Annotated in this window: 57 protein-coding genes and 3 pseudogenes; 28 read left to right on the top strand and 32 right to left on the bottom strand. The window is 70.0% G+C overall.

The genetic code is table 11. The annotated features are described in order from the left end of the window. The first annotated feature begins 1,208 nt into the window (after window positions 1-1,208). Complete coding sequence (locus tag KME80_RS26540) at window positions 1,209-1,814, top strand: hypothetical protein (RefSeq protein ID WP_219508920.1); 606 nt, start codon at window positions 1,209-1,211, stop codon at window positions 1,812-1,814. Further along, on the top strand, window positions 1,807-2,445 hold the full coding sequence (locus tag KME80_RS26535) for a class F sortase (RefSeq protein WP_246645826.1): 639 nt from the start codon (window positions 1,807-1,809) through the stop codon (window positions 2,443-2,445). Before KME80_RS26540 ends, KME80_RS26535 begins: the two co-directional genes overlap by 8 nt. Window positions 2,446-2,467: 22 nt before the next feature. Here the strand turns inward: KME80_RS26535 and KME80_RS26530 are convergent, their stop codons facing one another. The 3 genes from KME80_RS26530 to KME80_RS26520 form a co-directional block, all read right to left on the bottom strand. Beyond that, window positions 2,468-3,112 carry a hypothetical protein gene (locus KME80_RS26530; RefSeq protein WP_219508919.1) on the bottom strand — a complete coding sequence of 215 codons (645 nt, stop codon included), beginning with the start codon at window positions 3,110-3,112 and terminating at the stop codon, window positions 2,468-2,470. A gap of 544 nt (window positions 3,113-3,656) precedes the next feature. Next, window positions 3,657-4,523 (bottom strand): P-loop nucleotide/nucleoside kinase family protein, encoded by an 867-nt coding sequence (locus KME80_RS26525; protein WP_219508918.1) that lies wholly within the window; start codon window positions 4,521-4,523, stop codon window positions 3,657-3,659. Window positions 4,524-4,585: 62 nt separating this feature from the next. Next, entirely contained in the window at window positions 4,586-5,155 is a 570-nt protein-coding gene (locus KME80_RS26520; RefSeq protein ID WP_219508953.1) for a class I SAM-dependent methyltransferase, read from the bottom strand. 681 nt (window positions 5,156-5,836) lie between these two features. Here KME80_RS26520 and KME80_RS26515 point away from each other — a divergent pair. After that, complete coding sequence (locus tag KME80_RS26515; protein ID WP_219508917.1) at window positions 5,837-8,428, top strand: bifunctional acetate--CoA ligase family protein/GNAT family N-acetyltransferase; 2,592 nt, start codon at window positions 5,837-5,839, stop codon at window positions 8,426-8,428. A 157-nt stretch (window positions 8,429-8,585) separates the two neighbouring features. Here KME80_RS26515 and KME80_RS26510 read toward each other — a convergent pair whose 3' ends face one another. Next, the gene (locus KME80_RS26510; RefSeq protein WP_246645825.1) at window positions 8,586-9,203 is read right to left on the bottom strand and encodes a hypothetical protein; all 618 of its coding nucleotides are present in this window, start codon (window positions 9,201-9,203) and stop codon (window positions 8,586-8,588) included. Between the two features lie 50 nt (window positions 9,204-9,253). After that, entirely contained in the window at window positions 9,254-9,958 is a 705-nt protein-coding gene (locus KME80_RS53315; RefSeq protein WP_443681633.1) for a recombinase family protein, read from the bottom strand. A 380-nt stretch (window positions 9,959-10,338) separates the two neighbouring features. Here KME80_RS53315 and KME80_RS26500 point away from each other — a divergent pair, with 380 nt between their 5' ends. The 4 genes from KME80_RS26500 (at window position 10,339) to KME80_RS26485 (ending at window position 13,029) form a co-directional block, all read left to right on the top strand. Then, window positions 10,339-11,196 (top strand): alpha/beta fold hydrolase, encoded by an 858-nt coding sequence (locus KME80_RS26500; RefSeq protein ID WP_246645824.1) that lies wholly within the window; start codon window positions 10,339-10,341, stop codon window positions 11,194-11,196. A gap of 212 nt (window positions 11,197-11,408) precedes the next feature. Then, window positions 11,409-12,134 (top strand): ferredoxin reductase, encoded by a 726-nt coding sequence (locus KME80_RS26495; protein ID WP_219508914.1) that lies wholly within the window; start codon window positions 11,409-11,411, stop codon window positions 12,132-12,134. 29 nt (window positions 12,135-12,163) lie between these two features. Beyond that, entirely contained in the window at window positions 12,164-12,430 is a 267-nt protein-coding gene (locus KME80_RS26490) for a DUF6510 family protein (RefSeq protein WP_219508911.1), read from the top strand. 2 nt (window positions 12,431-12,432) lie between these two features. After that, window positions 12,433-13,029, top strand: a complete 597-nt coding sequence (locus KME80_RS26485; protein ID WP_219508909.1) for a sulfite oxidase-like oxidoreductase — start codon at window positions 12,433-12,435, stop codon at window positions 13,027-13,029. A 651-nt stretch (window positions 13,030-13,680) separates the two neighbouring features. Here KME80_RS26485 and KME80_RS26480 read toward each other — a convergent pair. Both KME80_RS26480 and KME80_RS50705 read right to left on the bottom strand, forming a co-directional pair. Further along, window positions 13,681-14,280: a P-type ATPase actuator domain-containing protein gene (locus KME80_RS26480; protein ID WP_246645823.1), complete on the bottom strand. Its 600-nt coding sequence runs from the start codon at window positions 14,278-14,280 to the stop codon at window positions 13,681-13,683. A gap of 162 nt (window positions 14,281-14,442) precedes the next feature. Then, window positions 14,443-14,715 (bottom strand): hypothetical protein, encoded by a 273-nt coding sequence (locus KME80_RS50705; RefSeq protein ID WP_246645822.1) that lies wholly within the window; start codon window positions 14,713-14,715, stop codon window positions 14,443-14,445. Window positions 14,716-14,969: 254 nt separating this feature from the next. Here KME80_RS50705 and KME80_RS26470 point away from each other — a divergent pair, with 254 nt between their 5' ends. Together KME80_RS26470 and KME80_RS53310 are read left to right on the top strand one after the other, a co-directional pair. Next, the gene (locus KME80_RS26470; protein ID WP_246645821.1) at window positions 14,970-15,650 is read left to right on the top strand and encodes a CBS domain-containing protein; all 681 of its coding nucleotides are present in this window, start codon (window positions 14,970-14,972) and stop codon (window positions 15,648-15,650) included. Window positions 15,651-15,749: 99 nt separating this feature from the next. Continuing rightward, a pseudogene (locus tag KME80_RS53310) lies at window positions 15,750-16,409 on the top strand (DUF4389 domain-containing protein); the annotation flags it as partial. Between the two features lie 1,078 nt (window positions 16,410-17,487). Here the strand turns inward: KME80_RS53310 and KME80_RS26460 are convergent. Then, a pseudogene (locus KME80_RS26460) lies at window positions 17,488-17,652 on the bottom strand (universal stress protein); the annotation flags it as partial. Window positions 17,653-17,885: 233 nt separating this feature from the next. Between KME80_RS26460 and KME80_RS26455 the strand changes: the two are divergent. Further along, window positions 17,886-18,527 carry a response regulator transcription factor gene (locus KME80_RS26455; RefSeq protein ID WP_219508905.1) on the top strand — a complete coding sequence of 214 codons (642 nt, stop codon included), beginning with the start codon at window positions 17,886-17,888 and terminating at the stop codon, window positions 18,525-18,527. Window positions 18,528-19,504: 977 nt separating this feature from the next. Here the strand turns inward: KME80_RS26455 and KME80_RS26445 are convergent. The 3 genes from KME80_RS26445 to KME80_RS26435 all read right to left on the bottom strand — a co-directional run bounded on the left by KME80_RS26445 (window position 19,505) and on the right by KME80_RS26435 (window position 21,580). Further along, window positions 19,505-19,774, bottom strand: coding sequence for an ATP-binding protein (locus tag KME80_RS26445; RefSeq protein WP_219508903.1), 270 nt, complete (start codon window positions 19,772-19,774; stop codon window positions 19,505-19,507). 5 nt (window positions 19,775-19,779) lie between these two features. After that, window positions 19,780-20,763 carry a type I glyceraldehyde-3-phosphate dehydrogenase gene (gap, locus tag KME80_RS26440; protein ID WP_219508901.1) on the bottom strand — a complete coding sequence of 328 codons (984 nt, stop codon included), beginning with the start codon at window positions 20,761-20,763 and terminating at the stop codon, window positions 19,780-19,782. Between the two features lie 406 nt (window positions 20,764-21,169). Then, window positions 21,170-21,580: an Hsp20/alpha crystallin family protein gene (locus KME80_RS26435; protein ID WP_219508899.1), complete on the bottom strand. Its 411-nt coding sequence runs from the start codon at window positions 21,578-21,580 to the stop codon at window positions 21,170-21,172. A gap of 797 nt (window positions 21,581-22,377) precedes the next feature. Here KME80_RS26435 and KME80_RS53300 point away from each other — a divergent pair. From KME80_RS53300 to KME80_RS26415, 4 genes and pseudogenes are all read left to right on the top strand, one after another. Next, window positions 22,378-22,778, top strand: a pseudogene (locus KME80_RS53300) (FAD-binding domain-containing protein); the annotation flags it as partial. 120 nt (window positions 22,779-22,898) lie between these two features. Beyond that, window positions 22,899-23,126, top strand: a complete 228-nt coding sequence (locus KME80_RS26425) for a hypervirulence associated TUDOR domain-containing protein (protein WP_219508898.1) — start codon at window positions 22,899-22,901, stop codon at window positions 23,124-23,126. Between the two features lie 2 nt (window positions 23,127-23,128). Further along, window positions 23,129-23,458, top strand: a complete 330-nt coding sequence (locus KME80_RS26420; protein ID WP_219508896.1) for a DUF3140 domain-containing protein — start codon at window positions 23,129-23,131, stop codon at window positions 23,456-23,458. A gap of 464 nt (window positions 23,459-23,922) precedes the next feature. Beyond that, window positions 23,923-24,195, top strand: a complete 273-nt coding sequence (locus tag KME80_RS26415; protein ID WP_219508895.1) for a DUF1876 domain-containing protein — start codon at window positions 23,923-23,925, stop codon at window positions 24,193-24,195. A 256-nt stretch (window positions 24,196-24,451) separates the two neighbouring features. Here KME80_RS26415 and KME80_RS26410 read toward each other — a convergent pair whose 3' ends face one another. The 4 genes from KME80_RS26410 to KME80_RS26395 all read right to left on the bottom strand — a co-directional run bounded on the left by KME80_RS26410 (window position 24,452) and on the right by KME80_RS26395 (window position 27,637). Continuing rightward, window positions 24,452-25,297, bottom strand: a complete 846-nt coding sequence (locus KME80_RS26410; protein ID WP_219508893.1) for a sulfite exporter TauE/SafE family protein — start codon at window positions 25,295-25,297, stop codon at window positions 24,452-24,454. Between the two features lie 35 nt (window positions 25,298-25,332). Then, window positions 25,333-25,911, bottom strand: a complete 579-nt coding sequence (locus KME80_RS26405) for a rhodanese-like domain-containing protein (protein WP_219508892.1) — start codon at window positions 25,909-25,911, stop codon at window positions 25,333-25,335. Window positions 25,912-25,950: 39 nt separating this feature from the next. Then, on the bottom strand, window positions 25,951-27,285 hold the full coding sequence (locus tag KME80_RS26400; protein WP_219508890.1) for an MBL fold metallo-hydrolase: 1,335 nt from the start codon (window positions 27,283-27,285) through the stop codon (window positions 25,951-25,953). An 82-nt stretch (window positions 27,286-27,367) separates the two neighbouring features. Continuing rightward, window positions 27,368-27,637: a metal-sensitive transcriptional regulator gene (locus KME80_RS26395; protein WP_219508889.1), complete on the bottom strand. Its 270-nt coding sequence runs from the start codon at window positions 27,635-27,637 to the stop codon at window positions 27,368-27,370. 327 nt (window positions 27,638-27,964) lie between these two features. On the opposite strand from KME80_RS26395, the gene KME80_RS26390 reads away from it, so the two are divergent. From KME80_RS26390 to KME80_RS26375, 4 genes are read left to right on the top strand one after another with little or no spacing between them, the layout of a single operon-like run. Continuing rightward, a complete protein-coding gene (locus KME80_RS26390; RefSeq protein WP_219508887.1) occupies window positions 27,965-28,315 on the top strand; it encodes a hypothetical protein in 351 nt (116 codons plus the stop codon). Next, window positions 28,315-29,769 (top strand): phytoene desaturase family protein, encoded by a 1,455-nt coding sequence (locus KME80_RS26385; protein WP_219508886.1) that lies wholly within the window; start codon window positions 28,315-28,317, stop codon window positions 29,767-29,769. The genes KME80_RS26390 and KME80_RS26385 overlap by 1 nt, the downstream gene beginning before the upstream one ends. Further along, window positions 29,766-30,665, top strand: coding sequence for a phytoene/squalene synthase family protein (locus tag KME80_RS26380; RefSeq protein WP_219508884.1), 900 nt, complete (start codon window positions 29,766-29,768; stop codon window positions 30,663-30,665). Before KME80_RS26385 ends, KME80_RS26380 begins: the two co-directional genes overlap by 4 nt. Continuing rightward, window positions 30,662-31,636 (top strand): phosphate acyltransferase, encoded by a 975-nt coding sequence (locus KME80_RS26375; RefSeq protein ID WP_308125941.1) that lies wholly within the window; start codon window positions 30,662-30,664, stop codon window positions 31,634-31,636. Before KME80_RS26380 ends, KME80_RS26375 begins: the two co-directional genes overlap by 4 nt. 5 nt (window positions 31,637-31,641) lie before the next feature. On the opposite strand, the gene KME80_RS26370 is transcribed toward KME80_RS26375, so the two are convergent. Further along, window positions 31,642-32,346 carry a spheroidene monooxygenase gene (locus KME80_RS26370; protein WP_246645820.1) on the bottom strand — a complete coding sequence of 235 codons (705 nt, stop codon included), beginning with the start codon at window positions 32,344-32,346 and terminating at the stop codon, window positions 31,642-31,644. Between KME80_RS26370 and KME80_RS26365 the strand changes: the two genes are divergently transcribed. Next, on the top strand, window positions 32,318-32,914 hold the full coding sequence (locus tag KME80_RS26365; protein ID WP_219508883.1) for a glycerol-3-phosphate acyltransferase: 597 nt from the start codon (window positions 32,318-32,320) through the stop codon (window positions 32,912-32,914). The two genes, KME80_RS26370 and KME80_RS26365, sit on opposite strands and share 29 nt — an antisense overlap. Here KME80_RS26365 and KME80_RS26360 read toward each other — a convergent pair. The 3 genes from KME80_RS26360 to KME80_RS26350 all read right to left on the bottom strand — a co-directional run bounded on the left by KME80_RS26360 (window position 32,865) and on the right by KME80_RS26350 (window position 36,198). Continuing rightward, a complete protein-coding gene (locus KME80_RS26360; RefSeq protein ID WP_308125940.1) occupies window positions 32,865-33,887 on the bottom strand; it encodes a glycosyltransferase family 2 protein in 1,023 nt (340 codons plus the stop codon). The two genes, KME80_RS26365 and KME80_RS26360, sit on opposite strands and share 50 nt — an antisense overlap. Window positions 33,888-34,009: 122 nt before the next feature. Continuing rightward, window positions 34,010-35,464: a phytoene desaturase family protein gene (locus KME80_RS26355; protein ID WP_246645819.1), complete on the bottom strand. Its 1,455-nt coding sequence runs from the start codon at window positions 35,462-35,464 to the stop codon at window positions 34,010-34,012. Further along, entirely contained in the window at window positions 35,452-36,198 is a 747-nt protein-coding gene (locus tag KME80_RS26350; RefSeq protein WP_308125939.1) for a carotenoid biosynthesis protein, read from the bottom strand. The genes KME80_RS26355 and KME80_RS26350 overlap by 13 nt, the downstream gene beginning before the upstream one ends. A 664-nt stretch (window positions 36,199-36,862) precedes the next feature. On the opposite strand from KME80_RS26350, the gene KME80_RS26345 reads away from it, so the two are divergent. Then, entirely contained in the window at window positions 36,863-37,426 is a 564-nt protein-coding gene (locus KME80_RS26345; RefSeq protein ID WP_372455389.1) for a fasciclin domain-containing protein, read from the top strand. A 121-nt stretch (window positions 37,427-37,547) separates the two neighbouring features. Here KME80_RS26345 and KME80_RS26340 read toward each other — a convergent pair whose 3' ends face one another. Both KME80_RS26340 and KME80_RS26335 read right to left on the bottom strand, forming a co-directional pair. After that, window positions 37,548-38,021, bottom strand: a complete 474-nt coding sequence (locus tag KME80_RS26340) for a TspO/MBR family protein (RefSeq protein ID WP_219508942.1) — start codon at window positions 38,019-38,021, stop codon at window positions 37,548-37,550. Between the two features lie 17 nt (window positions 38,022-38,038). Beyond that, window positions 38,039-39,271: an NAD(P)/FAD-dependent oxidoreductase gene (locus KME80_RS26335; protein ID WP_219508940.1), complete on the bottom strand. Its 1,233-nt coding sequence runs from the start codon at window positions 39,269-39,271 to the stop codon at window positions 38,039-38,041. Window positions 39,272-40,038: 767 nt separating this feature from the next. Between KME80_RS26335 and KME80_RS26330 the strand changes: the two genes are divergently transcribed. Continuing rightward, window positions 40,039-40,944, top strand: a complete 906-nt coding sequence (locus KME80_RS26330) for a universal stress protein (protein ID WP_219508880.1) — start codon at window positions 40,039-40,041, stop codon at window positions 40,942-40,944. Window positions 40,945-41,576: 632 nt separating this feature from the next. On the opposite strand, the gene KME80_RS26325 is transcribed toward KME80_RS26330, so the two are convergent. From KME80_RS26325 to KME80_RS26315, 3 genes are all read right to left on the bottom strand, one after another. Next, window positions 41,577-42,197: a tyrosine-type recombinase/integrase gene (locus KME80_RS26325; protein WP_219508878.1), complete on the bottom strand. Its 621-nt coding sequence runs from the start codon at window positions 42,195-42,197 to the stop codon at window positions 41,577-41,579. A 218-nt stretch (window positions 42,198-42,415) separates the two neighbouring features. Beyond that, window positions 42,416-42,685 carry a site-specific integrase gene (locus KME80_RS26320; protein WP_219508876.1) on the bottom strand — a complete coding sequence of 90 codons (270 nt, stop codon included), beginning with the start codon at window positions 42,683-42,685 and terminating at the stop codon, window positions 42,416-42,418. Window positions 42,686-42,808: 123 nt separating this feature from the next. After that, the gene (locus KME80_RS26315; RefSeq protein ID WP_246645818.1) at window positions 42,809-43,303 is read right to left on the bottom strand and encodes a MarR family winged helix-turn-helix transcriptional regulator; all 495 of its coding nucleotides are present in this window, start codon (window positions 43,301-43,303) and stop codon (window positions 42,809-42,811) included. A gap of 79 nt (window positions 43,304-43,382) precedes the next feature. Between KME80_RS26315 and wrbA the strand changes: the two genes are divergently transcribed. The 3 genes from wrbA (at window position 43,383) to KME80_RS53295 (ending at window position 46,109) form a co-directional block, all read left to right on the top strand. Beyond that, entirely contained in the window at window positions 43,383-44,063 is a 681-nt protein-coding gene (gene wrbA / locus KME80_RS26310; RefSeq protein WP_219508874.1) for an NAD(P)H:quinone oxidoreductase, read from the top strand. A gap of 25 nt (window positions 44,064-44,088) precedes the next feature. Beyond that, a complete protein-coding gene (locus tag KME80_RS26305) occupies window positions 44,089-45,513 on the top strand; it encodes an MFS transporter (RefSeq protein WP_219508872.1) in 1,425 nt (474 codons plus the stop codon). A 302-nt stretch (window positions 45,514-45,815) separates the two neighbouring features. Beyond that, a complete protein-coding gene (locus tag KME80_RS53295) occupies window positions 45,816-46,109 on the top strand; it encodes an alpha/beta hydrolase fold domain-containing protein (protein ID WP_219508870.1) in 294 nt (97 codons plus the stop codon). 43 nt (window positions 46,110-46,152) lie between these two features. Here KME80_RS53295 and KME80_RS26295 read toward each other — a convergent pair whose 3' ends face one another. The 5 genes from KME80_RS26295 to KME80_RS26275 form a co-directional block, all read right to left on the bottom strand. Beyond that, window positions 46,153-46,491 (bottom strand): helix-turn-helix transcriptional regulator, encoded by a 339-nt coding sequence (locus KME80_RS26295; protein ID WP_219508869.1) that lies wholly within the window; start codon window positions 46,489-46,491, stop codon window positions 46,153-46,155. A 25-nt stretch (window positions 46,492-46,516) separates the two neighbouring features. Beyond that, on the bottom strand, window positions 46,517-46,774 hold the full coding sequence (locus KME80_RS26290; RefSeq protein ID WP_219508868.1) for a hypothetical protein: 258 nt from the start codon (window positions 46,772-46,774) through the stop codon (window positions 46,517-46,519). 145 nt (window positions 46,775-46,919) lie between these two features. Continuing rightward, window positions 46,920-47,933 carry a hypothetical protein gene (locus KME80_RS26285; protein WP_219508867.1) on the bottom strand — a complete coding sequence of 338 codons (1,014 nt, stop codon included), beginning with the start codon at window positions 47,931-47,933 and terminating at the stop codon, window positions 46,920-46,922. 164 nt (window positions 47,934-48,097) lie between these two features. After that, complete coding sequence (locus KME80_RS26280; RefSeq protein ID WP_246645816.1) at window positions 48,098-49,156, bottom strand: TerC family protein; 1,059 nt, start codon at window positions 49,154-49,156, stop codon at window positions 48,098-48,100. Between the two features lie 395 nt (window positions 49,157-49,551). After that, window positions 49,552-49,725 carry a transposase gene (locus KME80_RS26275; RefSeq protein WP_219508866.1) on the bottom strand — a complete coding sequence of 58 codons (174 nt, stop codon included), beginning with the start codon at window positions 49,723-49,725 and terminating at the stop codon, window positions 49,552-49,554. A 150-nt stretch (window positions 49,726-49,875) separates the two neighbouring features. On the opposite strand from KME80_RS26275, the gene KME80_RS50690 reads away from it, so the two are divergent. Continuing rightward, the gene (locus tag KME80_RS50690; RefSeq protein ID WP_246645815.1) at window positions 49,876-50,070 is read left to right on the top strand and encodes a hypothetical protein; all 195 of its coding nucleotides are present in this window, start codon (window positions 49,876-49,878) and stop codon (window positions 50,068-50,070) included. 160 nt (window positions 50,071-50,230) lie between these two features. Here the strand turns inward: KME80_RS50690 and KME80_RS26265 are convergent, their stop codons facing one another. Next, on the bottom strand, window positions 50,231-50,629 hold the full coding sequence (locus tag KME80_RS26265) for a Tn3 family transposase (protein WP_219508865.1): 399 nt from the start codon (window positions 50,627-50,629) through the stop codon (window positions 50,231-50,233). 155 nt (window positions 50,630-50,784) lie between these two features. After that, window positions 50,785-51,300, bottom strand: coding sequence for a hypothetical protein (locus KME80_RS26260; protein WP_219508864.1), 516 nt, complete (start codon window positions 51,298-51,300; stop codon window positions 50,785-50,787). Window positions 51,301-51,440: 140 nt separating this feature from the next. On the opposite strand from KME80_RS26260, the gene KME80_RS26255 reads away from it, so the two are divergent. Then, window positions 51,441-51,887, top strand: a complete 447-nt coding sequence (locus tag KME80_RS26255) for a hypothetical protein (protein ID WP_219508863.1) — start codon at window positions 51,441-51,443, stop codon at window positions 51,885-51,887. Window positions 51,888-52,318: 431 nt separating this feature from the next. On the opposite strand, the gene KME80_RS26250 is transcribed toward KME80_RS26255, so the two are convergent. Beyond that, on the bottom strand, window positions 52,319-53,158 hold the full coding sequence (locus KME80_RS26250; RefSeq protein WP_219508862.1) for a universal stress protein: 840 nt from the start codon (window positions 53,156-53,158) through the stop codon (window positions 52,319-52,321). A 207-nt stretch (window positions 53,159-53,365) separates the two neighbouring features. Here KME80_RS26250 and KME80_RS26245 point away from each other — a divergent pair, with 207 nt between their 5' ends. Both KME80_RS26245 and KME80_RS26240 read left to right on the top strand, forming a co-directional pair. Beyond that, window positions 53,366-54,265, top strand: coding sequence for a GerMN domain-containing protein (locus tag KME80_RS26245; protein ID WP_219508861.1), 900 nt, complete (start codon window positions 53,366-53,368; stop codon window positions 54,263-54,265). A 106-nt stretch (window positions 54,266-54,371) separates the two neighbouring features. Beyond that, the gene (locus KME80_RS26240) at window positions 54,372-54,803 is read left to right on the top strand and encodes a pyridoxamine 5'-phosphate oxidase family protein (protein ID WP_219508860.1); all 432 of its coding nucleotides are present in this window, start codon (window positions 54,372-54,374) and stop codon (window positions 54,801-54,803) included. The last annotated feature ends 316 nt before the right edge of the window (window positions 54,804-55,119 follow it).

Here is a 55,119-nt window from a genome sequence, read left to right as displayed (position 1 = left end):
CGTGAGCGAGAGGCTTGTGGGGTCTGTCTGAGCCGCTCAGCCATATACCCCCTGCGGGAATCGCGGGAGGCTGGTGTTTGTGCTGGTCACGGGTAGCAGATGCCTTGCAGGCAGCGGCGCCCCGGGCGACAGGACAAGGCTTGGCCGTCTCCCGCTGTGACGGTCAACCTCAAGGAAGCCATGAACCATCAGCATCTGATGCTGGCGGGTATCGCCGCACGGGTGGCGATCGCGGCAGGACTCCGGCGAGCACGGGCCTGCTCGTGCTCGCGCTGCGGGTTTGCCCCTTGGTGATGCTCATGATGATGCGCGGCAGGGGCGGGCGTGACACCACCAGTCGGCGCGGGGCGAACCATGAAGATCAGGATGACGGCGGCGGGGATCGCGGCGACCGGACCGGTGTCTCATGACCGCGCTCGACTGGATCGTCGTTCTACTGTCAGACGCGCTGCCGGCTTCCTGGCCTGGTACTTCTTCGGGCCGCGCGCCAGCCGGCCAGCGAAGCTGCAGGAGGCAATACAAGAAGCCGAGATCGTGGTGCGTGGCGGCTACTCCCCGGAGGTGTCCAGGTCCGGCAGGGCATCCGCTGCGGCTGGTCTTCGACCGGCGCGAGAGCGGCGAGTGCACGTCCCGGATGATCCTTCCCCGACTTCGGCATCAGCCGGTCGCTGCCGCCTTCGCCAAGAGCCTCGTGGAGCTGGATCCCCGACAGGCCGGGCAGTACCGTTTCTCCTGCGGCGAGAACATGGTGCACGACGGTTGATCGTCGAACCGGACGACAGCCGCTCGCCCACGCCACCCCAGTCGCCAGGCGCCGTCCCGGGTGCCAGAACCGGCCGCACCGCCAGCCTCGGCGGCGTCCTGCCCAACGTTGAACGCGTCGACGTACTGCCGTACCACCGGATGGCCCTGCACAAGCACGAACGCCTGGGCCTGCCCTACCCCCTCGCTGGCGTCGAGCCCCTGGTCCAAGTGCTGCTGGACCCTGTCCGGGGCCAGTTCCAGGCGTACGGGTGTACGCCGTCTGACGGGGCGCTCTCCGATCAGAGGACGAAGTCACCGGTTCGCCACGCCCGTCACTCATCGCCAGAGCCATGTGCCTCGCCGAGAAGGGCCCAACGGCCCCGAACCCCGGACCTTGGCCTCTGACTCCCTCCGGCACACGGTCGTGAACTGAGAAGTGAGAACAGCGCCTCAAGGAGGGAATCATGAACCGGATCGTCATGGCAACGCTGGCCGGGGTCGCAGCCGGTGCACTGGCCACCGGCACGGCCCTCGCCACCACGCCGCCCCCGAGTCCGACCGGAACCTCGACGCCCACCACCAGCCAGACGGTCACTGTCGCGCCGACGGCCACCCCGCCCACCACCACCCCGCCCACGATGACACCCCCCATCACGCAGCCGCCGACCACGCCGGCGGTCAAGGCGAAGATCACCGTGACGCCTCAGTTGGTCACCACGCGAGGCGCATGGATCACGATCACCGTCGTCGCACCGAACGGAACCGACAAGGCCGTCGTCGAGTCGCGGGCCTTGGGCCGGCACGAGCTCAAGGGCAGGACCGAACTCACTGTCCGTACCTTCACGGACCTCGCCCCCGGCGTCTACCCCGTGTCGCTGTACCTGAACGGCACCGGACCCGACGCGGAGACTTCGCTCCGCGCGGTCTTCCCCAAGCCGATCGGACCGGCCAAGACCGGCGACGGTGCCACGCAGCCCGAATCCGGCCGAGCCGCTGTCGGTCTCGGCCTGATCGCGGCGGGCGGGCTCGCCACGGCGGCGGCGCTGCGGCGTCGTTCGGACCATGCCTGAGCGCGGTCCGGGCGGCCGCACCTGGGTGGTCGCCTGGGCGGTTCTCGCTGTCCTGCTCGTCGGCACCGGTCTGTTCCTGGTCCTGTCGCCGCGACCGGGGCCGCCATCGGCAATGCCGCAGCACCCCGCGGCGACCTCCGCCGGCGCGCCGCCTGCCGCCGCGTTGCCGAGATCCGTCCCCACCCGGCTGCGCGTCCCGGCCATCGGCGTGGACGCGCAGGTCGTCGCGATGGGACTCAACCCCGACGGCACGGCAGGTGAACCGCCGCTGAGCCGGCCGGATCTGGTGAGCTGGTTCAGTGACGGCGCCGCTCCAGGGCAGATCGGTGTGTCCGCCTTCTACGGGCACGTCGATTCCAGGCGCAGCGGCCCCGCCGTCTTCTACCGGGTCGCCCAGCTCACCCCTGGCGCGGCCGTCCAGGTGTCGCGGCGGGACGGCCGGACAGCCACGTTCGAGATCTACGCCGTCGAACGGTACGCCAAGACCGACTTCCCCACCGACCGCGTCTACGCTCACACTGGCAGGTCGGAGATCAGGCTAATCACCTGCGGCGGCACCTTCGACCCCGCCAAGGGGTCCTACCGCGACAACATCGTCGCCTTCGGCTCCCTTGTCACGCCCCGGCCGTGAGGAGTACGCGAGGGAACCACGCTCAGGACATGGCGCTGCGGCAGCGTGGACGCGAGAACGTGAGCACCGCAGCGCAGTCCCTGATCATGAGGGACGCTTCACGCGCGGACACGATGACGCCGCCTCCCGCCCCCTCAACGTGGTCGGTGAGAATCAGCCATGGGCGTCGCCGACGGAGCGTGAAGCTGCGGGTGCCGCCCGGGCGTAACGGGCGAATGTGGCTGCGCCGCAGGCTGAGTTTCCGTTCAAATGCGTCTCGCCGAAGGGTTTCCCCAGGGCATGGCGGATGAAGTCGTGTGGCCTGAACGACTGTGACACGGGCGGCGTACACGCGGTGCGCCTTGCGTTCGGTCGGGCCGGCATCGGCAAGGGCGGCGCTCTGCTCCAGCGCGGCGCGGTGGAGTGCGAGCGGGGCCGTGATGCGGACCGAGTAGCCGTGGCCGCTTCGGATGGTCTGGCCGGAGGCGAGGGCCTGGCGGACGGTTTCATCACCAGTGGTACGCAGGTGACCGGCGAGCAGTCCCGGCAGATCGAGGGTCGCGTCCGTGTCCGATACGGCGGCCAGGACGGAGGCCATCATTTTGGTGCCGAGGTCGTCGCTGGTCAGGTCGATGCCGGACAACAGTCCGAATTCGACGCGCAGGTGGAGGCCGCGGCGGATGAGCACTGGGCGCCGGGCGAGGATGTCGGCGACGGAGCGGAACAGTCGGGCGGCGCCGGCGATACGGGTGGTGTCGCCGATGGCGGCCTCGTGCAGCAGTGTGGTGAAGCCCGCGCGGTCGCGGGAGAGTTGCCGGCGAGGTGGCGGGGTCTTCGTAGACGGGGGCGCCCGCGGCCAGCAGGGCGGTGAGGGCGTGCCGCTGGCGGGCGTCGGTCTGCTTGTCGGTGGAGTGCCGCAGATGGACCAGGTCAGCCACGCCCGGCATCTGCGGAGTGGTCGCTGGTGAAGGGGATCTCCGTGCCGTTGTCGTTGGCGCGCTTGACCAGGCCATCGTGTTCCCTTCCCGAAGGTCGGCCTTGTGGTAGCCGGTGAGTGTCTGCGACGGCGCTAAGGGAGGAAAGGGGAGGCAGGGAAGCCCGTATCGGCTTCCATTGGATCGATCGGCCGTTTCCGCAGGTGGCGGACAGCGGCTTGATTGGATCCCCCTACGGGGGCGAAATCGACCGATTATGCCCCCACGAGGTTTCATACTGAGGTTGTGATCAGGCCCTTATCGCGCTGCCGGGGCCGCGATCATGGTCGGCCGGAGACTCGCCCGGCGGAAGACCTCTCGGGCGTGCACGAGCATCGCTGGTTGTGTCAACGACATGTGACAGCCGTTTGCCGGTCTGCTGCGACAGCGATCGTTTAGCTGTGCTCCGAGATGACCCTTACCGATCATGAGAGCAGCCGCTCGGGTCCTGCCGCGTCGCATGATGGTTGATCTGCGCTGCCAACCAGGCGCAATCGACGGCCGGCTTGTGTCGACCATGACGGTGGGGATGAGGCCCAGCGGTTCAGCCTTCGCCGCCCACGTCTGCCAATCGTCAGCCAAGCGCCGCTCGTCCTGGTAAAGGGCACTTCGTCGTCGACTCGCGTAACGTTCCCTGGTGACCTCGGCGGGCACATCGCACCAGACTTCCACGGCCCGGTCAGCTCGCGTGCTCTCGATCCCGGCCTTCGCGTGCAGCAGGTCACGCGGCCGAAACCACCACGAGTCGACTACCACGCTTCCCGGGATAGCACGCGCCAGTGCCCATACCGTTTCCATGGCGATGCCGCCGAACCCAGGGATGGACGCGACGTCGTCCACGCACGTCTCCAACGCCTCCTTCACGGAGTCCTTCGACAGCAGTCGCGCGCCCAGTTGCGCGGCCAGGGCTCTGCCCAAGGTCGACTTTCCGGACCCAGGTAGGCCGTTCACCAGCACCAAGAGTCTGTCCATCCGATTATGATGCCGGGCCCGTAAAGAGAGCGGAATCTGCTCCAACCGTTCTGGCCGGATCGCAGTGGTGAGTATTGATGCGCTGGGTGCGCGGACCCCGCGGATCTTAAGCAGGGTGACGTAGCCTCGGTCGTCGGGCAGCGTGGTGCCCACGCGGCGCTGCCACCCTTGCCGATTCCCACTGTCATGGTGAGCGCGGCGGCGCACGCGGGTGTTCAAACCTCGCAGCGGATCGCGAGCACGCTGAGCCACGTACGGTGGGTGGCACTGTCGGCGTGCTCGCGTACCTCGAAGCCGATCTCGGCGAGGACAGCGAGCAGCGTGCGCGGCTTGCGGTGTACGAACCAGCGCAGGAGCCCTTCGTCGTGCGGGACCGGCGCCCAGACCTCGCCGTCGCCGATCGAAGTGCTCAGCCCGAGCACGCCCCCATGGCGCAGAGCTGCATGCCAGGTGCGCAGCGTGGAGACGGTCTCTGCGGCCGGTACGTGGAGGAGGGCCGCGACCGACCAAAGCCCTGCCAGCGAGCCGGGAGCCAGTGGAGGGCGGCGCAGGTCGCCCAGAGCCACGGGAACGCCGCAGTCGGCGGCCAATGCAGCCATGGCGGCCGAGCGGTCCACCCCTACCGGGAAGAGCCCCTGCTCTCGGAACCAGGCAGCGTCCCTTCCCGGGCTGCAGCCTAGGTCGGCGACGCGTCCTCCGGCGGGCAGCGCGGCAGCGAAGCGTGCTCGAAAGGCGCGGAACGCGGTGTCGGGATTCTCGGAGCGGGGGGCGAAGAAGGGGGCGATGCGGTCGTGCTAGCGATGGTCCGGGCGGTGGGATCTTCCATCCTGCGGATATTGTCAGGTTTGGACGGCTAGAGAATGTCTTCTTCCCAATCCGGCTCATCGGAGTTGCGGAGCTGACGGACGCCGGCGGGGCCAAGGTCGGGCTGGGCAAAGGAGTAGGTGCCGATCACGTTGCCGGTCTCCGGCGTCGGCGGCCGACCGTCACGTGGCCGCCCGCCGCCCGCACTCATTCGGCCTCTCCCGCAGGTGCAACCAAGTAGCGCGCGCCATCGTACGAGGTGACCACGAGGTTGACGCGCTGGACGGCGCCGCTGCGGCGGCCCGGGACCTTCAGCAGGGTCACGTACCGAGGGCTGGCCCCGAGCCTGGTGGGCATCCAGCCCAGCAGCCGCTGTAGTCAACGGGCGTGAGGAACCCCTGGAGCGGCCGCGGTACTCGGACCGCAGAAGGCCAGCGTGCTTGATCAACCATATCGTCCTCCTTCCGATCGAATCCTGCGCCGCGCTCGGCGAGCGGGGCAGAGGCGAAAGGCATGCCCGGCCGAGCCGTACGCCCCGGCACCCGTGAGACGCTGTGCGATCCGACCATGACGGGGTAGGCGGGACTTTCGGCCACCGGGCACAGGGCCGTCCGGCACTGCTCACCGGACTGCTCGCCGGACAGCCTGAAGGTGTGACGAACATGATCGAGGGTTACGATGTCCTGCTCCGCGACGGCGGCATCGCCCACGTGCGCCTGCTGCGCCCTGCCGACCGGCAGGCCCTGCACGAACTGGTGGACCGCTCGTCGGAACGCTCGGCATACCTGCGTTTCTTCACCGGCGGCCGGAATACCGCGCACTCTTACATGGACCGCATCACCGGCGACGCCTATCGCGGGCACGCCCTGGTCGCCGACCTGCGCGACCGGCTGGTGGCGGTCGCCGAATACATCCCCTCCGGCGACGGCACCGCCGACCTGGCCATCCTCCTGGACGACACCGTGCACGGCCACGGCCTGGGGACGCTGCTTCTGGAGCACATCGCGCTGGACGCGGCCGCGAACGGCGTCCGTGAGCTGGTAGCCGACGTGCTCGCTGAGAACCGGCCCATGCTGCGGGTGCTGAAGGACCTCGGCCTGGAACTGTCGCAGCGGTCCGATGGCGGCACCCTGCACCTCGACATCGCCGCCGAGCTCACCCCCCGGCTGAAAGAGGCCATCGCGGCCCGCGACCACGAGGCCGGGAGGGCGTCGCTGGCCCGGGTTCTGGAGCCGCGTTCCGTCGCGGTCGTCGGCGCCGGCCGTGATGAGCAGAAGGTCGGGCACAAGGTTCTGCGCAACCTGCTCGACGGCGGATTCCCCGGGGCGATCCACCCCGTCAACCCGCACGCCACCCAGATCGCCGGGCTGACCTGCCATGCCAAGGTGCCCCAAGGCGTGGACCTGGCGGTGGTGGCGGTGCCGGCCAGGCACGTGCTGCAGGTGGCGCGCGACTGCGCGGCGGCCGGTACGGCCGGACTGGTCGTGGTGACCTCCGGGTTCGCCGAAGCCGGACAACCCGGGGCGGAAGCGGAGCTGCTGCGGATCTGCCGCACGGCGGGGATGCGCCTGATCGGGCCGAACTGCCTGGGCGTGATCAACACCCACACCCGGCTGAATGCCAGCTTCCTACCTCATCATCCCGTCCCCGGCCGGGTGGCGTTGATGTCGCAATCCGGCGCCGTCGGCGCCGCCCTGCTCGATCGGCTGGCGGTCTCGTCGTTCGTGTCGGTCGGCAACAAGGCTGACGTCAGCGGCAACGACCTGCTCGAATACTGGGAGGACGACGACGGCACCGATGTGATCGCGCTGTATCTGGAGTCGTTCGGCAACCCGCGCAAGTTCGCCCGCATCGCGCGCCGGGTCGGCGCGCGCAAGCCGATCCTGCTGGTCAAGAGCGGCCGCAGCGGCGCCGGGGACCGGGCCGTACGCTCGCACACCGCCGCGGCGGCCACGCCCGACGTGGCGGTGGACGCGCTCACCCGCGCCGCCGGCGTCATCCGGCTCGACAGCGTCCACGAGCTCATCGACGTCACCAAACTGCTGGCCGCCCAGCCGCTGCCGGCAGGGCGGCGAGTCGCGATCGTCGGCAACTCCGGTGGGCCCGAGGCCATGGCTGCCGACGCCTGCGAGCGGCACGGGCTTACCGTCCCCGAGCTGTCGCCGGGGCTGCTGAAGACGCACGCCGCGGCCGCGCTGGGCAATCCGGTCGACCTGACGGCCGACGCGCCCGCGGCCGAGATCGGTGCGGCCATCGCGGCGCTGGCCGCGTCATCCGAGGTGGACTCGATCCTGGTGGTCTATACCCCGCCGTTCGGCGACGGGCTGGAGGCTACCTGTCAGGCGATAGCGCGGGCGGCCTCGACGACGGACAAGACCGTGCTGGCCTGCCTCGTCGGCCACGACGACCTCATCGACGGTCGCATCCCCGGGTACGCCTTTCCCGAGCAGGCCGTTCAGGCGCTGTCCCGGGCGGTGGAGTACGCCGAGTGGCGCCGGCGTCCCATGGAAGCTCCCGCCCCCGAGCCCCAGGTGGACAAGATGAGGGCGCACGAGATCATCGAGGCGGAGCTGGCGGCGCGCCCGGACGGCGGCTGGCTGTCGCCGTCCGCCACGGCCGGACTGCTGGTCGCCTACGGCGTCAGCCTGGCCGAGTCCGTGGACGTGGCCGGACCCGAGGCCGCGGCCGAAGCCGCCGCGCGCGTCGGGCTGCCTGTCGTGCTCAAGGCCGTGGGCCCGGTGCACAAGAGCGACGTGGGCGGTGTCCGGCTGGATCTGCGCACCGCGCACGAGGTGAAGCACGCCTACCGCGAGATGTCGGCGCGCATCGGTGAGGCGATGACCGGCGCCATCGTCCAGCGCATGCTGCCTGCCGGAGTCGAGATCATCCTCGGCGGCGTCAACTATCCCGCGTTCGGCCCGCTGGTCATGGTCGGCATGGGCGGGGTGATGGCCGACCTGCTGGCCGACCGCGCCTTCCGGGTGCCACCCGTCACCGACGCACCCGACATGATCAGCGAACTGCGCTGCGCTCCCCTGCTGCGTGGCTATCGCGGCTCGCCCGCCACGGACGTCGAAGCCCTGGCGGACCAGGTCACGCGGATCGGCCGACTGCTCGCAGACCTGCCTCAGGTGGCCGAGCTGGACCTCAACCCCGTCATCGTCACACCGGACGGCGCCACCACGGTGGACGCGCGCATCAGGGTCGCGCCCGCGACGCCGCCGCCATCGGCGTTGCTGCGCCGGATGCGCTGACCAACGCCGTCCCGCCCGGGACTTCCGTCCCTGCCGGGTGACCTGAGCCGGCGATGGGATGGAGGCAAGGCCGTAGGAGGCAGGCATGCACAGGACCGTCACGGACACCCGGACCGGCACCGCCGTCCTGGACGCGCTGGACCCGCTGATCACCGCACTACGCGAGCGTGGGTACGACGTGGCGGGACCACGCGTCCGCGACGGCGTGATCCGCTTCACCGCCCTGGAGCCAGCCGCGGACCTGCCCACGGGCCGGGCGACGAGGAGGGCCTCCGGCAGGTACCGGCTGCGCGGGACCGGCCGGGCGGCATCCCGGCACGACCCGCCGGACGACGACCGGCCGGTCTTCGTCTTCGCCGCGGGCCCCGATCGCCTCGTCCACGCCTGGCACGGCCCGGCAGAGAGGCGGCACCGCGTCCGGCGCCCCCTTCAGATGCCGCCGGTCGCCGGCCACGACGGGGGCGCGCCGGCGTACCGGATCGAAGGGGAAGCGCGCCGTGACCTCATCGTCGACGTCGGCGGCCAGGCGCAGCGCCTCGACGTGCAGGGCGACCTCCATGGGGTCGCCCACCGGCTTGCCACCGCTCATCCGTCCGGTCGAACTCAGCACCGCCGAGCGCAGCACGCCGACAGGCGAGCAGGTGGGTGACCAGAGGTCAGCCACCGTCATCTCATCGCGGGTCAGCGTGCCGGTCTTGTCCGTGCAGATGAACGTGGCTGACCCGAGCGTCTCCACCGCTTTCAGGTGACGTACCAGGGCGTTGCGGGCGGCCATCCGCTGTGGGGGGCGGCCGGAATACGCGAGAAACGGGCCGCCGGAAGGAGTTAATCCTCCTGACCCGGCGTCTTCTGCTGCGCTATCGGAGTTCCGCGTTCGGGTGAGGATGACCTTGCAGGCGGTGCTGCAGTTCGGCCTCCTCCGCTGTCAGCGCCTGGCCCGGGCATCGGATGCGGGCCGGGCGGGGCCGGGGGATGTCTCCGTCTCGCAGGAGAGCGAAGTCGGCGTGCGCCGCCTGGACGGCTTCGGGGTAGGCCTGGGTCTCCTCGTGCGAGGGCCCGGTAGATGCTGGCCAGGGGCTCGGCGGCGTCGCGGCCCAGCCGTTTCATCTCATAGACGGTGAGGATGACCCGGCAGTGCGGGGCGTGCGCCTTGATCTGCCGGGCCAGCGTGAGCGCCGCCTCGAACTGCGGGCGCACCTTGACCCGGGTCGAGATCTTCTCGGCGAAGATATTCGCCCGGTGAATCCCGTGCGCGGCGAGTGCGTCCAGTTGCGACTGCAACTCCGGGGTGAGGGCGGAGCAGTGGGCGTAGCCGATCCGGATGTCGGCTGAGAGCCCATCATCACCGAGGGATGCGGGCGGCGGGGTGCCCGGCCGCCACGGCTGCCCGGGCCCGCGGCCGGCCGGGGTGATCACCCGCAACAGCTTCGCCAGCCGTGGGTTCTTGGTGAAGCGGCCGGTGTGGTAGGTGCCGGCCACCGCACCCGAACGCGACCGGCACGGCGAACCGGGCGCGACGGCGCATTCCAACCACAGCGCGCCGGTCGGCGCGTGTCACCTTCGGGCGGTCGCTGTGCCAGACCCTGCATGAGCCACTTGCGGGCTGTGCCGGCTGGGGGCCGGGGTGGAGTGCCGGCCCGGCTCCATGACCACCACCGAGCACACCAGCGTCGGCATCGCCGCCTGTCCAGGGCCATGGAGTCCGCATCCAGGCTCGGCCAAGGCCGACCGGGCCGATCGGGCAGGCAGGCGGGCAAAAGCCTTCGCACCCCGCCTTGACCTTAAAACGACCGTGGAGTGCGGTATTGCATGCCCTGGGGTGATGCGCCCCGATCTCCTGATGCGCCGTCCGGCCCTCGGCAGGGGCCGCGGTCAGGGGCCCGAGCCGCGCGCCCGCGGCGTCCATCGACATGACGATCGACCCCTGTGGAGGGTTCACCATGCCGTACATCACCACCCGCGACGATGAGCAGATCTTCTTCTACGACTGGGGCAGCGGCCCGCCGGTCGTGTTCATCCATGGCTGGCCGCTGAACGCCGATGCCTGGCACGACCAGATGAAGGCGGTCGTCGACAACGGGTTCAAGGCGATCGCGCACGACAGGCGCGGTCACGGCCGCTCCAGCCAGCCCTACGACGGCTATGACTTCGACACCTTCGCCGACGACCTCAACGACCTGCTCACCGCCCTGGATCTTCGCAACGTCACGCTGGTGGCGCACTCGATGGGTGGCGGCGAGCTGGCCCGCTACATCGGCCGGCACGGCACCTCCCGCATCAGCAAGGCCGTGCTGCTGTCGGCGGTGCCGCCACTGATGCTCAAGACCGCCGATAACCCCGAGGGCACCCCGCAGGAGGTGTTCGACAAGATCAAGAAGGGGATCCTCACCGAGCGGTCGCAGTTCTGGCACGACAGCGCCGACGGCTTCTTCGGCGCCAACCGCCCGGGCAACAAGGTGACCCAGGGCAACAAGGACGCCTTCTGGCTGATGGCCATGGCCGAGAACATCCAGGCCGGAGTGGCCTGCGTGGATGCCTTTTCCGCCACCGACTTCACCGAGGATCTGAGAAAGTTCGACATCCCCACCCTGATCGTGCACGGCGACGACGATCAGGTCGTGCCGATCGCGGCCTCCGGCGACAAATCCGCCAAGATCATTCAGAACTCCACCTACAAGGTGTACCAGGGCGGCTCACACGGCATCGCGCTCGTCCCCGGCGACAAGGAGAAGTTCAACGCCGACCTGCTGGACTTCCTGCGCAGCTGACGGCACTCGCCGCCCGGCGCAGCGCGCGGTCCAAGGGGTGCCCGGTCGGCTGACCTGCCGCTGCCGCGCTGCGGCGCTCGGGTCCCGATCGGTGCCTGCGTACCGACGTGCCTGCGTACCAACACTGTCGGGAGGCGGGATCTTCCGGGGAAGGGCCGCACCGGCCCGGCCCCGGAAGAGCAACACGATCAACACACCATCGGAAAAGACCCATGACGGCAACACCACCGCAACCCCGGGTGAACTGGCAGGCGGCCACCATCACCGGCACCGACGCGGAGAACGCGCGCACGCGCACGCTGCAGCTTCAGGTGCCCGGCTGGCCGGGCCACCAGGCCGGGCAGCACGTGGACGTGCGGCTCACCGCCGAGAACGGCTACCAGGCCACCCGCGCCTACTCCCTGGCCGGCGCGCCCGGCGAGGATCCGGCGCTGACCGTGGTCAGGGCCGAGGGCGGCGAGGTCTCCCCCTATCTGGTGGACGTGATCCAGACGGGCGACCAGGTGGAGCTGCGCGGCCCGATCGGCGGCTACTTTGTCTGGAAGCCCGGCCCGCGCCGGCGGCCGGTGCTGCTGCTGGCCGGCGGCTCGGGCGTCGTCCCGCTGCGCGCGATGCTGCGCCACCGCGCCCGGCTGGGCGACGACACGCCGATGCGGCTGCTGTACTCGGTCCGCTCACCGGAGCAGGTCATCTACCGCCGGGAACTGGCGGGCCAAGCCGACCGGGTGAGCCTGCTCTACACCCGCACCACACCACCCGGCTGGCCACGCCCGCCCGCCCGGCTCGACCACACGGCCCTGGCCGGGCAGGCCTGGCCGCCCGAACAGGCGCCGCTGGCCTACGTCTGCGGGCCCACCACCTTCGTCGAGCACGCCGCCGGTCTCCTGACCGATCTCGGCTACACGCCCGCCGACGTCCGCACCGAACGCTACGGCTGACCCGCACCGCCCATCACGAGAGGATCTTCATGCCACCCATCGACGGCAACGCCGCGGCCGGAACGCTGGCCGCCTTCTTCGGCAGGGACATGACCGCCGCCCACGGCCTGTGCGCAGCCTGCGACCAGCACGCGCCGCTGGCCGAGGCACTCCTCTACGGCCCGGCCGCCGGGACCGCGCTGCACTGCCGCACCTGCGGCAACCTGCTGATGACCATGATCGAGGCACCCGGCGGAATCATCGGCGCTATGCCCGGCCTGACCAGGCTCGACACCCGCCCGGCAGGAGGAGTGTGAGCATGGCCGTCATCTCCCGGGGCTTCACCGGACGTGGCCAGACAAGCAATCGGCTGCCGCCCGGCCAGACCCTGACCACCGGCTTTCCCGTGCTGACCGCCGGGCCCACCCCACACGTCAGCACCGCCGACTGGAACTTCACCCTGCTCACCGAGACCGGCACCGAACACACCTGGACCTGGACCGAGCTGCGGGACCTGCCACAAGACAGCCCGCACACCGACATCCACTGCGTCACCGGCTGGTCGAAGTTCGACACCGACTGGCAGGGCGTGTCCCTGGACATACTGCTGGCCGAGGTGGAGACCAACGCTCAGTTCGCGCAGGCCTACTGCCACGGCGGCTACACCACCAACCTGCCGCTGGCCGACCTGCGCGGCGGGCAGGCATGGATCGCCCACACCTTCGACGGCGCGCCGCTGCCGGCCGAGCACGGCGGCCCGGCCCGGCTGCTGGTCCCGCACCTGTACTTCTGGAAGTCCGCCAAATGGGTGCAGGGCATCCGGCTGCTGGAACACGACCAGCCCGGCTTCTGGGAGCGGGCCGGCTACCACAACTACGGCGACCCGTGGCGTGAACAGCGCTACTGGAACGACTGACCACCACCATGCACACCCACCCTGCCTACCTGCGCCCGCGGCTCATCGCCCTGGTCATGGCCGGCGATGACGCCGCCGTCCCAGGGGACGAAGCAGGACACGAACACCAGGTGGGCCACCCATTCCGGCCACCAGGCCGCCACCGCGGGATCGTGAGGCCGGCCATCGAGTGCCCGACCAGGACGACCCGGCCAGCGTCCTGGTAGGCGTCGATGTCGGCGACCGCGGCGTCAGCGAAGTCGGCGATCGTCAGGCCGGCCACCAGGATCGACTCGGTGAGGACGGCCGAAGCATCACCGCTTAGGCGGCGCCGGAAGGAACATGCGCGAGGACGCGCAGCATGACGCTGTGGGCATGGCACCTGGCGCGGACGTTGTGGATGTCGACCAGATCGCGGCAGAGCCGGAGCAGCCTCGACACGGTCAACGGGTTCTGGTGAGGCTGGCGGTGCTGAGCCTGTTGTCGGACGCCTCCGAGCGGCGTCCGCTGCTGTGCGTGGTCGATGACGCGCAGATGGGGGTCGCGCCGCGCAGTGGGCGGCCGCGGTCCTGCAATGGTCTGGGCCGTAATGAGCAGGCGCTGGCGGCGGCGCAGGCCTGCACCCGGAGCGCAGTCCGGGCCCGCCTGCGGTGCGGAACCTGTCCGGCCGGGCTACCTCACGCCGGAGCAGCCGGGAACAGCACGCGCGGCTCCAAACAGCAACTGGCCTTGGGTATCGGCGTGCACGGTATCGGGCTGTGTCCTGGCTCCATACCCAGCAGCTGGGCCAGTCCGAAGAACGCGGCGCGCACGGCCAGCGCGATCCCGGCGACCGGTGGCCGCCACGACGGCTTCCGCCTGTCCTTCGACTACGAACATGCCTGAGAAGGCCCGCTCCCCCGCCGCCGGGCGCAGCAGGCGGCTCTCCCTGGTCAGCCTCGACTCGTTGAGCCCCAGCGCGTGGACGTGCGCCAGTTCCAGGTCCGCCGAGATCCGGTCCCCCGCCTCCAGGACGACCGCGTCACCATCACCAGGTCGGCGGCGTCGATGAGAACGCGCCTGCCGTCGCGGCGCACGACCACCTTGGCAGGGATCAGCTCGCGCGGACGTGCCCCACAGCAGCAGGGCGAAGAAGTGTGCCATCTGGCGCAGCAGCAGCACGACCGCGGGCTTGCGGCGGATGGGCGGCAGGCTGTTCGGGCCATTCTGGGCCGGCCTGGCCGCCGCCTCTGCCGTGGCGAGCCCTTGCCTGAGGCAGGACTCAGTGGTCATGCCCGCGCTGTGGGCGCGTGGGGGCGCCGCCTCACAGGGACTTTCGGGGTTCAGTATTCACCCACCAGCGCGACCGGGCAGGGAGCGTGTTGAAGGAGAGAGCCGGCCAAGCCAGCACGGATGGCGCGCTTGCGACCCACGACCAGGAGCGCCGCGACTTCGTCATTGCTGACCGGCTGACTTCATACATGCGGATAACGGTTCACGCAGTCGCCGAGGTCTGCGACGGGAAGCCGGCACAGGGCGGCCTCGCCGATCGCGAATTCCAGAACAGAGGTATCCGAACGGGATGGCCTTGCGCAGGTGGGACGCGGCCACGTCTGCCGCCTGACCGTAGGGCCACTGCCAGGCGTGGGTGACGATCAGCGGCACCTTCCTGCGCTCGGCCTCGTCCAGCGCCTGCATGGAGAAATCCGACCCGCCATAGGCGAGCACGAACTCATTCTTACTGGTTCCTCCCATCCGGCCGCGCACGATCCGGCACCGACGCCGCACGGCGGTGGCCTCACGACCAGCGCTGCCCCGCAACGGGCCTCTGGCAGGAACTTTCGGCGTTCACCGCCTGGCAGTCCGGCTCTGATCGGCGGACCAACGACAGCGGCGCGGGGGACCTTCGCCTCTGTGAACGGGTTCATGGCGCGAGGTGCGATGGAGCTAGCCGACCACCTGCCTGAGAAGGGTTGAGCGCCATGCGTATGACCGTCGCCGACGTGATGACGACCGAGGTCGTCACCGTCGCCGCCACCACCCCGTTCAAAGACGTCGCCGCAGCGCTCGTCTCCGGCGGCATCGGTGCCGTGCCGGTGCTGGACGACGACCGCCATGTGATCGGCATGGTGTCGGAGACCGACCTGCTCCACAAGGAGGAGTTTCGCGAGCAGTACCACCGGGAGGGCTACCGGTCGCCGCTGCGCGCCCGACTACGCCACCCGAAGGCCCGGAGGAAGGCAGCGGGTGCCACCGCCGCCGAACTGATGACCAGCCCCGCCGTCACCGTCTTCGCCGAGGCCACCGCGGTCAAGGCCGCCCGCCTCATGGAGGCCCACGACGTCGGGCGGCTCGCCGTCGTCGACTACAACGGCAGGCTGGTGGGCGTGGTCAGCCGCCGGGACCTGGTGAAGCTGTTTCTGCGCCCGGACGAGGAGATCGCCGCCGACGTACGCGACGACGTCCTCGGCCGCAGGCTGTGGGCCGATACCGACGCGGTCCAGGTCCGCGTGTGCCGTGGAGTCGTGACGCTCTCCGGCTGGATGGAGCGCCGTACCGAGGCCGCCTTCGCCGTCCGCATGACCGGCGGCGTCAACGGAGTGGTCGACGTCCTCGACGAGCTGACCTGGAAGCAGGACGATGTCGACAGGCGGCGCACGTAGCCATCATGAGTGGACCGGCGCTTGAGTCGGGTACAACGGCGCGTGAAGTAGGGACCTTCGCCCGCAGGCGGCCCTCATCGCGGGTGGTGCGCTGGAAGCATGAACACCTATCCCGTACGAGTCGAGGCCCGGCTGGAGGAGCCCCTCAACCGGGGCCTCTGGATCGTCAAATGGTTCCTGGCGATCCCGCACTACGTCGTGCTGAGCCTGCTGTGGACGGCCTTCGTGGCCCTCACCGTCGTCGCGTTCTTCGCGATCCTGTTCACCGGCCGGTATCCGCGTACGCTGTTCGACTTCAACGTCGGCGTGCTGCGCTGGACCTGGCGGGTGGCGTACTACACCTACGGCGCCCTGGGCACCGACCGCTACCCGCCCTTCACACTCGGCCCGGCCCGGGACTATCCGGCCACGCTGGAGATCGACTACCCCGAACGGCTCTCGCGCGGCCTGGCGCTGATCAAATGGTGGCTGCTGGCCATCCCGCACTACCTCGTCGTGGGCCTGTTCACCAGCGGCAGCGTCATCTCCTGGCGGAGCGATCTGCCCGACGGCAGCGGCGGCATGCTCTACACGCTCGACTGGGGTGGCCTGATCGGGCTGCTGGTCCTCATCTCGGCACTGTTCCTGCTGTTCACCGGCCGCTACCCGCAGGGCGTGTACGACCTGGTGGTCGGCCTGAACCGGTGGTCGCTCAGGGTGGCCGCGTACGCGGCTCTCATGACGGACGCCTACCCGCCGTTCCGGCTGGAGCAGGGCGGCCACGAACTGCCGCGGATGCGCGAACCCGCCCGTTCCCCGGTCCGGCACACCGCCGGCTCCGTCGTGGCCATCACCCTGGGTTCGCTGCTCGCCTTCGCCGGGATCGCGACCGCAGCCACCGCCACAGGTACAGCGGTGCTCGGCCAGGCACGCGACAGCGAAGGGTTCGTCAGCGTCACCACCGGGCGCGTGTCCACGTCCACCTACGCCCTCACCACCGAGCAGGTCACCGTCGCGGGTCAAGGCGTACGGTTCCTGCGCGAGAGCGTCGGGCGCGTCCGCATCGAGACGCCTGGCGCTCCGCTGTTCATCGGCATCGCCCGTCAGGACCACGTCACCGCCTACCTGGACGGCGTCGCCCACGAGCGCATCACCCACCTGGCCTTCCCAGCCGGCGACACCGGCTACGACCGGCACCCCGGCTCCGCTCCGGGATCGCCTCCTGGTGCCGAGCCCTTCTGGGTGGCCACCGGCTCGGGCAGCCTGACGTGGGACATCCGGCCGGGCGAGTGGGCCGCAGTCATCATGAACGCCGACGGCACACCCGGTGTGACGACTGACCTCACCTTGGCCGCCACCCTGCCTCGGCTTGGCCGGCTGACCTGGATGCTGACGATCGCCACAGTGATTCTGCTGACAGGCGGGATCGCGCTCGTGCTGACCGGTATCCGCCTGGCCGCCGTCCCGGCGCGCGAACCCTCATACGCCACCCCGGCGGCGTGAACCACAGTTCCCCACACGGATGGGGAAGCGTCCGCATTACGGCCATGCTGCAGTGCGCGTAATGCAGGACGCCCCGGCTGACCGGGCCGAGCAGCGCCCAGCACGTTCTCCCCGGCCCCCTTCAGGAACCCGGACGCCGGACTGCCATCCGAGGCCCAAGCCCGCTCAGTCGGCGTGGCCCCCGAATGTCTTGTCCGGGAACGCCTACAAGAACATCCAGCTCAGAGCGATTCGGGCGATGATCAGACGTAGTCGACCGGACAGCGGGCGGCGGGCGTTGCGGTGCCCATGGCAGGCCTGTCGACGGTGGTGATGGTCCCGTCACCGGCCCCGGCAGTGGACAGGCTTCCTCTCTCCGTGACCGTACCACCGCGACCGGGCAGGTTACGTGGTGAAGCACACCGTGGCTGATCGAGCCCAGGACCGCGGAAGCGAAACCGCCCAGCCCGCGGGAGCCCTCGACCACCAGGTCGGCCGATGCCCCGACCCTGGCCAGCACGCCCACTGGGTGTCCCGCCAGCGACGCGTGGGTGATCCGCCCGCTTGCGAGGACAGCTCCGTCAGCACCGCCGACGGCGTTTGCCCTGTTCCCCACGACGCCAAGATGGTGCTCTTCATCGGTGCCTCCCCTCGTCCGGTTCTTTTCAGACTCTCTCGGAAGGCGTTGTCGGTCGGAGGCATTCCGCTCCTCCACGAGACCTTGGCTCGCCGGCGTCCTTCCGGCTATGCCGCTTGTTCGGTAGCGTCACGAACATGATTCGTGTCTTCCTCCTCGACGACCACGAAGTGGTCCGCAGAGGGGTCGCGGCCTTGCTGAACTCCGAGAGCGACATCGAGGTGATCGGCGAGGCCGGCACTGCCGAGTCCGCGATCGCCCGCATCCCGGCGCTCAAGCCTGACGTTGCAGTGCTGGACGTACGCCTGCCGGACGGCAACGGCGTGGACGTGTGCCGCGAGGTGCGCTCCCGGGTGCCGGGGCTGGCGTGCCTGATGCTGACGTCGTTCGCCGACGACGACGCGCTGTTTGAGGCGGTCATGGCGGGAGCCGCCGGCTACGTGCTCAAGCAGATCCACGGCTCCGACCTGGTGGGCGCGGTGCGCACGGTCGCCTCCGGGCAGTCGCTGCTGGATCCGCAGACCACCGCCGCCATGCTGCAGCGGCTGCGCGATCAGGCCGCCAGGAAGGACCCGCTCGCGGCGCTGACGGATCAGGAGCGCCAGATTCTGGACCTGATCGGCGAGGGCCTGACGAACCGGCAGATCGGCGAGCGCATGTTCCTGGCCGAGAAGACGGTCAAGAACTACGTCTCCAACCTGCTGTCCAAGCTTGACATGCAACGCCGCACTCAGGCCGCGGCCCTGGCCGCCCGGTTGCGCGCCGAACAACGGAAATAGCACCCGCTCGCGACGTCCACCACACCGTCGACGTTCCGGACCGCCTCGATGAGGGCAACGGCCTTTCGAGCTCCGCCGCACCCCACCGTTGATCCCTGGTGTGACAGTGCCCGCCGGGGGGCCGTGAGCGGGGCCGCCGTCACTGCCGCGACCTTCTTGTGCTCGCGTCGGCGTCTGCCAGGGATCGACCCCTTGTGCCGCTCTGGTTGGACTCCTTGAGCGGTATGTCATCCTCGGAGGCCATACGGGCCGGCTGGTGGAAGGCGTTCATCCTCATTTGATCACCAAAGGAGTTGCTCAGCTACTGTCGATAACGTTTTGGGCTGCGTCACCACCGCTGACCGGGCACGGCTCACTCTTCCCAAAGCCGCCTTCCGAGTGGATCGGACGGAGGGGGCCCGGCCTTCGGGGCCTTGCCGCAGGCGTTAGCGGTCCTCCGCCCTGCCGCCTCCGGCGAGGTCGCCACTGCCAGGACCTCGGCGCCGGGCCGCTAGGGCCATCAAGCGCCTCCCTGTTGAGATATCGGCTGGCCAGTGACTTCCGCCAGCGATTACGACGGAGGCCATCTCCGACCTTCGTCCTGCACCGCGTCAACAGGTGTGACATCAAGCCGGTTCGGGTTCTGCTCCTACTGGCAGGTCGCCTGGGTATGCGGCCCCTCCCACTTGTCAGCGGCCAAGTTCGTGTGCCACTGGCGGCCACGTAGAAGTCTCCACCTCTTGGCAGTTGACTACCTCTTGATCAGCCGTGCTGATGTCCTGGTTCGTACCTGTTGAATCCGGAAGGATTCGCCCTCGGTGACCACGACGATGCTGTGGTGCAGGAGCCGGTCCAGCAGGCTGACCGCGGCGGTGTGCTCGGGCAGGAAGCGGCCCCGCTGGTCGGGTCGACGCCGGTAGTAAAGACAATCTCGCCCGCCAGGGACGCGCCGACCAGATCCCCGCTCGCCGGGCGGGACCGCCGGTGAAGGGGGTCCGTCAGGCAGGCACCGTGCGGGGAGTCCGGGCCCGTGGTCGGTTACTTCGCAGAGCAGGGCGCCGTCCGCACACCACAGGCGGAGCAGACCTCGTCCGCCGCCCGTGGGCCACGGCGTTGGTCACGCACTCGTCGGCCGCCAGCAGGAAGTCGTCCAGCCGTACCCCTTCGAGCCCGCGCTCCCGCGCCGCCCGCAGGAGCAGGCGGCGCGTGCGCTGCAGGCACTTTCCGTCGAAGCGGAGGCTGATCGCCGGCAGAGTGGTCGCGGGCATGGTGATCACGCCATCCGCTGGGCCATCTCGACCAGCCGGTTGGCGTAGCCCCATTCGTTGTCGTACCAGCCGAAGACTTTGACCAGGTCGCCGCTCGCCTGGGTGAGCGGGGAGTCGAAGACACAGGAGGCGGTGTCGCCGACGATGTCGCGGGAGACGAGCGGATCGGTGCTGTAGCGGAGGATCCCGTGCAGCTCGTCCCGAGCGGCCGCGGCGAAGGCGTCGTTGATCTCCTGGGCGGTGACCGGGCGGCTGAGCTGCGCGGACAGGTCGGTGATCGAGCCATCCTCGACCGGCACGCGGATGGCGATGCCGTCGAGGCGGCCGTTCAGCTCGGGCAGGACCTGGCCGACCATGCGGGCGGCGCCGGTGGTGGTGGGCACGATGTTGACGGCGGCCGAGCGGGCCCGGCGCGGGTCCTTGTGCGGGGCGTCCAGCAGCATCTGGTCGCCGGTGTAGGCATGGATGGTGGTCATGAAGCCGCGTACGAGGCCGAAGTTCTCGTGCAGCACCTTGACCATCGGCGCCACGCAGTTGGTGGTGCAGGAGGCCAGCGAGACGATCTCGTGCCGGGCGGGGTCGTAGGCGGCATCGTTGACGCCCGGCACGATGGTGACGTCCAGTCCCTTGCCGGGGGCCGACAGCAGCACCTTGCGGGCACCGGCCTTCAGGTGGCTCGCCAGAGCGTCCCGGGTGCGGAAGCGGCCGGTGGCGTCGATGACCAGCTCGACATCGTGAGCACGCCAGTCGATCTGCTCCGGGTCGGAGCAGCCGCTCACGACGATCTCGCGGCCGTCGACCTCCAGCCTGCCGGGGGCGGCGCTGACAGGCAGGCCGAGCGGCCCGTACGTGGAGTCATGCTTGAGCAGGTGGGCCAGAGCGGCCGCATCGGTGATGTCGTTGACGGCGACGACCTCGAGGCTTGTTCGGAGCGCGCTGCGCAGGACGGCCCTGCCGATCCTGCCGAATCCGTTGATCCCGATTCTCATGCCTCCATCGTCCGGAACCCAGGGCCCGCCGTTCAGAGGCCACGGTCCTTCATGGGATGGACCTTCGGCCCTCCCCCGCCTGCCATGGTTATCGCTCGGTCTCGTCACGTCTGCCGACCAGTGCCGGCTCCCGAAACCCTGCCGCCAGCCGTTCGGCTCGTCACACGGGCACACCGGGTCGGCAGCACTCCGCAGGCTTCCTTCACGATCAACCCCCATTTCTTCGGTGCGATGGCCGACAAGGCGACATCCCGAAAGGTCAGCTCGATCGACCGCCATCCCACATGTGCGGCCCCGGGTGCCAGTCGCCGGATGCCGTACGATGCCGGCGGCGATGCGCGCGTCCGGTCCGTCTTCGCCCAGGCAGCAGGCGCGGACGGTAGCTCCGCCCGCGCCCGGTGAGGCGTCAGTGCTCGACGGTGATCCGCCGACCCGCTGACTCCTCCTCTGCCAACCCGACACTGACCTCCAGGACGCCGCCTGTGTAGACGGCCTTGACGTCGTCGGTCCTTGCTGTGGCGGGCAGTGTCACCGTCCGGGAGAGCGACCCGTAGGCGAACTCGGAGCGATGCGGCTCGGCGGCCTTCCGCGTCTTCTCCGCCCGGATGTGAAGCGTGCCGCCGTCCACCATGACCTCGACGTCCTTGTCGGGGTCGATCCCGGGCAGCTCAGCGCGCAGCACGTACCGGCCATCGGCAACGTAGTCCTCAACCCGGACGATCTGCCCGAAGGGGCGAAACCCGAACATCGGGCTCTCCATCCACTCCAGCAGTTCCGGGAACGGGAACCTGATGTCCCGCCGCTCGACCACGTTCATTGCGGCCTCCTTCCGTGGAGTCCTAGTCCCACGCCTCCAGACCACACCCCACGCGGCCGCGGGCCCAGAGCACAAAGACCCGTGTCGGCGGGTCCATTATCACCTTCCGCCCTGCGAGGGCCTAGCGCAGGGACTTTCGCCCCTGGCGGCGAGCGCATCGACGGCATGGACTGAGAGTGTCAGGTTCCGCCTGAAGGGAGACCACCATGGACTGGCCCCTGGCGATCGTCATCATCTCCGTGGTTTTCGCTGTCACGGTGATCTTCACCTCGTTCATCGCTCGACCGAAGAAGTAGCGCCGGCGGCGCGGGGCGCACGGCACCCGGCGCCGTGCGCCCCCACCGTCTGGACAGCGAATCCCCTGTGCCGCCGCCTGCCTCTTCTCCGTTCATGGATGTAGGTCTCCACCCGCAGGTAGTACGCGACCTCCACCCCGGCCAGTGCCCGCCCCGTCCGCCCGGCGTCCGTGGCGCCACCGCCCGCCACCGCGTCCATCAGTGGATGCGCCGCGCTCTGCTGGGCTACGCCGACGCCCACGACGGTCTGGTCGGTGACCATACCTCACGGCTGAGCCCCTACCTGAGGTTCGGCTGCCTGTCACCGCTGAGACTGGCCCACCTGGCCGCCGGCAGCGAGGCGTCCGTCCGCCAGTCGTGCTGGCGCCACTTCTACCACCAGGTCACGTACGCCTTCCCTCGCATCAACCGGGGACGACTACCGCCCCCGCAGCCACCGCTGGCGCGACGACGAGGACGCGCTGCAGTCCTGGCGCAAAGACATGACCGGGCTGCCCATCGTGGAACGCCGGCATGCGCCCGCTCCTCGCCGAAGGCCGGATGCACAACCGGGCCCAACTCATCGTGGCCTCCTACCTGGTCAAGCTTCTCGGCATCGCCTGGCACGCCGGTGCCCGACACTCTTCGACCACCTGCTCGACGGAGACGTGGCCAACAACTCGGGCGACTGGCAATGGATCGCCGGCACCGGCGACACCCGACCCAACCGCGGCTCAATCCGCTGCGCCAAGCCCAGCGATGCGACCCGGCGGGCGACTGCGTACGATGCTACGTTCCCGGGGCTCGCCGACGTGTCCACCGCCCACATCCATCAGCCCTTGCGTCTGGCCGCACCACCGGACGGCTACCCCCCCCCCCGATGCTCTGACCGACTGGTGACCCGATATCGGGCGGCCGCGTGACATCGACGCGCGGCGGAGCGATCATGACCCAGAAGCGATACGGCCGCGCCTTGACCCGAGGATGGGCGTGTCGATGACTACTCTGAGGCGTGCGAGCGCAGGTTCGGGTAGTCGCAGCGCATGACGAAGAAGCGGAAGGAAGACCTGTCGGTTGGCGACGAGGTCACCTGGCGAAGCCATGGATCCACCGTCCATGGCAAAGTCGAGAAGAAGATCACCAGTAGGCGGAAGGAAGCCGGCCGTACCGTGGCCGCCACTCCCGACGAACCCCAGCACGTGGTGCGCAGCGAGAAAAGCGGCAAGAAAGCCGTGCACAAGCCGTCAGCCCTGCGAAAGGACGAAGGCTAGCGATGACCGAGGAGGAGCGGGCGATCGCGGCGGAGTTCGGCCAGGCGGTGAACATGACCGCCAAGGAACTGGAGCACTGGCTCACCACGGATGAGTCCAAAGCGGTCGGGCAGAAGGACGACGGCGGCGAATCCACCGGCCACGAATCGGGCCGCAAGATCGTCGACCTGCTCCACGCGAAGAAGGCGTCCCTCACCGCCCAGGACTACGCTCACATGCGCAAGGTGATCGGCTACATACACCGGCACCTGGCGCAACGGCCTTCCGGCGACGTCCGAGAGTCCAGATGGCGCTATTCGCTGATGAACTGGGGCCATGACCCGCTGAAATGAGCCGGGTCCCCGGACCGAGCCGCCACGTCACCGCCAGGGCGGCCGAATCCCGGTGGACGGAATCCGACATCGCCGAGCGCAGGTCACGGTGCCCCCGGCGTGCGAACTGTGACCCCGGAGGGTACGAGGCTCGCCAGGATCGATCGGTGGCCGGCGAGCGCCCGACGTGATCAGCCGCCCTCTCGCTGCCGGAAAGCATCGGATCGGAGGAGTAGCGACGCTCGCGCGGACACTCCGACTTTGATCATGGCGCAACGACGGTCACGTCCGCGGGATGCATTCGCACCGTCGTCAAGCGCACCTCCATCACGCTCCGGCAGGACATGGACCTGTCTAGGGCCGGTCGGTCTCATACAGGTGAGCGCTTCGGGGCAGGGGCTACGTGAGGACGTCCAGCCCTGGCGTCAGCCGGGCCCGGGACGGTGCGACGGAGGGGATGGCCCTCACGATGGAGGAACAAGATTATGGAAGCCAAACAGTGGACGGTACAGGTTTACCTGGCCGAGGACGGCGACGACACTCACGCCCGGGCGGTATTGAGCACTCAGGACGGCCAGGAACGAATGACCGGCACGGGTCACGCCCGCCGTAACCCGGCCGACCCGTCAGTGCCGGAGATCGGCGACGAACTCGCGGCCTCACGGGCGCTGACCAACCTTGCCGATCAGCTCGCCATCGTCACGCAACATGACATCACCAAGGTCGCCGACGCGCCGGTCCCGAGCCGATCGTGGTGATTCGGGAAGTAGAGCGAATCTACCGCCATGGCGGCCGCAGAGGTGCGTTTCAGATGGTCGAGGCGTGCGTCGATCCGCAGGGTGTCTGGCACCGGGAGTATCGGGATCCGGCGCGCGACCGCTACCGGAGACGCAGCACCTGAGGCTGGTCCGGGGGCGCTGGCCGGTCCGGCTCAAGCCGACTCGGCAGGCGTACTGGGCCGCGCTGGTGCAGGCAGACTGCGCACGCAAGCGACGGTCAGCGCGAGGATCGCGGCTACGTCGACTGGCGTCGGCGCCGCAGCGCGAGCCCGAGGGCGGCGGCCGCCACCGCGCCGGCGGCCGTCAAGACGGTCCAGCCACTGTGCAGCAGCGCCGGCGGCGCCTGCTGAACCAGGACGAAGGTACCCATCGTCAGGACGAACCAGCCGAACGCTCTGCGCAGCCGGTCCGCGTTGAGGCGGCCGGCCAAGGAGCCGCCGACAAGCCCGCCGGCCACGGCCGCCACGGCAACCGGGAGCGCAAGGGACCAGTCGACAGGGACGCTGTGCAGGTATCCGGCCAGGCCCGCCAGGGACTTCATCGCGATGACGACCAGCGAGGTGCCCACCGCCACACCCATGGGCAGGCCGCCGAGGAGAACCAACGCTGGGACCACCAGGAAGCCGCCTCCGGCGCCGACGACCCCGGTCACCAGACCCACCGCGACGCCTTCGGCGACCACGTGCAGGATGGGCAGTTCCCTTGAGGCGGATGCGGCCCGGCGGGTGGGGCGGTCTCGGATCATGGCGGCTGCGGTGGCGAGCATCATGACGGCGAAGCTCCCCATCAGCAGCGCTTCGGGGAGGTGTGGTCCGATCAGCCCGCCTCCGTACGCGCCCGCCATCCCGGCAGTGCCGAAGATCAACCCGGTGCGCCAACGGATCCGTCCGGCTCTGGCGTGGCCGATGGCGCTGACCGCGCTGGTGACGGCCACGACGAACAGCGACATGGCGATGGCCTGCTTGGTCGGTACACCGGCGAGATAGACCAGCACGGGGACGGTGAGGATGGACCCTCCGCCGCCGAACAGGCCGAGCGTCATGCCGACCACGACGGCAGCGGCAAGGGCCAAGGTGATCATAATTACCCCCGGGGGTATGGCTGAGTCACAAAAAGTCATTCGGCATCGTGCGCGGGACGCCGGCGTAGGCGGGCGATGGATATCTCGGCATCCACACCGCCGGCGCGGTTGTATGGCAGGCTGGCCAGGAGCATGCCCATGCCGCAGGTATCGGTGACAGCCGCAAATGTCAGGCCCGCGCCGATGAACGCGGCGACGAGCACGGCGGCCGGTACCCAGAGGCTCGCCATGACCGAGCCGAGCACGATGCCGCCGGCAACGAGCCGGACCTGCCGCTCCAGCGGCCAGCGTGGCCGTCCGCGGATCGCCGGCGCGCCGGAGGCGATCCAGGCGTTCATGCCGCCGTCCAGGACCGAGACGTCGGGCATCCCCGCCTCGCTGAGTGCCGTCCTGGCACGCTCGGCGCGACCACCGGACTGGCAGATGAGCAGCATGCGACCTCCGGCATCGGTCACGATGCGCCGCAGGTGGGCGTCGACCTGGTCGAGAGGCAGGTTGATGGCGCCGTCGATGTGGGCGGACTCGAACTCCGCAGGGGTGCGGACATCCACGACAAGAACGTCGGGGTCGGTCGCGATCAGCGAACGGGCGGAAACCGCATCGATGTGGGACACGAATGTTCTCCTAACAGGGCGATGTGTGCTGAATGGAAGTCAGGCGGCCTGACGCCGGTGGAGCGCTGCCACGACGTCGGGGACGCCAGCGCCGGTGAGCACGAGCGGCCGGTAGCCCTCTCGGGCCAGGAGGCCGGCGGCTATGTTCGCGCGGCGGCCGGAGGCGCAGGCGACGAGCACGGGCCTCTCCGGGTCGAGTTCGGCGGGGATGCCCTGCTTGATCAGGTCGGGCAGGAACCGCTCGACCGCGCCCGGCAGCCGGATCCGCTCCCGCTCGCTGTGCATCCGGACGTCCAGGAACTGGGCATCGGGTTGTGCGAGTCGCTCGACGAAGACGTCGAGTTCGGCCAGTTCGTAGGCCTGTGTGGCGGCTCCGCCAAGGTCACGGACGACGCCGCGCACGGTGTCGATCCCGATCTGGGCGAGCTGGGTGACGGCCTCCGTGACGTCCTGGTCGGCCTCGGCGACCAGGGTGATCGGCTCGGCGTAGGGCAGCAGCCAGCCGGCCCAGCTGCCGAAGTCGACGTCCAGTTCGATGCCGATCGACCCGGGGAGCATGCCAGTGGCCTGTGCCTGCCGAGGGCGGATGTCGACGACCTGGGTGTCCTGGGGAACGGTGTCCAGGACGGGGACGCGAACCGGGGGCATGGGGGGCACGCCGAGCGTGTTGGCCGGACCCATGTGCTGGTAGAAGGTGGGCACGGGCATGGGAGCCGCGAGCAGCGCGTCGGCGAACTCCTCCGGGTCGTCGATGGCCAGCATCGGATTGCCGTCGCGTTCGGCCGCGATGGAGGAGGTCAGCCTGCCTGCGCCGGTCGCGGTGCAGAACGAGCCCTCGCCGTGGGTCGGATACAGGCCGATGCCGGGCGGCAGCGAGGCCAGGCGGTGCAGGGAGCCGTACTGCAGACGGGCCAGGGAGCGGGCCCGTTCAGGACCGAGCAGGTCAGGCCGCCCGGCCGAGGCGACGAGCAGGCTGCCTCCGGAGAAGAGCGCCGCCGGTTCGCCGTCGACGAACACCAGATAGCTGGTGTGCTCGGGGGTGTGGCCAGGCGTATGGACGGGGCGGAGAGTCAAGCCGTCGCCGCCGTCGATGTCTTCCAGATGGAAGGCGGGCGTGTGCCGGTAGGCGGGTGCGGCGGCGGCGGGCAGCACGAGTTCGGCGCCCGTGCGCAGCGCAGCCTGCTCACCGCCGGAGACGTAGTCGTTGTGGAGGTGAGTCTCCAGCACGAGCCGCAGCTCGACGTCGCGTTCGGCGGCAACGCGCAGGAAGCGGTCGATGTCGCGCTGGGGGTCGACGAGGACTCCCTTGCCCTCGTGCGTCAACAGGTAGGTCTGGTCGCCAAGGCCGGGCGTACGGAACGAGATGACGTCCATTATCCCTTCACTCCTCTCAATACCCCCAGGGGTATGCGGAAGGCAGAAAGATGCGGCCACGGAGGCCCCGTGACCGCCAGTATCAGGCGAGCGCCAGGAAGAGCTTCTCCAGCTCCGCCACGCTCATGGGCGGCCGATCGCCGCGGCCCTGCGCATCCTGGCAGTGCCGCAATCCCGTCGCGACGATCTTGAAGCCGGCCCGGTCCAGCGCTTTCGAGACGGCGGCGAGTTGAGTGAGCACCTTCGTGCAGTCTTCGCCCGCCTCGATCATCGCGATCACTCCGGCCAGCTGGCCATGTGCCCGCTTCAGTCGGGTCAGCGCGTCGCCCACCATGCTCTCGTTCAGCTCCATGCTTGGAGCATACCCCCCGGGGTACCTGAAAAGGCAAATCACATGAGAACAGGTCAACGCCACGCCAAAGCAGGCTGGAGCCGGCTCCGATGGCGTAGCCCGGGTTCTCTCCCTGACCGATGCGTGCTCGCGCATGGTGTTCCCGCTGCCGTTCGACGTGTCCGGGCTGCCTTTTCGCGGTTACAGGATTCGTCGGACGAATGCGCGGGCGTGTCCCGTTTGGGATCCGGCGTCCGATGGTTACCGTGAGGATGCGTTTCGGATCGTGTGCAGCCGGGTCCGCTCCTCCTGCGAAGACTTGCTATGGCGACAGAAGGAGATGCGTGCATGGACACGATGACCTCGCACATCGTCCAGGCGCGCGAGCTGGTTGACCGGCAAGCGGCCAGTCTGCATCGGAGGCCCGGCCGACGGCGGGATGCCTGCGGGTTCGGCGAGCCGGTGACGACGCTGCCCTCCTGGAGCCGGGCCGGCACGGCGCTGCTGGACGTCGGGCGGCGCGTGGGGCCCGCGCGTGAGATCCTCTCCCGGCCGCGGGTCGCTGGCAGGGCGGCGGAGCGAATCATCGCCGTGGTCGAGGAGGCGTTCACCGCGCTGGATACACCGCCTGATATCCCGCCGGAAGCCAGACAGGTGTTGACGCAACTGGCCGCGCTGCGCACCGCCGGGGATGTCTGATGAGCCCGGTGGTGGTCGTCGGGGCGGGCCTGGGAGGGCTGTCGGCGGCCGTCCATTTGGCCGCGGCCGGCCGGCCGGTCAGCGTGGTGGAGGCGTTCGACGTGCCCGGTGGCTGCTGCGGCACCGTGCGCCTCGGCGCGTATCGCTTCGACGCCGGTCCATCCGTGCTGACCATGCCCGGCCTGCTGGCCGAGGTGTTCGGCGCGGCCGGTCAGGAACTGCGGAGCTGGCTGCCGTTGCGCCGGTTGGACCCGTCGTACCGGATGGTCTTCGACGACGGGTCGCGCCTGGACGTGCGGCCGGAGCGCGAGGCGATGACCGATCAGGTACGCGAGGTGTGCGGGCCTGCGGAGGCGGCGCGCTACGAGCGGTACCGGCGGCTGCTCGACGAGATGTTCCGGGTGGAGTGGCCGGCGTTCATCGACGCGGACATGACCAGGTTGCGCGCTCTGGTCCGGCCTGCGGCGCTGCTGCGGCTGGCCGCGCTGGGCGGTTTCCGGCGGCTGGACCGCCTGGCCGCCCGTCACTTGACGGACCCGCGGCTGATCAAGGCGCACACCTTCCAAGCCCTCTACGTGGGGCTGTCTCCGCAACGGGCGCTGGGCATCTACGCCGTCATCGCGCACATGGACACCGTCGGCGGCGTGTACTTCCCCGAGCACGGCGGCATGAACGCCATTCCGGTGGCCATGGCGGCGCTGCTGGAGAAGCTCGGCGTAAGCATCCGCTATGGCGTGCGAGCGACAAAGGTGGAGACCGACGGGGACGGCGTCACCGGCGTCCTGCTGGAGGACGGCGAACGGCTGCAGGCCAGGCACGTGGTCGTGGCGTGCGACCGGCTGGCGGCCCGCCGGCTGCTGCCGGACCTGGCGGACGACTGGCGGCTGCGCCGCCCCCGCCACTCCCCCTCCTGTCTGGTGATGCACGTCGGCCTTGATCGCCCCCTGGCCGATCAAGCGCACCACACGCTGCATTTCGGGCGGGCCTGGCGGGAGACGTTCACGGCGCTGGAAGCGGGCCGTCCACAGCCGGACCCGAGCGTGCTGGTCACCAGCCCCGAGCCGGACGGCGAGGCCGCGCCGTCCGGGCACGCCACGCTCAGCGTTCTCGAACCGGCGCCCAACCTGCGACACGCCGACTGGGACCAGCTACGCCCCCGGATGGAGGCTCGGCTGCTCGGACGCCTGGCCGACCTCGGTTACGGCGACCTCACAGGCGCACCCCGGCTGGTACTCGATCCGCCCGCCTGGGCGGCACGCGGGCACAGCGCGGGCACCCCGTTCGCGCTCGACCACCGCCTCACACAGACGGCGTGGCTACGCCCCTCCGCCGTCGCCCGGCGGGTACCGGGGCTGCACTTCGCCGGCATGTACACCGCACCCGGAGTCGGAGTTCCTCCCGTGCTGATCTCCGGCCGGCTCGCCGCCCAGCGCATCCTCGAGGGGGCCCGTTGACGCTCACCGCCAGCTACGAACGCTGCCGGCGGCTCCATGCCCGCTACGGCCGCTCCTACTATCTGGCCACGCGGCTGCTGCCGCAGTGGAAACGGCGGCACGTACACGCTCTGTACGGCTTCGCCCGCTACGCCGACGAGATCGTCGACTCCTTCACGATGACCGACGATCGAGCCCGCGCGCTGGACGCCCTGGCAGCCCGCGTCGAGGGCGGGCTGGTGGGGGCCAGACCGGACGACCCGGTGCTGCCCGCGTTCCTGCACACCGTGCACTCCTTCGGCATCGGCCATGACGACATCGGAGCCTTCCTGACGTCGATGCGCGCCGACCTGTCGGTGACCCGGTACGCGACCTACGACGACCTGCTCGGCTACATGGCCGGTTCGGCCGCCGCCATCGGCACGATGATGCTGCCGGTGCTGGAGCCGGCGCCCGGCCGTGAGGAGGCGGCCCGCGAGCCGGCGCGCCAGCTCGGGCTGGCCTTCCAGCTCACCAACTTCCTGCGGGACGTCGGAGAAGACTTCGCCCGGGGCCGCGTCTACCTGCCGACGGAGGACCTGGACAAGTTCGGGGTGCGGGTGGAGGACCTGGGCGCCCGCCGTACCGGGACCGCTCTGCGGGACCTGCTGGCCTTCGAGTCCGGGCGCGCGCGTGACCACTACCGTGCCGCCGTCCTCGGCATCGATCTGCTCGTCACCTCGTCGCGGCCGTGCGTGCGCGCCGCCTTCGATCTGTACGGCGGCATCCTCGACGAGATCGAGCGCCGCGGCTTCGAGGTCCTGGCGGATCGGGTACGGGTTCCGCGCCGGCGCAGGGCGGCCGTGTTCGCCCGGCATCTGCTGGCCTCCGCCGAGGCGGGCAGGGCCGAGCGCCGTGTCCGCATGGAGCTCCCGTGACCGTCGGGCTGCCCGTGGTCCTGGACGCCATGGGCGGCGACCACGGGCCGGCCGAAACGGTCGCCGGCGCGGTGCTGGCGCAGCGGACGCACCACGTGCCGGTCATCCTGGTCGGCGACGAGCCACGGCTGACCGGCGAACTGCGCGGGCACGACGCCATCGGCGAGGTCGCGACGGTGCACGCCGAGGACACCGTACCGATGGCCGAGCGCGGCCCCGGCGCCGCGGCCCTGGCGACCTCCAGCCTCGCTGTCGGCTGCCGGCTGGTGAGCAGCGGGGCGGGAGGCGCGTTCGTGTCGGCCGGGTCCACCGGCGCGGTGGTCTCCTGCGCGGTGCGCGGCATCGGCCGGTCAGGCGGCGTGCTGCGGCCCGCTCTGGCCGTGGCTCTGCCGTCGCTGCGGGGCGGTGCGAGCGTGCTGGTGGACGCGGGCGCGACCGCAGATCCGAGTCCGGCCATGGTCGCCCAGTTCGCCCTGCTGGGGACGGCTTACGCACGGACCGTCCTCGGCCGTGCCGACCCGGTGGTGGGCTTGTTGTCGATCGGCTCCGAGCCGGGCAAGGGCAACCGGCTGACCCGCCGGGCCGAGGAACTGCTCGCCGGGTCGCCGGTGCGCTTCCACGGCAACATCGAGGGCCATGACGTGCTGGCAGGGACGGTGGACGTGATCGTCACGGACGGCTTCACCGGCAACGTCATGCTGAAGAACATCGAGGGCTGTGTCCGCACGACGCTGACCATGGTCGCCGAGGCCGGTATCGCCTCCGCCGACCGGCTGACCGAGGTGGCACGCCGCTACTCCCCGGAAACCCACGGCGGCGCCGCCCTCCTCGGCCTGCTCAGCACGGTCGTCGTCGCGCACGGTTCCTCCCGGGCGGCGACGATCGCCCGCGCCTGCGCGGTGGCGTACGCGCTGTCGGGACAGAACCCGGTGGCAGGACTCGAGGCCGTGGCGACGGAGCCGGTGCCGTGACCGTCTCAGCGCAGCGGGTCGACACCGTCCCAGGCGCCCTCGCTGCGGTATGGGACGAATCGGGCGAACAGCTCCTCGGCGTACCAGTCGTGCGCCCGTACGCGCTCGATGACCCGCCGGTGCGCCTCGCCGCGGTAGGCGAAGGCGCGCACCGCCTCGCGATCGCGCCACAGCGAGAACGTCGCCTGCCGGGCGAGCGGCCACTCGCCCATGCCGACCGAGGCCAGGCAGCCGTCCTGCCGCCGGAGCAGTTCGTCGACCGGCGGCACCGACCGGTAGAAGGCGACCAGGCGGCGTGGCCGGATGGACGCCCTGGTGAGCACCGCGACCGACCCCTCTCCGTCGTGCCGGGCGATCGGCCCGGCGAGGGGCTCACGTCCCGACCAGGAGCCGTGCCAGCTCACCGGGATCAGCCGCACGTGCCAGCTCTCGGCCGCCTCCGTCCGCCAGCGGGCGGCGACCGGCGAGGCGCGCAGGAATGCCTCCAGATCGCTCTCGGCACGCCAGAACGCGAACAGCGCCCACCGGCGCAGGTCGGCGCCGAGCGACATGGCCCGGCCCCGGCCGGTGCCCAGCAGCCGCCAGAACAGCAGCCCGTCGGCGCTCCGCAGCAGCGGCCGGTCGAAGGCCATGTGCCGCATCGCGCGGGCGCTGTTGTACCGGACGAGGTGGAACGAGGCGATGGTTGAAGTTCTGGTGGCGGTCATCATCGGTTACCTGCTCGGCTCGGTGCCGGTCGCGGTCCTGGTGGCACGGCTGCATGGTGTCGATCCGCGCGACGTCGGCGACCGCAACCCCGGGTACTGGAACGTCAAGGAGCACCTGGGCGGGCGCGCGGCCGTACCGGTGTTCGCCGGCGACATGCTGAAGGGCACGCTGGCCGCCCTGGCGGGGCTGCTGGTGAGCGGCGCGCACACCACCGCGCTGGGCACCGTAGCAGGACCGAGCGTGGCGCCGGTGTACCTCGCCGTGGCGGCGGCCATGGTGGGGCACGCGTGGCCGGTCTTCGCCGGCTTCCGGGGCGGCCGCTCGGTCCTGACCTTCGCGGGCGGCATCGCGATCATCTGTCCACCGGCGTTCCTGCTGGCGGTGGCCGCCCTGGCGGCCACCGCCCTGGCGCTGCGTTCGTTCGCGGCGGGGACGCGCCTGGCGGTGTTCGGCGTGCCACTGCTGCAGTTGCTGTTCGCGCCCGCGGAGGTGGTGGCGGCCACGGGGGCGCTGATGTGCCTCATCGGGCTGCGCTTCGGTCAGGCAGCTCTCGCCGCGCGCCGTCGCTGACGTCCCAAGCGCGGCCTCCCGCCCTCGGATAGGTCCGGCCACGCCAGGTCCGTACGGGCCGCAGTGTGGCCTCGGTCAGCCGGAACGCGCACGCAGGGTCGAGCAGCGGCGACAGCAGCAGGCCGACGCCAGGCTCTCGATAGCTGCGGCGCAGCGCGCCCGTCACCAGCAGCCGCATCGCGAGCAGGGCCACGTCCACTCCGGTGGGCCGGCCGGCGGCCAGGCGGAGCACCGGCAGGGCTCCGGTCAGCCAGACGACGGCCAGGTCGGCCGCCTGCCATCCGGGCGCGGTCACGTCACGCAGCGGCAGCGAGCGGCCCCATTCCCGCCACAGCTCGCCTGCCGAGTCGTACATGTCGACCTCCAGCAGGGCGCAGGCGTCCAGAAAGCCCACCGTCCAGCCCTGTGCCGCCAGGCGCCGGGCCAGCGCCACGTCGTCCGTCATCCGGTCCCGGACCAGTGCGAACCCATCCGCTTCGGTCATCCGGTCCCTCCGGAAGGCCATGCACTGGCCGTTGGCGACCACCCGGTGCGGCGGCGGCGGGCTCGCCGGGCCGACGGGCCCGAACCGGTAGACCAGCGTCGTGAGCATGGCGGCGTGCAGCGCCTCTTCCAGCACGCCGTCGCAGGTGAACCGGGGCGCCGCGCTCACCAGATCGTACCGCTCCAGGGCCCCCGCCAGCGCGCCGAACAGACCCGGGTCGGGACGGGCGTCGGCGTCCAGCGTGACCACGACCTCGCCGGCCGCCGCCGCCACCCCCTGGCGCAGCGCCCACTGCTTGCCCACCCAGCCGGGGGGCAACGGCCCGGCGGTGACCACCTCGGCCCCCAGCTCGGCCGCCACTTCGGCGGTGCCGTCGCGGGACCCGTCGTCGACGACGATCACCTCGCTGACGGCCGGAGCCGCGAGGACCGCGCGCAGGCACGGGCCGATCCTGGCGGCCTCGTCGCGGGCGGGGATTACCACGGACACGGTCACACCGGCGCCATCCTGGCCGGGCGGCGACGGCCGGAGCGGCGGCTGCCGGCGCCGGCCTCGCGCCAGCCTGCCGGCCACGACGGCGGCCGCGACCAGTTGGGCGGCGGTGAGCGGCCTCATCCCGCCCCGCCGGCCGGGCCCAAGGTGGGAAAATCCCGCGCCACCAGCCCGGCCACGATGCGCGCGCCCAGGGTGACCATCGGCAGGCCACCGCCGGGATGCGCGGAGCCGCCGACCAGGTACAGGCCGCGGCGCGGGCCCCGGTTGCCGGGACGCAGGAACGGCGCGAGCCTGCCCCGGCAGGCGCTGCCGTAGATGGCGCCGCCCCAGGCGCCATAGCGGTCCCGCAGGTCGGCCGGGGTGAACACGTCGGCGAACCGCAACCGGCCCGCCAGGTCATGGCCCCGCTCCGCCAGTCGCTCCAGCACCAGATCGCGGTACGCCGGCGCCCCGATGGGCCATCGGCCTGGATCACGGGCGGGCACGTTGACGAGCATCGTCCAGTTCTCCGCCCCTTCCGGGGCCTGGGAGGCGTCGTCCACGGCCGAGCATCCGAGGTAGACGGTCGGATCGCGGGGCGGGCTCCCGCGGTCGAAGATGTCGGCGAACTCGCGTTCGTAGTCGGCCGAGAACAGCACCGAGTGATGCGGCAGCCCCGGGGTGCGCCCCTCGACCCCGGCCAGGATGAGCAGCGCCGACGACGAGCGCCCGAGCCGCGCGATCCTGCGCAGCCGTCGGCGGTCCGGCAGCAGGCTGCCGTACAGCGCGGCGGCGTCGGTGTTGGCCACCACGACGTCGGCCCAGACACGCCCGCCGCTCGCCAGCCGCACCCCCGTGACGCGCGACCCGTTCGCCTCGACGGCGGCGACCGGCTCGGCCAGGAAGACCTGCACCCCTGCGGCCTTCAGCAACAGCGCCAGGTCGTCGGCGAGCCGGGCCAGGCCGCCGGGCGCGTACCAGACCCCCTGCCCATGCTCCAGCGCCGGGACGCACCCCAGCGCGGCGGGCGCGCGGTACGGGCTCGACCCGGCGTAGGTGGCGTAACGGCCGACGTACTGCCGCAGCCGGGGGTCGCGGAAGTAGCGCCGGGCCAGCCCGTGCAGCGTGCGCGCGGGGCTGACCGCGAGCAGGTCCGAGAGCCGGGCCGCCTCTGGCCGCCGGATGAGCGGCCCGGCGAACACGGTCCGGTGCGCCGCGTCCAGGCACCGCCGGGCCCAGGCGTGGAAGGCGCGCCAGGGCTGCCCCTCCCCCGGGGCCAGCCGCTCCACCTCGGCCGCCATCCGGTCAGGATCCCGGCGGGCGTCCAGCACCGTCCCGTCGGCGAAGCGGTAGCGGCACAGCGGCTCCGGCTCGACCAGCTCGCGCTCCACCCCCAGCTCACGGAACAGCTCCGGCATGGTCAGGAGCGAGGGCCCGAGGGAGAAGGCGAACCCGTCCCGGCGATGCTCGGCCAGCTTGCCGCCCAGGCGCGGCAGCTGCTCGTACAGCCGGACCTCGTGCCCCTGCCGGGCGAGCAGCAGCGCGCACGCCATGCCGCCCACGCCGCCGCCGATGACCGTCACCTCCGCCATGACCGCCTCCAGGCCGGCGCGGCGAACGCGCCCATCGTGAGCCCCCCGGCCACCGCCACCAGCAGGTCGGGCGGCTCGAACACCGCCGCGAACGCGACCGTCTCCATGACCGCCATGACCGTGTACAGCACGAGAAGCCCGCGTCGGTGTGTGCTGCCGCCGCACACGCGCCCGACAACCAGCATGACCAGCGCCGACACCAGCAGCCAGCCCGCGAAGTTGCTCAGTGGGACACCTCGGTAGAAGCCGTCCTGCGCCCACGTCCACAGCCCCAGCCGGACCATCTGCGGATCGAGGAACAGGTCCCACGCCGTCAGCGCGCCCGCGCCGGCGCACACCCGCGCCCACCCGCCGCCCGGCGCGACGGCGCCCGCCACCGCGTACGCCGCCAGCCCCATGCCGCCCCAGGCCAGCGCCACCGCCACGGGAACACCGCCCACCTGCGGCCACAGCACGGCGCTGTAGCTGTACGCGCCGAACGGGAACCCTGTCTGCAGCCCGACCACCTCGGCCGCGTATCCGGTCAGCGCCGCCGCGCCGAACGCGGCGGCCGCCCTGCGCGCCCCCCACGCTTCCGCGGCGAAGGCCACGGCACACGCGGCCAGCAGCCCCACGATCGGCCCGGTGAACCGCTCGGGCCTGGCATCCAGCCCCGAGGCCACCTGCACGCCCGCCATCGCCAGCAGGAACACCACGCCCAGCGCGCGTGCCGGCCTCAGCGCGGCACGCGTCACCCGTTCATGTGATGTCTGTCGCACACCGTGTCCTGGTGTCTGTTCCAGACCGTGTCCTCCGGAGCGGCCGCGCACATGGATCCCCGTGCCCGGCCGCGCGCCAAGTGATCACCATGACGGTGCGAGCATCAGGACAAGGATCGCTCCCGGCGCCGGCCCGCGGCGGCCACGTTGACCGGCATCCGGCCGAAGATCAGGCCGTGTAAGGGCGAGATCGCCTACCGGTGGAGGTGGCCGAGGAACCTGTGCGGGTGAATGATCGCCCGCTGGGTGGAGACCGTCCGGCCGCATGGATGCTGGTCCTGCTCCTGGTGCGTGCTGTCACGGGCGGCGCCTCCGCCGGCCCCGGTGGCGAACCGGCTGCGGCGATCCAGGAACGAGGCACCAACCGATCGCGGCAAGGCCATGAAAGGCACGAGTCGCCGGTCGACCGCAGATCAGGCCACGCACAGGTGGCGCGCCGGGGACACCGCGAGCAGCGCCTCACCGGACTCACCATCACAAATATGCCGTTCGCGCCATTTATCCCATTTTGGGCCGTATGTGACTCCTACATGTCGATGCTCGCTTGAGACTGAAGACGAGAGACCCACGGTCCGGAACCGGACCACTTCACGCCGAGCGGGTTCTCCGCCGGTGACTCCGAGGAACTGCAGAAGGGACCATCGTGAAACACCTGCTGATCGCGGCGGCCTTGACGCTGACCGCCACCATGGCCGGCGCCAATGGCGCATCCGCCGCCTCTCCCACGCCGTCACCTGCCCCAGAAGGCAGTCCGTTCGGCCCAGCGTGCGCCGCCATCGAAGGCAGCCTCGCCGGCATCGCCGACCAGCCGGTGGCCACCGCCGCCACCCAGGTGCCCGAGCTTTCCACCCTTGCGGACGCGGTCAAGCGGGCCGGCCTGGTGGAGAAGCTGAACTCCGCCGAGGACATCACCGTGTTCGCGCCCACCAACGAGGCGTTCGAGGCAGTTCCGAAAGAGACGCTGGACCAACTCCTGGCCGACAAGGAGCAGCTCACCAACGTCCTGACCTACCACGTGGTCGAGGGCAAGAAGGCCGCCGCGGACCTGGCGGACGGCACACTCACCACGATGTCCGGCGGTGCGCTGACTGTGAAGGGCTCGGGTGAGGACATCACGGTCAACGACGCGAAGGTGGTCTGTGGCGACGTGCCGACGAGCAACGCCACCGTTCACATCATCGACGAAGTCCTGATGCCCGAGTAGCGCAACGGTTCGTGCCGGAGGGCGTGGTCACCTCCATCGCGCCCTCCGGCGCCCGAGACGTGTTGCAAAGCATCGAAGGGGTGACCGGCAGGCCCGGCCTGCAGCTCGTTGGCAGGCCGGATCAGTTGAGCTGCCAGATGGCCGCATTGAGCGCGGCCGCGAAGCTCACCCACAGCAGGTACGGCATCAGCAGGAGGGCCGCGCTACGGCGCAGGCGCCAGAACGCCACGACGTTCACAATGATCGCGAGCCACAACAGCACGATGCCGCCGAAAGCCAGCCCGTATTGTCCAGCGGCGAAGAACAACGGCGTCCAGGCGGCGTTCAGCACCAACTGCACGGCATAGACGCCAAGCGCAGGCGTCCACCCGCGCACCCTCCACACCATCCAGCCGGCGACGGCGATCATGCCGTAGAGCAGGGTCCAGACCGGGCCGAACAGCCACGCCGGTGGCGCCCACCCAGGCTTGGCCAGCGCGAGGTAGTCGCTGCTCGCGTTCGCCGAAGCCAGCGACCCGACAGTCGCCACGAGTGCGACCGCGACGACGAACAACGGTAGTGCGGCGAAGCGACGGATTGCAGGGCTCGCGAGCATGTGGCTCACTTCCTCTCTCAGGGGCATAGGTCGGTCAGTGCCGCCTGGGCGGCGCGCCTGCCGGAGACGAGCGCTCCCTGGATGGAACTGGTGTCACGATGATCGCCACAGACATAGCGACCGCTCGCGAGCCGTACAGGGCGGCGCAGTGACAGAGGCGGCAGCATCGCGGGCAGAGCGTCCCTGATCGCGTAGGTCGCCAGGTGGCGCCACCCTCGCGTGTCGCCGTAGATCTCTTCCAGGCGGGCTCGGAGCTGCGGTTCGTGGTCATCACCGACGACGCCGAGGACGGAGGTGGAAATGAGCGCCCGGCCGTCGGCGGCATACTCAGGAGCGGCGTCCGTGAGCACCAACGTGTCAGCAAGGTGGCCTTCGGCGTCGATGATCTGGGTGGCCTCGCCGAGGGGCGATCGAGGTGCCGCGTGATAGAAGGTGGTGACCGACCGCATCGCAGGAGCCCGCACCTCGGGAAGCAGGTCTGCGGCTGAGCGCGGATCCGTGGCGACGATCACCGCAGCGGCCGCCATCTCATGTCCGTCCCGCAGGAGGACGCCGTCGTCGGTTATCGCTTCGACCGGCCTCCCCAGGTGCAGGGCGCCGCTCGGCAGGCGAGTGGCGAGCTGTATCGGTATCTGGCCCATGCCCAGAGCGGGCAACCCGATGGTGCCGCGTGCGAAGGACCGCCATACCAGGTGGAAGAACGTGCTGGAGGTCTCCAGCTTCCGTTCCAGAAGGACCCCCGACAGGAACGGCCTCAGCAGCTGATCGATCATCGCCTCGGAGATGCCCCAGTGTCGCAGCTCCGACCGGGTCGACCGCTCACGACCGCCGCGCAGCAAGGCGGCAGGTGCCGCCATGTCGCGGAACGTCATCGCACCCAGTGCGGCCCAGTCCTTCAGTGAGCCGACGCCGGACAGAGGGCCGCTGAGCGCGTGGCGGGGATGCTTCCACGGGAGCATCACCCGGTGCAGACCGCCAGCGCCGAAGATGAGCATGCCGGAACTGAATGACCGGAGCCGGAGCGCCTTGATGTCCAGTACACGCCCGGCCTCGGGATATCCGGTATTGAAGACCTGGAATCCACGATCCAGGCGATAGCCGTCCACCAGATCGGTGCGCATGCGGCCTCCGACCCCATCGGCGGACTCCAGGACCCGGACGTGCACGCCGGCCTGGTGCAAGCGCAGGGCGCACGCCAGGCCGGCGATTCCCGCGCCGACGATGATCGCTGTCGGCCTCGCTGCGCCCACAGCGCTCAGGCCGCCGTTCGTGACACCGGGGAGGGCAGCCACATGCCCGGACGGTCACAGGCTGCCCCGCTGAGCCATCCGCGGGGCCTCACGAACGAGACTTTGGTGGCCTGCTCCTGCCTGGAGGCCGCGCTGTACGTCAGGACGCAGTCGCGGCCGCAGGCACGCCCTACGTCGTGAATGTCGGCTCTCATCATTCGCTCCTGTCTTCTTCGTACTGCCATGCCCGTGGACACGCCTCGCAGTCTCCTTTCAGCGCAGGCTGCCTCCCATGCCTCCTGTCGTTCACTGGCGCAGTCCGTGTGCCGGAATGAGCCGCTGAGTAACCAGTGGCTGCTGGCGCGGGTGGCGTGCAGGTCCTCGCCCAGTTGGTCGCCTACATGCCCACCCGCCATGAACCGGATGTTCCACACAGCGCCGATCCCGATAGCGGCTGCTAGATCATGTGAGAGTGGCGCCATAGGCCGGCTCGCGCAGGGTCGCCACGGCACTTGCCTGGGCACTGCAGTGGGCCGGGCCCCGGCCTGGACGATCTGCCTGGACAGAGAGCCGCGAACATCGGCGACCAGAACGCCGCAGACCGTCTCCTGCCCCAGTGACGGTCACCTCCGCCCGGGACGTGACAGCCCGCCATCCTCATGGTCAGCGGGCGTGCTCAGGGCAAGCAGGTTTAGGCCAAGACTTTCATGTCCCGAGGGCCTCATCTCGTCAGCCAGGGGAACGGCTCATGCGGCAGGCCAGAGAATCCCTCTTTCCAGGAGGCAGTAGTGAGCGATGCACATGCCGGTCGGCCCATCCTGGTCGGCTACGACGAGTCGCCCGAGAGCCACTACGCGCTGCGCTGGGCAGTCGAAGAGGCTCGACTGCGGAAGCTCCCCGTACTCGTCTGCCATGCCGTGCACTGGCCCTACGCCCTCAAACCCGCTGTGCAGGAAGTGCTCGCCCAGATGGAGCAGGTCGCTCGCGGCGTCGTAGAAGAGGGTCTCCGCCGGGTCCGCGACTTGGCTCCGGAGATGGATGTCCAGCCGTTGCTGGGCAGGGGCACGCCCTCGGCGGTGCTCGTGGAGGCGGGACGCGAAGCGGAGCTCACAGTGCTCGGGTCTCGCGGTCAAGGAGGATTCGACGGCCTGCAGGTGGGGTCCGCCGCCGTACAGGTGCCCGCGCACAGCAGCAGGCCGGTCGTCGTCGTACGGCCGCCCCTCCTACCGCCGAGCAGCCAGGGTGCCCGTATCCTGGTCGGCCTCGACGGTTCGTCCGCCAGTCTGGCGGCTTTTGACTTCGCTCTGGACGAGGCCGCGCTTCGCGGCGGCACGTTGAGGGCCATGTGCTGCTGGGGAGACTGCGGATCATCGTCCTGGCACGAGCCACTTCCGTTCGTGGATTCACACGCTCTACGCAGGGGTGCGGAAGCCCGATTCCGCGAAGTCGCACTTCAGCGGGCCGGCAGGTATCCGGAGGTATCCGTGACGACCGAGTTCGTGACCGAGCGTCCGGAGCGCGCGCTGATCGAGGCGGCCAGAGATTCGACGCTTCTCGTGCTCGGCAACCGGGGAAACGAGTCGCCCGCCTGCCTTCTGCTGGGACCGGTCACCCAGGCGGCGCTGCTCGGTTCATGGTGCCCGGTCGCAGTGACCCCCGCCGCTCAGCCAAAACCGCGGATCCCGCCGGAATGATGTGACCCAGCTGCGCCATCGCGAAGGCGCGCGGCAAGCCGGCGTACCGAAGCGGTGCTCCTCGACCGCGCCTACGCCCATGGCAATTCCGCGAATGCGGATCTGCCCGCTGATGGCCTGCCGTGGCACCGAACACCAGCTTCGGCCTGGGCGAACAACGCTGGGTCGGTGAGCAGACCCTCGTCCTGCTGCCTCTGCATCGCAAGCTCACCACGTCGCACCACGACGTCTGCGGTGAGATCACGGGCGATGACGAGCCGAGGTTCGGTTACGGCCAAGGACGGCGGCCGCTGTGGAACGAGCGTGATCGCGATGCTGAGCGAATCCGGGACGCACTGCGTGCTGCGGGGCTGATGGAGTTCAGCGATGGCCGATCCAGCCACGGCGGTCAAGCGGTTGATCAACACTTTGAGACTGGCCCTAGCCGGCGCAGGTGGTGGCCGCCTGCACCGACTCCAGGAAGCGCTCGGCTGCGGACGGCGAGCTGGGCGGACACTGCCCGGCGAGAGCCGGTGTGACAGATAATGCAGCTTCTGTGTCACAGGGCCGTGTCGCCGGACCGGGGCATTGATCGACGAAGCGCTCGATACCCGGTCACACGTGCGGCGATTGCATCGTCACATTATGTGCTGTCAGGGTGGTGGAGCGGTCACCAGGCTGGAGAGGGACGGGGCCGCGATTCGTGGGGCGGCACCTGGTCCCGCGAGGCTGCGGCTGGGCGGGGGCCGCCATGCAGATAGGGATGCCAGCAGGAAACGTGTCATGAGCCCCAAACGGCATTGATCTTGCAAGTCACCGATCCAGGACCGCCGAGGCGGTAAAGATTTGAGATCAGGATGCCGTCTGATCTCGGCGTCGGCGACCTTGTCGTCCAGCAACGCGTAGAGCTGGGTGGTTTCGGTGGAGGCGTGGCCCAGGTGGCGGCGCACGGCCTCGATGGAGACATCGGCGTTGATGAGTTCGGTGGCGTGGGTGTGGCACAGTTGGTGGATGTCGATCTCGATCCTGGCCTGCGTGCAGTAGGTCTGCCAGCGGGGGTGGGCGGCGTCGTAGGACAGCGGCCCGCCGCAGCCGTTGGTGGAGGCGCGGCACAGCGGCCCGGCGGTGTAGCCGGCGCGGGCGAGGTAGAGCTTGAGCAGGGTGACGTAGCCTCGGTCGTCGAGAAGGACGGTTCGGATGCTGCCGCCCTTCCGTGGATGCGGACGTGTTCGTCGTCCAGGCGCAGGTCGAGGTCTTCGACGTACAGGCCGCACACCTCCGAGGCGCGGGCGCCGCACACGTAGGCGGTCTCGAACAGCACCCGATCCCGCAGCCGGTCCAGCGGTGTCTGTTGGCGCGGTCGCCGTGAGCAGATCACCGCGAGCACCTTGGTCACGTCGGCCGCGCCGGCCGGGCGGGGCAGGCTCTTGGGCACCTTGACGGTGTCGATCCGGTCCATCAGGTTGGCCTGCAGGAGGTCGTGGCGGACGGCCTACTTGGTGAAGGAGGCGACGGCGGCCCGCTTGCGCTTGCGGCTGGCCGGCGACAGCTCGGCGAGCTCGGCCAGCAGCGCCCGGACCGGCGCGGCGGTCAGCTCGGCGAGGTCCTCGCCGTGGTGGGCAGCGAAGGCGATCCGGTCGCCGCGGTAGGCCCGCCGGGTGTGCGCCGACTTCCCGGTGTTGGCCAGGTCGGTGAGGAAGTCGTCGAGGTGCCGGGCGAGCGGGTGGGCGCGGCCGAGCTGCTTGGCGATGACCGGATCCATCGTGCCGGCCTCCATCATCCGCGAAGTTGCCGGATAGCCGGGACACGAAACCTGCCTGCGGGCGACGGCCGCCCAGGTCGCGCTATACCGGTGATCGCCGTCTTGCCAGATGACAACGGTTATCTAGGAAGCCTTGCTGGGTGAGCGCACGGCGCTAGACCGTGCCGGCGCCGCCTGGGTGGTGGGGCGCCTGGTGTCCACGTTGTCGGTCAAGGTTTTGAGGATGCCGGGGAGTTCTGCCACCGTTTCGGCGGGCAGGCCGCCCACGGTCTCCTCCGCCAGAGCGCACCAAAGCTGCTTGACCTGGTCGGCCAGAGCTTTGCCGCTGTCGGTGAGTTCGACGATGCTGGCGCGCTTGTCAGAGGGGGCAGGTGTGCGGCGGATGTGGCCGCCGGCTTCGAGCTTGCGGGTCATGAGCGTGACGCTGGGCGGCTCGCAACCGAGCGCCTCGCTGAGCTGTGCCTGGATCATCGGGCCGGTCCGGTCGAGCTCGAGCAGGAGCGCCTCCTGACCGGTGTGCAGGCCGAGCGGGGCCAGCAGCGATGCGGCCCTGGCTCGGTGGCGCAGGCTCAACAGGCGGATGGCCTGGTTGAGGGCGTCGGCGTGCTCGAAGTCCATGGGCTCCTCCTTGACACATTGATTATGCACATAACTATTATGCACGTAACCAATCTTACTCGACAATGAGGAGCCGGGCATGACCGTGAAGGTCGCCGTCATCTACTACAGCGCGACAGGCAGCGTGCACGCGCTCGCGCAGGCCGTCGCCGAGGGCGCCGCCTCGGCCGGGGCCGAGGTGCGGCTGCGGCGGGTCGCCGAGCTGGCTCCCGACAGCGCGATTGACCAGAACCCGCTGTGGCGGCAGCACGCCGACGCCGCCGGGTCAACCCCTGAGGCCTCGATCGATGACCTGGCGTGGGCCGATGCATTCGCGTTCGGGACGCCGACGCGGTTCGGCGCTCCTGCCGCGCAGCTCAAGCAGTTCATCGACCAGGCCGGCGGGTTGTGGCACGAAGGCGGATTGGCCGACAAGCCGGTCACGGCCTTCACCTCGGCATTCAACCGGCACGGCGGCAGCGAGGCCACAATCTTGTCGCTGGGCAACGTCTTCTACCACTGGGGGGCGCTGATCGTTCCGCCCGGATTCACCGATCCGGCCGTGTACGCCGCCGGTGGCAACCCCTATGGCACCTCGCATGTGACCGGCCCAACTGGAGACGGCCCGGACGCCGCGGTGCTGGAAGCGGCCAGATACCAGGGGCAGCGGTTGGCCCGGATCACCATCCGGCTGCTGGGAAGCGGGCGCGTCACTGATGCCGCCGCGGGCAAGGGAAACGCCCGCGAAGCCCTGGCCGCTACGGCCTCCCGGACCGCGTGAGCGGCGGGTTGGCCAGGAGTAAGTCATGACAACCAACATCGAGACGCAGCGGGCCAGGCCGCACACCGGGCCCTCCTGGTTGGTCCTGGCGTTGGCGTGTGCCTGCCAGTTCATGGTGATCCTGGATTCGTCCATCGTGAACGTGGCCCTGCCCTCGGTCCGCGAGGACCTTGGCTTTACACCCACTGGCCTGGCCTGGGTGGTGAACGGCTACCTGCTCACCTTCGCCGGCTTGATGCTGCTGGGTGGCCGCGCCGCCGACCTGTACGGCCCGCGCCGGATGCTGGCCGCGGGGCTGTTGTTGTTCTCCGCCTCGAGCCTGGTCGGCGGCCTGGCAACCGCTCCGGAGGTCCTGGTGGCGGCCCGCCTCGCGCAGGGCGTCGGAGCCGCCATGATGGCCCCGGCGACGCTGGCCGTGATCAACACCAGCTTCACCGAGCCGAACACACGTGCCAAGGCATTCGGCGCATGGTCCGCCGCAGGCGGTGTGGGCGGGCTGGCCGGCGCGATCGCGGGCGGCGCCATCACCACCGGCCTGTCGTGGCGGTGGGTCTTCCTCATCAACGTGCCCATCGGCGCGATGCTGATCGTCGCGGCGATAATGTCGCTGGCCGGTACGCGAAGCAGCCGGCGAGAGTCGCTCGACTTCACGGGCGCGGTCACCGGGACGGCGGGGCTGGCCGCGCTGATCTACGGGGTCATGCAGAGCGCCGATCACGGCTGGTCGTCCGGGCTGGTCATCGGGCCGGTTGTGGCGGGCCTGCTCCTGCTCGTCGTCTTCACCGCGGTGGAGGCGCGCCTCGCCACCCAGCCGATAGTGCCGCTGCGGCTGTTCAAGATCCGGGGGGTGGCGGTCGGTAACGGCATGCTGCTGCTGTTCGGCGGAGTCACCATCGCGATGTGGTACTTCACGTCGCTCTTCCTGCAGAACGTCCTCGGCTACAGCGCGCTTCAAGCCGGGCTCGGGCAGACACCCGCGGCGGTGATGTTCATGGTGATCGCGCGGTGGGCCGCCGTCTTGCTGCCACGCACCGGCGTGCGGCCTCTGTTGCTGTCCGGCAGCGCTGGTTTCCTGGCCGGATTCGGCTGGCTCTCCCTGGCTCATGCCGGCAGCGGCTATGGCACCAGCGTGCTCGGGCCTACGCTGCTCATCGCGGTCGGCATCGGGCTGACCTTCCCCACTCTCATGGCCGTGGCGACCGCTGACGCTCCCGAGGGCGATGCGGGGATCATCGGAGGCCTGGCCCAAACCGCCAGCCAGGCGGGCGGGTCGATCGGCCTGGCGGTGCTCGCGACGGCTGCCGGCGCCAGAGCTGCGTCGGAGGCCGGCGCGGGCTCCCCGGCCGCAGCCCTCGCCGCCGGATATGGCCTGGTCTTCCTCATGGCGGCCGGGCTCGGCCTGGCCATCGCGGTGGTCAGCTTGCTCCTGCCGCGGCACCGGCGCGGCTGACCGCCGCCGACGCCGCGTGCTCACTCGCCGCACCCCTGTGTCCGCGTACGACCTCACGTGGCGGTGCATGTGAACCGTCCTGGATTCAGTTCCAACTTCTATTGGAGGATGGAGCCATGCCAGGTCAGTTCCCGCCGGAGTTTCGGCAGCGCGCGTTGCGGCTGCTGGCGAGGGCCGGGAGAACCACGAGTCGGAGCACGAGGCGATCAAGGCAGTAGCGTCGAGGCCGGAAATCCGGATGAAACGAGAACGTACGCTAAGCCCGTTCGCCCAGGCCGTGGCGGGTTCACAGGCGGGGTCCGTTGCAAGGCACAGCAGGGTGCATCCTGGCGGGTGGGTCCGCCGGGGGCACATTGCTGCTGTCGGCGGAGCTCGTGCTCAAGCAGGCAGGCGATCCCTCCATGGGGGCGGTGGCCATTTCCCCACAGACCGACCTCACCCTCTCCAGCCCGTCCATCGATGCAGACGACGGCCAGGACTTCGTTGACCGGGCTGCGCTCGACCACGTCCGCACCCCAGATCTGGCCTGGGCGCAGCGGACCGAGCACCTCAGTCTCCCCTCCCACGGCGAGCTTGACGGGCGGTGCCCTGCGTGAGCTCGTTTCTTACCGGCACCCCAGATATGCCGCAGTGGACGGATTACTGGTGTGCATCCGCCGTCGGTGCGGTCAGCGTTTCGGGCCTGGCCTTGGGCGTGGGCGCTTCGGTGGCGTGGAAGACCGCGAGGATCTCCCCGATCTGGTGATCGCGTTCCAGCGGATGGCGTAGCGGCAGGGACGGGTTGAGCTGGTAGCGGTTGCGCCGCCCCTCGCGGATAGCGGTCAGGTATCCGGCGGCGACCAGGTCGGCCAGGATGCGTTGCGCGGCCCGTTCGGTGATGCCGACCCGGGTGGCCACGTCGCGGATGCGCACCCCGGGGTCGCGTGCGATGCACAGCAGAACGTGGGCGTGGTTGGTCAGGAACGTCCAGTCCGGCATGTCTTTCAGGCTAGAAGCACGACTGTCATATCGCGAAACAGAAGACATGATATGCACGACCGGCGTGCTCAGCGGCGGGTGACCAGGGCGACGCCTTGATGGCCGGCCAGGGCTTGCGGGGTGGCGAAGGCGATCCAGCCGCCCCCGGCCAGACGAGTTCGATGAGCTCGTCCATGGCGTCCTCGATGACGTCGCGGTGGTCGATGTCGGCGGCCGGGGTGAGGGTGTCGCCGTCGTCGGACAGCCGGGCGGGGTAATGGAGCGAGTCGTCGACGGCGAGCATCTCGGGCCTCCTGTTGCGAGCGGCCCACTGGCGGCCGGCATTCCGGACGCGACGCGGCCGGCCGCGGTGCGCTGCTGGAACAGGGCAAGCGCTTCATCTTGGCGGCGGTGCAGGTAGGCACCGAGCACCGTGCGGATGTGGGCGGTCAGCTCGGCCGGCCGGGGGCGGCCAGGTTGCCGGTGACGATGCCGGCCAGCCGCTGACAGTTGGCCGACAGCCGTTTGAATGCTGCGGTGGTGCGCTCGTCGCCGACGAGCACCAGCGGAGCGGGGTGCAGGCGCAGGTCGGCGCCGAGGGCGGCGTCGACCTGACGGAAAAGTCGCTGGCGGAAGACTCCCGGCTGGGCCGGTCGGCGCGGCCGCGGCCGCGTGTGGGGGTGCGGCCCGCTGACATCGGGAAGGCCGAGGTGGCGGCGGGCAGTAGGGTGTCGGCAGCGTCTCCAGCAGCCGGGCTGCCCGGGGTTGAGGGCCAGCACTAGGTGGCGTGGGGTGCGGTGCAGCGCGCGGATCAGGTCGCGGGTGGCAAATGTCGGATCGCCGACGGCGCGGTCGCGTACACCGATCGGCAGCCGGATCAACGCCTGGCTGCCGGCGCTGGCATACACGGCCGGCCCATGGCGAGTGGGGCCGTGCCGGGCTTGGCCGAGCAGGGTGTGCAGGCGGCCGATCGCCGGGGTGGCCGCGGCGGACTGCGGTTCGCCGCGCAGCCGCTCCACCGCTTCGGCGGTCAGCGCGTCCAGCCCGAGCGCGTCGGCGCCGGTGAGCTCGGCGACCGGGGTGGTGCTCAGCAGCAGGGAGATCGCGGGATACTCGCGGACCTGTTGCAGGCCGGCGTAGCGGTCGACCAAGCGCCGGATCGTGGCCAGCGGCAGGGCCGGGGCCAGCGTGGGGGTCGGGCCGGCACGAGTGGGCACAGCCACGATGGTGCGTAGCCAAGCAACCCCGGACGCGGTCAGGATCGGAGTGAGTCGGTCGATCACGGCCAGGCTGTCGGCATCCTGGCGGCGGGCCCGTACCTGGTGCAGGAGCGGGTTGATGCTGAAGCCGGTACTGGTAACCACGGTGACGGCGATCAGCAGGCTGCCCGTGCCGGCCGCCCAGGTGGCGGCGGTGCGGGCCACGGCCAGGTCGGCGGGGCCGCCGGTGAGAACGGCCAGCACCGGTCCGGTGCCCGGCAGGCGGTCGGTGATCTGATGGCAGTACGCGCCGGCAGGGGCACGGGGCCCGCAGTGGGCTGGGCGGTGGCGGGTGGGTTGCGCATGGTGGTGTTGTTCCTTCCTGTCCCCGCGGCGCTCGCGCCCGGGGGCGTTGCGTGGGCGGAGGTTCACGACGGGTCGTTGACGACGGTGCTGCGGTCGGCGGCTGCTGCGTTGCCCGCACCGGCTTGCCGCCCGTTCGTGCCGGAGGTCGCAGGCGGATGTGTGGCGGCGGTGCCGCCGCTGCCGTTTCCGCCACTGCCGGTTGCGGCGGTGGCGCGGGTGGCCAGCAGGCTCCAGCCGATGGAGACGCCAATGGTGACGGCGATCACGCCGAGCGTGATGGGGATGGGCAGCTTCCCGATCGGGGTCCCCGAGGCGATCAGCTTGACGCCGGCGAAGGCCAGCAGCAGCGCCAGGCCGTAGTGCAGGTGCACGAACCGGCGCAGCAGCCCGGCCAGGCAGAAGTACAGGCTGCGCAGCCCGAGGATCGCAAACGCGTTGGCGGTCCAGACGATGAAGGTGCTGGTCGTGATCGCCAGGATCGCGGCGACCGAGTCGATGGCGAAGATCAGGTCGGTCGCCTCCACCGCGATCAGCACCACGAACAGCAGCGTGGCCACCCACCTGCCGTCGATGCGGGCGAAGAAGCGGGCGCCGTGGTAGCGGGGGTCGGTCGGCACCACGCGGCGCATCAGGCGGACCACCGGGTTACGGTCGGGCGGGGGCTGCTGGTTGTGCCGGAAGGCCATCTTGTAGCCGGTGTAGATGAGGAACGCGCCGAACAGGTAGGCGGTCCAGAAGAACGTCTCCAGCAGCTCGGCGCCGACGAAGATGAACACCAGCCGGAAGACCAGCGCGCCGATGACGCCCCAGAACAGCACCTTGTGCTGCAGCGCGGCGGGCACGGCGAAGGCGGTGAAGATCAGCGCGAAGACGAACACGTTGTCGATCGACAATGCCTTTTCGATCAGGTAGCCGGCGAAGTAGGTGCCGGCCACCTGCCCGCCCTGCCAGACCCACAAGATCGCGCCGAAGGCCAGGCCGGCCGTGACCCACACGCCCGACCAAATGGCCGCCTCACGAAAGCCGATGACGTGATTGTCGCGATGCAGCAGCAGGTCGATGGCCAACATGATGGCCACCGCCAGCAGCACCGCGGCCCAGGCCCACCAGGTGACAGACAACGGAGCAGACCTCCTCGACCAGGCCGCCGCGCGCTGCGCGGCGGCGCTCTGTGGCCGACGGTCTCCCCGGGGCCACCGGCTAAGGCGGTGGCTGCCCCGCCGGGGCCCGGATGGCTGGGCCCGTACTGACGGCGGTGCGGTAACGAGTCGGGTACTCCCCCTCGAACTATGCTCTATTATTCACGACACAAATTTCGTGTGTCAAGTGTCGGGTATCTCATCCGAGACCCCGCCGCTCGACGGCAGGGAACTGCAGCGCCGAAGCTGCGCCGCCCTGAAGTGGCAAGCCGCCTCACCTAAGATCACGGGCGCCCCCGTGCTCAGGTCGAGCACCCGGCCCCCCGGCAAGGGCGGTCACGTCCTGCAGTCGACCACAAGCGGCGATCACTTGGGGATCAGCTGGTCTCCTGCATCGCCTGCGGACGGCAGCGGCCACCGTCCAGCTCGGCCGGCTCCGCCTCCACATCCACGGTGATGACCCCGAAGAAGTTGACGTTCTCGCTGTGCGCCGGGGAGATGTGGGCCAGCAGCTTTGGCACGTCCCGGCCGGTGGCGCGCAACTGCCTCACGGCCAGCGAGTACTACTCTGCCGTCCAGGTGATGACGGCGTTGTCAACACGGTCAGACACCACACCTGATCGGCCAGGGCCGGCTAGATGACGGCACCCTGCTGGGCGTAATGCAGGCCCCGGCGCAGCGCGTGCAGGGTGCGGCGCAGCATGTCCCACACCTTCAGCGCGGCCGCCAGGGTGTTCTGCCGGGAGGCGACCGATCACTTGCCCACCACCAGCGAGGCGGTGGCCTGCCCGCATTTCAGCGACCCGGCCATGCGCAGCAGATCCGGCCAGCATTCGGTGATGAGGTCTTCGTTCCAGCTCGCGCTCGAAGCGGCCCTGCATGCGGGTAGCGCTTGACCGTCTCCGTGGGCGTCTCGTCCCGGATCTACGCGATCTTGCCCAGGTCGCGGGTGCGGGGGACAGCAGCTTGCCCACCAGCTCGAACAGACCGCAGTTGGTGAGCATCACGCCATTCGTATCGCTCAGGTGCTCGAACGGCGGAGGTCGGTGGCGTTGCTCAGAAAGTCGTCCAGCACGAAATGCGCCTCGCGGGCTTCGGTGCGATGTCTTGGTGCCGAAGGTGGAGTGCTGGTCGGACACGTGCGTGCAGGATGACAGCACCTGGCCGCCGTGGACGGTCATGTCCAGCGCGGTCATGCTCTTGCCGCCTCCCACCGGTGGTAGTTGACGACGACCTGTTGACCATGTTGGCCTCGCGCAGCGTCTCGGCCCGCACGTACCACTCCTGCGTCCAGCGCAGCACGTCATACGGGATGCCGCAAGCCTCCGCCATCCTGGACAACCCCAGATTCGTGGCGTTGGCGATGAGCACGCTGAGGATATTGCGCTTGAGATCGGCCGGGCGGGCCTGCTTGCGGCCGCCGGCATGGGTGAAGCAGTCCACAAATGCGCGCACACGTTCAACTCGATCAGCAGCGAGGCGATCGGCGCGAACGGCAGCATCCCGGCCAGCTCCCCCTCAGCTCCGTGGCCTCGCCCGGCACGTCCTCGGCCGACAGCGGCGGGATCACCAGCTTGTCGTCCTCATCGAGCCGGACCATGCCGGTGTCGTCAGGCAACGCCTGGGCCAGCACCTGTGGGCCAGTGCGGCGAGCAGTTCGTCCTCGCCCTGTTCGATCGCCTCGGCGGCATCGCCGGGCTTGCCGACCAACCTGCAGAAATCGGCACGCCGCGGCGCCCACTGCTCGGGCGTGTACAGGTAGGCGGCCGGATCAGCGTAGCGGCGCGAGCCGGCACAAACACATCCCCCGAGCGCAGCCCGTCGCGCAGCGCCAGCACCACGCGCAACTCCCAATAGTGGCGGTAGGCGGTCTCATCACCGTCTTTGCGCGCCTTGGCCAGGTACTCGGCGTAGCGGGCCGGCACGAAAGCGGTGGGCGCGCCCTCGGGCACCTTGCGGCCGCCGCTCTGGTTCACCCGCTTCAAGATGGCCACCACCTCCATCAACTCCGCGGCGCCGGTGCCGCCCACGGGTCCCTCGCCACCGGGCCCCTCGCCGCCTCGATTCTTCACCACTCGCACCAGCCGCTGGAACCGGCTCATCGGCAGCCCGGTGTACGTCTCCACCCACAACGGATCAGCCGGTAACACCCCGTCCGTACACGAAGAATGCCCGCTCAGCTACTCTGCAACAATCTTCAGGGCGACTGCGCGGCGACTAGGCTTCCACCTCCCGGGTGCTGACAGACATAGAAGGAGCGCGACGCATGTTCCTGCCCATCCCGTTGTCGTCGCCCCTCCGAGACAACCCCGCGAGGTTGCGTCAACGGGTGCACGCCTTCGCCACGATCGAGGGGCTGTGTCCTTGCCGGGCTGCCGATCTTGTGCTCGCCGTCCACGAGGCAGCCCTCCTCCTCATCAATACCGCACGCCCGGACGCCACACTCAGCCTGTGGGCCGACCAGGCATGCGTAAGCCTCCACCTCTACGACCCGACGAACGCGATCACCGATGACCGGATCACCGCCAGTCTCAGCCCACACTCCGGCCTGACCGGCAGTGACGCATCCCTGGCTGTCGTCCTGTTCCTGTGTGACCTCATCGCCTTTGACTGGGACACCGGAGCATCCCGCGTGCATCTGCGTCTGCGCCCCGCCGACCACCCCGCATTCGCCAACCGCCCGCCCACATCCCCGGCGTGTGTCCACCGGTAGCCCGTTGCGTCAGCTCGATCCGCCCACCAACGCACGCATTGCGTAGTTGTTCAGTCACTGTAGATAATGGCGGCGGCGGGCCACACGCTGTGAGGGGGAGCCCGCTGGACTGCCCGACCCATGCCCAGCGGCCACCGGTCCGGGGCGGGCAGTCACCCTCGACCGCCCGCCCGTGTGACGGTTGCGGGCTCAGAGCCCGCGCTGCGTGATGACGCTCCCCCACAAATCCAACTACCCTCCGCAACAGTCCTTAGAGCAGGATCATTCAAGAGGGTTTCGTCCACGGTTTGGTCACCACACTGCGTGCCGTTGGACCGTCGCACTCTCCGTAGCCGGCACCGGCGAGGGCTCCCCCAGACATCGACGGCGGCAGAGCTGGAAGGCATGACACCAGCTCTTGGGCCGCGGCTCGCAGCCCTCAGACCGGCCGTTCATCGCGCGGTCCGCACCACGGCCAGCGGGCAAGGAGCCCGGTGAAGCAGCTCGTGGCTGACCGAGCCCAGGATCATGCCGGCGAACGTGCTGTGCCCGTGCGAGCCCACCACCAGCAATTCGGCACCGCTCGCGACCTGCCGCAAGAGCTCGGCGGGATGGCCGTGCACGACCTCTTCGACAATCCGGACGTCCGGGTATCGATCGCGAAGGGCGGCGATCGTCTTCTTCAGGACGAGCAGATCGTCGCCGCCGTCCTCTTGCTCCACCAGGCCGAAGGCGCCCGGATTGGGATACGCCCTGACGTGCACGGCCCGCAGCCGTGCTCCAAGCAGCCGCGCCTCGGCGGCGGCGAATTCCAGCACCCTCGACGACGCCGGCGAACCGTCGACCCCGGCAACGACCTCCGCACCGGGCGGCGAGGAAGGCTCGCGAACCACCACGACGTCGCACGGTGCGTGCCCGGCCACGCCGTAGGCGACCGAGCCGACCAGCATCCCGCGCACGCCCCCGAGTCCGTGGCTGCCGACGACCAGCAGCTCGGCGTCCTTCGCCGCCGCGATCAGGGCAACGCGCGCATCATCCGGGAGGAACGTCGTCCTCACCTCGATCTCCGGCTGCTCCCGGCGTGCCCGCTCCTCGGCCGCGGCCAGGACGCTTCTGCCGCCTTCGCACATCCAGCGAGCCACCTCGGCATAGCGGCCGGTCGTGGTCTCGTACGCCCACCGCGGCATGGCGTGAGCCGCGGTGAGTGGCACTCCGCGCAGCGCCGCCTCTCGCGCGGCCCAACCGACGGCTACAAGTCCGGCCTGCGAGCCGTCCACCCCAACCAGGATCATGGTTACTCCCTTGTGTCCTTTCAAGGACACTCCTGAGATCGCCGCAGACCAAGCGCCAAATGGCCCTATACGGAAGGACCTTCGTCCCGGACTGCCCTCAGCAGTCCGTCCCATCAGCCAATAGGCATGGAGATTGAGGACGTTCGCCGCTGTTGTCCGGCGGTGGTGGAGAGCACTCTGAGATCAGGAGCACTCACAGGAGAAGAGATGATCGACATGCTCCCGATCCGTCCCCTCGTCGCCACCGCGATGGTGGCCACGTCCACCGGCCTGCTCGCCGTACCGGCGCAGGCCATCACCCAGCACGCCGGCGCCCCCACCCTGATCGGCATCCGAGCCGCGCACCATGACGGCCTCGACCGGCTGGTCTTCGAGTTCCGCGGCGGCGTGCCCGCCAGGCGCGACGTCCGCTACGTGCCCAAGCTGATCGCCGACGGCTCCGGCCGACACGTGCCCGCAGTTGGCGACGCGCTGCTGCAGATCCGCTTCGGCCACGCCGACGGCCACGACCGCCACGGCCATGTCACCTACGGGCCGACCCGCAGGACCTACGCACTGCCCGGCATCATCCAGGTCGTCAACACCGGCGACTTCGAGGCGACGCTCACGTTCGGCGCCGCGCTGGCCAAGCGCACGCCCTACCGGGTCTACACACTCAGGTGGCCCAGCCGCGTCGTCGTCGACATCGCCACGCCGTACCGGACCGTGCCGGTACGCGACTACTTCCTCAACACCGCCAACTACAACACCGGACGCAGGCCGTACACGACAGCCGTGCAGCGGCCGGCCATCCCACCGGCGACCGCATACGGCGCCCTTCAGCGTCTGTTCGCCGGCCCCACCCAGGCTGAGAAGGCGCGCGGGTTGCGCTTCGTCGATTCCAAGGCCATCGGCTTCAGCAAGCTCACCATCAAGAACGGGACCGCCCGGGTGCACCTCACCGGCCACATCACCAGTGGAGGATCGACGTTCACCATCGCCGATCAGATCAAGCCCACGCTCAAGCAGTTCCCGTCGATCAAGTGGGTGAAGATCTACGACGCCCGCGGGCACACTCAGCAGCCCTACGGGCCGTCCGACTCCATTCCCCGATCTCTGGAGCCGTGACCACGCTGATGTCATCCTCGGCCAGAACCTCCCGCTGGGGCGATCACCAGCAATGTCGGGGCTTTTGTCCCTACCTGTGCTGGGCCCGAGCGGGAAGGCTGGGAGCATGGAACTCGACTCATCCGGCCTGCAGGTGCTCTCCCACGCTGAGTGCCTGCGTCTGCTCGCGTCCACGCCGATCGGCCGGATCGTATTCACTGACCGGGCTTTGCCGGCCGTGCAGCCTGTCACCTTCCTTCTTCACGGTGAGAGCATCGTGATCCGCACGGGGTCCGGCTCCAAGCTCGCCGCAGCCACCCGCAACGCGGTGGTCGCCTTCGAGGCGGACGAGTTCGACGCCGAGGCGCGCACCGGCTGGTCGGTGACCGTCGTGGGGCACGCCCGGGCGGTCACCGACCCCGGCGAGATCGCCCAGCTTGCAGCGCTTCCGCTGACACCCTGGGCGCCTGGCAACAGGGACCACTACATCGTGGTCGAAGCCGAGCAGCTCTCCGGCCGGCGTATCTCCGCGTCGCCGCACCGCCTCACGCAGAGGTGACTCCCATACGTCGGTGGTCACGATCATCAAGGCTCTCGTACACACGACAAGCCTGGAAGGCACGAAGCTGCCTTCCAGGCTTGTCTCGTCGGACCGTCAGGCCCACGTCCAATCGCGGATTTCGGCGGCGTCCTCACCGTGTTCGCGGGTGTGGGCGCGGGCCCGCAGCCGCTCGTCGGACATCCGCTGGGGGAGTGTAAGAACAACGGTGTAACTCCTGATCATGGAGGACACCCGTGATGAGTACTGTGATCCAGGCATCGACGGAGATCGACCTGGAGGACGCCGGCGTGGCGGGCAAGCCCAAGCAGAGCAA

The sequence above is a fragment of the Nonomuraea ceibae genome (assembly GCF_019396325.1).
In the GTDB taxonomy this organism is placed as follows: domain Bacteria; phylum Actinomycetota; class Actinomycetes; order Streptosporangiales; family Streptosporangiaceae; genus Nonomuraea; species Nonomuraea ceibae.
The sequence above is the reverse complement of the archived record's forward strand: the minus strand, read 5'-3'. Positions and strand labels throughout refer to the sequence as shown.

Bases quoted from the DNA above. Each gene is read 5' to 3' on its own strand.
- KME80_RS26480 (WP_246645823.1), bottom strand. From the start codon at position 14,280: ATGACCACTGAGTCCTGCCTCAGGCAAGGGCTCGCCACGGCAGAGGCG.
- KME80_RS26290 (WP_219508868.1), bottom strand. From the start codon at position 46,774: ATGCTCGCCGTCGACGACTCGCTCCATTACCCCGCCCGGCTGTCCGAC.
- KME80_RS26535 (WP_246645826.1), top strand. From the start codon at position 1,807: ATGCCTGAGCGCGGTCCGGGCGGCCGCACCTGGGTGGTCGCCTGGGCG.
- gap (WP_219508901.1), bottom strand. From the start codon at position 20,763: ATGAGAATCGGGATCAACGGATTCGGCAGGATCGGCAGGGCCGTCCTG.
- KME80_RS26500 (WP_246645824.1), top strand. From the start codon at position 10,339: ATGACGATCGACCCCTGTGGAGGGTTCACCATGCCGTACATCACCACC.
- KME80_RS26515 (WP_219508917.1), top strand. From the start codon at position 5,837: ATGATCGAGGGTTACGATGTCCTGCTCCGCGACGGCGGCATCGCCCAC.
- KME80_RS26445 (WP_219508903.1), bottom strand. From the start codon at position 19,774: ATGCCCGCGACCACTCTGCCGGCGATCAGCCTCCGCTTCGACGGAAAG.
- KME80_RS26400 (WP_219508890.1), bottom strand. From the start codon at position 27,285: ATGGACGTCATCTCGTTCCGTACGCCCGGCCTTGGCGACCAGACCTAC.
- KME80_RS26305 (WP_219508872.1), top strand. From the start codon at position 44,089: ATGACAACCAACATCGAGACGCAGCGGGCCAGGCCGCACACCGGGCCC.
- KME80_RS26240 (WP_219508860.1), top strand. From the start codon at position 54,372: ATGGAACTCGACTCATCCGGCCTGCAGGTGCTCTCCCACGCTGAGTGC.
- KME80_RS26495 (WP_219508914.1), top strand. From the start codon at position 11,409: ATGACGGCAACACCACCGCAACCCCGGGTGAACTGGCAGGCGGCCACC.
- KME80_RS26390 (WP_219508887.1), top strand. From the start codon at position 27,965: ATGGACACGATGACCTCGCACATCGTCCAGGCGCGCGAGCTGGTTGAC.
- KME80_RS26410 (WP_219508893.1), bottom strand. From the start codon at position 25,297: ATGATCACCTTGGCCCTTGCCGCTGCCGTCGTGGTCGGCATGACGCTC.
- KME80_RS26490 (WP_219508911.1), top strand. From the start codon at position 12,164: ATGCCACCCATCGACGGCAACGCCGCGGCCGGAACGCTGGCCGCCTTC.
- KME80_RS50690 (WP_246645815.1), top strand. From the start codon at position 49,876: ATGTCCCACACCTTCAGCGCGGCCGCCAGGGTGTTCTGCCGGGAGGCG.
- KME80_RS26245 (WP_219508861.1), top strand. From the start codon at position 53,366: ATGATCGACATGCTCCCGATCCGTCCCCTCGTCGCCACCGCGATGGTG.
- wrbA (WP_219508874.1), top strand. From the start codon at position 43,383: ATGACCGTGAAGGTCGCCGTCATCTACTACAGCGCGACAGGCAGCGTG.
- KME80_RS26320 (WP_219508876.1), bottom strand. From the start codon at position 42,685: ATGGATCCGGTCATCGCCAAGCAGCTCGGCCGCGCCCACCCGCTCGCC.
- KME80_RS26250 (WP_219508862.1), bottom strand. From the start codon at position 53,158: ATGATCCTGGTTGGGGTGGACGGCTCGCAGGCCGGACTTGTAGCCGTC.
- KME80_RS26510 (WP_246645825.1), bottom strand. From the start codon at position 9,203: ATGGCCGCCCGCAACGCCCTGGTACGTCACCTGAAAGCGGTGGAGACG.
- KME80_RS26255 (WP_219508863.1), top strand. From the start codon at position 51,441: ATGTTCCTGCCCATCCCGTTGTCGTCGCCCCTCCGAGACAACCCCGCG.
- KME80_RS26540 (WP_219508920.1), top strand. From the start codon at position 1,209: ATGAACCGGATCGTCATGGCAACGCTGGCCGGGGTCGCAGCCGGTGCA.
- KME80_RS26395 (WP_219508889.1), bottom strand. From the start codon at position 27,637: ATGGAGCTGAACGAGAGCATGGTGGGCGACGCGCTGACCCGACTGAAG.
- KME80_RS26470 (WP_246645821.1), top strand. From the start codon at position 14,970: ATGCGTATGACCGTCGCCGACGTGATGACGACCGAGGTCGTCACCGTC.
- KME80_RS26315 (WP_246645818.1), bottom strand. From the start codon at position 43,303: ATGGACTTCGAGCACGCCGACGCCCTCAACCAGGCCATCCGCCTGTTG.
- KME80_RS26485 (WP_219508909.1), top strand. From the start codon at position 12,433: ATGGCCGTCATCTCCCGGGGCTTCACCGGACGTGGCCAGACAAGCAAT.
- KME80_RS26295 (WP_219508869.1), bottom strand. From the start codon at position 46,491: ATGCCGGACTGGACGTTCCTGACCAACCACGCCCACGTTCTGCTGTGC.
- KME80_RS26385 (WP_219508886.1), top strand. From the start codon at position 28,315: ATGAGCCCGGTGGTGGTCGTCGGGGCGGGCCTGGGAGGGCTGTCGGCG.
- KME80_RS26455 (WP_219508905.1), top strand. From the start codon at position 17,886: ATGATTCGTGTCTTCCTCCTCGACGACCACGAAGTGGTCCGCAGAGGG.
- KME80_RS26435 (WP_219508899.1), bottom strand. From the start codon at position 21,580: ATGAACGTGGTCGAGCGGCGGGACATCAGGTTCCCGTTCCCGGAACTG.
- KME80_RS26365 (WP_219508883.1), top strand. From the start codon at position 32,318: ATGGTTGAAGTTCTGGTGGCGGTCATCATCGGTTACCTGCTCGGCTCG.
- KME80_RS26425 (WP_219508898.1), top strand. From the start codon at position 22,899: ATGACGAAGAAGCGGAAGGAAGACCTGTCGGTTGGCGACGAGGTCACC.
- KME80_RS26420 (WP_219508896.1), top strand. From the start codon at position 23,129: ATGACCGAGGAGGAGCGGGCGATCGCGGCGGAGTTCGGCCAGGCGGTG.
- KME80_RS26415 (WP_219508895.1), top strand. From the start codon at position 23,923: ATGGAAGCCAAACAGTGGACGGTACAGGTTTACCTGGCCGAGGACGGC.
- KME80_RS26370 (WP_246645820.1), bottom strand. From the start codon at position 32,346: ATGATGACCGCCACCAGAACTTCAACCATCGCCTCGTTCCACCTCGTC.
- KME80_RS26355 (WP_246645819.1), bottom strand. From the start codon at position 35,464: ATGGCGGAGGTGACGGTCATCGGCGGCGGCGTGGGCGGCATGGCGTGC.
- KME80_RS26340 (WP_219508942.1), bottom strand. From the start codon at position 38,021: ATGCTCGCGAGCCCTGCAATCCGTCGCTTCGCCGCACTACCGTTGTTC.